Source organism: Streptomyces herbicida (assembly GCF_032656585.1).
Taxonomy (GTDB): Bacteria; Actinomycetota; Actinomycetes; order Streptomycetales; family Streptomycetaceae; genus Streptomyces; species Streptomyces herbicida.
In genome coordinates this window covers 282554-337999 of record NZ_JAUYWJ010000010.1, presented here as the reverse complement: position 1 = coordinate 337999, position 55446 = coordinate 282554, and the positions used below count along the sequence as shown (strand labels likewise).

General features: G+C 71.1%; 51 protein-coding genes, 2 pseudogenes and 1 riboswitch (1 of these 54 running past the window's edge). Of the genes and pseudogenes, 20 read left to right on the top strand and 33 right to left on the bottom strand.

All coding sequences use genetic code 11. The features are described from left to right. From Q8A52_RS22800 to Q8A52_RS22765, 8 genes are all read right to left on the bottom strand, one after another. On the bottom strand, positions 1 to 693 hold the 5' portion of the coding sequence (locus tag Q8A52_RS22800) for a CbtA family protein (RefSeq protein ID WP_316754568.1). The gene continues 60 nt to the left of window position 1, outside the view; 693 of the gene's 753 nt are visible here — the first part of the coding sequence; its start codon is at positions 691 to 693; its stop codon lies beyond the left edge, outside the window. Positions 694 to 712: 19 nt separating this feature from the next. After that, entirely contained in the window at positions 713 to 934 is a 222-nt protein-coding gene (locus Q8A52_RS22795) for a CbtB domain-containing protein (protein ID WP_031170427.1), read from the bottom strand. Positions 935 to 970: 36 nt separating this feature from the next. Then, positions 971 to 1119, bottom strand: a riboswitch (cobalamin riboswitch). 66 nt (positions 1120 to 1185) lie between these two features. Continuing rightward, entirely contained in the window at positions 1186 to 2073 is an 888-nt protein-coding gene (locus tag Q8A52_RS22790) for an STM4011 family radical SAM protein (RefSeq protein WP_316754563.1), read from the bottom strand. A gap of 10 nt (positions 2074 to 2083) precedes the next feature. After that, positions 2084 to 3427, bottom strand: a complete 1344-nt coding sequence (locus Q8A52_RS22785; protein WP_316754561.1) for an STM4012 family radical SAM protein — start codon at positions 3425 to 3427, stop codon at positions 2084 to 2086. Then, the gene (locus Q8A52_RS22780) at positions 3424 to 4251 is read right to left on the bottom strand and encodes an STM4013/SEN3800 family hydrolase (protein WP_316754559.1); all 828 of its coding nucleotides are present in this window, start codon (positions 4249 to 4251) and stop codon (positions 3424 to 3426) included. The genes Q8A52_RS22785 and Q8A52_RS22780 overlap by 4 nt, the downstream gene beginning before the upstream one ends. 109 nt (positions 4252 to 4360) lie before the next feature. Beyond that, positions 4361 to 5542, bottom strand: a complete 1182-nt coding sequence (locus Q8A52_RS22775) for an STM4014 family protein (protein ID WP_316754557.1) — start codon at positions 5540 to 5542, stop codon at positions 4361 to 4363. After that, complete coding sequence (locus Q8A52_RS22770) at positions 5523 to 6473, bottom strand: STM4015 family protein (protein ID WP_316754555.1); 951 nt, start codon at positions 6471 to 6473, stop codon at positions 5523 to 5525. Before Q8A52_RS22770 ends, Q8A52_RS22775 begins: the two co-directional genes overlap by 20 nt. An 11-nt stretch (positions 6474 to 6484) precedes the next feature. After that, the gene (locus Q8A52_RS22765; protein ID WP_316754554.1) at positions 6485 to 7444 is read right to left on the bottom strand and encodes an STM4015 family protein; all 960 of its coding nucleotides are present in this window, start codon (positions 7442 to 7444) and stop codon (positions 6485 to 6487) included. A 174-nt stretch (positions 7445 to 7618) separates the two neighbouring features. Between Q8A52_RS22765 and Q8A52_RS22760 the strand changes: the two genes are divergently transcribed. Then, positions 7619 to 7945, top strand: coding sequence for a hypothetical protein (locus tag Q8A52_RS22760; RefSeq protein WP_316754552.1), 327 nt, complete (start codon positions 7619 to 7621; stop codon positions 7943 to 7945). A 32-nt stretch (positions 7946 to 7977) separates the two neighbouring features. Then, positions 7978 to 9102, top strand: coding sequence for a DUF6745 domain-containing protein (locus Q8A52_RS22755; RefSeq protein WP_316754550.1), 1125 nt, complete (start codon positions 7978 to 7980; stop codon positions 9100 to 9102). Positions 9103 to 9668: 566 nt separating this feature from the next. Here the strand turns inward: Q8A52_RS22755 and Q8A52_RS22750 are convergent. Next, positions 9669 to 10550 (bottom strand): YegS/Rv2252/BmrU family lipid kinase, encoded by an 882-nt coding sequence (locus Q8A52_RS22750; RefSeq protein WP_316754548.1) that lies wholly within the window; start codon positions 10548 to 10550, stop codon positions 9669 to 9671. Between the two features lie 82 nt (positions 10551 to 10632). Continuing rightward, positions 10633 to 12228: an FAD-binding oxidoreductase gene (locus Q8A52_RS22745; RefSeq protein ID WP_316754546.1), complete on the bottom strand. Its 1596-nt coding sequence runs from the start codon at positions 12226 to 12228 to the stop codon at positions 10633 to 10635. A 78-nt stretch (positions 12229 to 12306) separates the two neighbouring features. Between Q8A52_RS22745 and Q8A52_RS22740 the strand changes: the two genes are divergently transcribed. The 4 genes and pseudogenes from Q8A52_RS22740 to Q8A52_RS22725 form a co-directional block, all read left to right on the top strand. Next, a complete protein-coding gene (locus tag Q8A52_RS22740; RefSeq protein WP_316754544.1) occupies positions 12307 to 12906 on the top strand; it encodes a TetR/AcrR family transcriptional regulator in 600 nt (199 codons plus the stop codon). After that, positions 12903 to 14501, top strand: a complete 1599-nt coding sequence (locus Q8A52_RS22735) for a glycerol-3-phosphate dehydrogenase/oxidase (protein ID WP_316754543.1) — start codon at positions 12903 to 12905, stop codon at positions 14499 to 14501. Before Q8A52_RS22740 ends, Q8A52_RS22735 begins: the two co-directional genes overlap by 4 nt. Before the next feature lie 238 nt (positions 14502 to 14739). After that, positions 14740 to 16182, top strand: a complete 1443-nt coding sequence (gene argG / locus Q8A52_RS22730; RefSeq protein ID WP_316754541.1) for an argininosuccinate synthase — start codon at positions 14740 to 14742, stop codon at positions 16180 to 16182. 60 nt (positions 16183 to 16242) lie between these two features. Next, positions 16243 to 16479 (top strand): annotated as a pseudogene (locus Q8A52_RS22725) (methyltransferase); the annotation flags it as partial. A gap of 50 nt (positions 16480 to 16529) precedes the next feature. On the opposite strand, the gene Q8A52_RS22720 reads toward Q8A52_RS22725, so the two are convergent. Next, entirely contained in the window at positions 16530 to 17807 is a 1278-nt protein-coding gene (locus Q8A52_RS22720) for a hypothetical protein (RefSeq protein WP_316754539.1), read from the bottom strand. A gap of 84 nt (positions 17808 to 17891) precedes the next feature. Further along, a pseudogene (locus Q8A52_RS22715) lies at positions 17892 to 18503 on the bottom strand (bestrophin-like domain). A gap of 213 nt (positions 18504 to 18716) precedes the next feature. Between Q8A52_RS22715 and Q8A52_RS22705 the strand changes: the two are divergent. Further along, complete coding sequence (locus tag Q8A52_RS22705; protein ID WP_316754536.1) at positions 18717 to 20420, top strand: PHP domain-containing protein; 1704 nt, start codon at positions 18717 to 18719, stop codon at positions 20418 to 20420. Further along, entirely contained in the window at positions 20417 to 21034 is a 618-nt protein-coding gene (locus Q8A52_RS22700) for a hypothetical protein (RefSeq protein WP_316754535.1), read from the top strand. Before Q8A52_RS22705 ends, Q8A52_RS22700 begins: the two co-directional genes overlap by 4 nt. A 134-nt stretch (positions 21035 to 21168) precedes the next feature. On the opposite strand, the gene Q8A52_RS22695 is transcribed toward Q8A52_RS22700, so the two are convergent. After that, positions 21169 to 21960: an SDR family NAD(P)-dependent oxidoreductase gene (locus Q8A52_RS22695; protein ID WP_316754534.1), complete on the bottom strand. Its 792-nt coding sequence runs from the start codon at positions 21958 to 21960 to the stop codon at positions 21169 to 21171. A gap of 177 nt (positions 21961 to 22137) precedes the next feature. Between Q8A52_RS22695 and Q8A52_RS22690 the strand changes: the two genes are divergently transcribed. Both Q8A52_RS22690 and Q8A52_RS22685 read left to right on the top strand, forming a co-directional pair. Further along, positions 22138 to 22743 carry a TetR/AcrR family transcriptional regulator gene (locus Q8A52_RS22690; protein ID WP_316754533.1) on the top strand — a complete coding sequence of 202 codons (606 nt, stop codon included), beginning with the start codon at positions 22138 to 22140 and terminating at the stop codon, positions 22741 to 22743. A gap of 129 nt (positions 22744 to 22872) precedes the next feature. Then, positions 22873 to 23028 (top strand): DUF6131 family protein, encoded by a 156-nt coding sequence (locus tag Q8A52_RS22685; RefSeq protein ID WP_316754532.1) that lies wholly within the window; start codon positions 22873 to 22875, stop codon positions 23026 to 23028. Positions 23029 to 23113: 85 nt separating this feature from the next. On the opposite strand, the gene Q8A52_RS22680 is transcribed toward Q8A52_RS22685, so the two are convergent. Further along, positions 23114 to 25399, bottom strand: a complete 2286-nt coding sequence (locus Q8A52_RS22680) for an AbfB domain-containing protein (RefSeq protein WP_316754628.1) — start codon at positions 25397 to 25399, stop codon at positions 23114 to 23116. Positions 25400 to 25578: 179 nt separating this feature from the next. Continuing rightward, positions 25579 to 26745: a S1 family peptidase gene (locus Q8A52_RS22675; RefSeq protein ID WP_316754531.1), complete on the bottom strand. Its 1167-nt coding sequence runs from the start codon at positions 26743 to 26745 to the stop codon at positions 25579 to 25581. 179 nt (positions 26746 to 26924) lie between these two features. Here Q8A52_RS22675 and Q8A52_RS22670 point away from each other — a divergent pair, with 179 nt between their 5' ends. After that, positions 26925 to 27317: a DUF3883 domain-containing protein gene (locus tag Q8A52_RS22670; protein ID WP_316754530.1), complete on the top strand. Its 393-nt coding sequence runs from the start codon at positions 26925 to 26927 to the stop codon at positions 27315 to 27317. Positions 27318 to 27362: 45 nt separating this feature from the next. On the opposite strand, the gene Q8A52_RS22665 is transcribed toward Q8A52_RS22670, so the two are convergent. From Q8A52_RS22665 to Q8A52_RS22645, 5 genes are all read right to left on the bottom strand, one after another. Next, entirely contained in the window at positions 27363 to 29057 is a 1695-nt protein-coding gene (locus Q8A52_RS22665) for a tetratricopeptide repeat protein (protein WP_316754529.1), read from the bottom strand. Between the two features lie 155 nt (positions 29058 to 29212). Further along, positions 29213 to 29485: a hypothetical protein gene (locus Q8A52_RS22660; RefSeq protein WP_316754528.1), complete on the bottom strand. Its 273-nt coding sequence runs from the start codon at positions 29483 to 29485 to the stop codon at positions 29213 to 29215. A 33-nt stretch (positions 29486 to 29518) separates the two neighbouring features. Further along, on the bottom strand, positions 29519 to 30487 hold the full coding sequence (locus Q8A52_RS22655; RefSeq protein WP_316754527.1) for a glycoside hydrolase family protein: 969 nt from the start codon (positions 30485 to 30487) through the stop codon (positions 29519 to 29521). 91 nt (positions 30488 to 30578) lie between these two features. Further along, on the bottom strand, positions 30579 to 31838 hold the full coding sequence (locus Q8A52_RS22650) for an FAD-dependent oxidoreductase (RefSeq protein WP_316754526.1): 1260 nt from the start codon (positions 31836 to 31838) through the stop codon (positions 30579 to 30581). A 47-nt stretch (positions 31839 to 31885) separates the two neighbouring features. After that, a complete protein-coding gene (locus Q8A52_RS22645) occupies positions 31886 to 32293 on the bottom strand; it encodes a VOC family protein (protein WP_316754525.1) in 408 nt (135 codons plus the stop codon). A 92-nt stretch (positions 32294 to 32385) separates the two neighbouring features. Between Q8A52_RS22645 and Q8A52_RS22640 the strand changes: the two genes are divergently transcribed. From Q8A52_RS22640 to Q8A52_RS22620, 5 genes are all read left to right on the top strand, one after another. Then, entirely contained in the window at positions 32386 to 33414 is a 1029-nt protein-coding gene (locus tag Q8A52_RS22640; RefSeq protein WP_316754524.1) for a helix-turn-helix transcriptional regulator, read from the top strand. Positions 33415 to 33620: 206 nt separating this feature from the next. Continuing rightward, positions 33621 to 35165 carry a lysyl oxidase family protein gene (locus Q8A52_RS22635; RefSeq protein WP_316754523.1) on the top strand — a complete coding sequence of 515 codons (1545 nt, stop codon included), beginning with the start codon at positions 33621 to 33623 and terminating at the stop codon, positions 35163 to 35165. 321 nt (positions 35166 to 35486) lie between these two features. Further along, a complete protein-coding gene (locus Q8A52_RS22630) occupies positions 35487 to 35756 on the top strand; it encodes a hypothetical protein (RefSeq protein ID WP_316754522.1) in 270 nt (89 codons plus the stop codon). Continuing rightward, positions 35753 to 36319, top strand: a complete 567-nt coding sequence (locus tag Q8A52_RS22625) for a hypothetical protein (protein ID WP_316754521.1) — start codon at positions 35753 to 35755, stop codon at positions 36317 to 36319. The genes Q8A52_RS22630 and Q8A52_RS22625 overlap by 4 nt, the downstream gene beginning before the upstream one ends. 179 nt (positions 36320 to 36498) lie before the next feature. Next, positions 36499 to 38145: an APC family permease gene (locus Q8A52_RS22620; RefSeq protein ID WP_316754520.1), complete on the top strand. Its 1647-nt coding sequence runs from the start codon at positions 36499 to 36501 to the stop codon at positions 38143 to 38145. Positions 38146 to 38148: 3 nt separating this feature from the next. Here the strand turns inward: Q8A52_RS22620 and Q8A52_RS22615 are convergent, their stop codons facing one another. Further along, on the bottom strand, positions 38149 to 39660 hold the full coding sequence (locus Q8A52_RS22615; RefSeq protein ID WP_316754519.1) for a hypothetical protein: 1512 nt from the start codon (positions 39658 to 39660) through the stop codon (positions 38149 to 38151). Then, complete coding sequence (locus tag Q8A52_RS22610; protein WP_316754518.1) at positions 39657 to 40292, bottom strand: hypothetical protein; 636 nt, start codon at positions 40290 to 40292, stop codon at positions 39657 to 39659. Before Q8A52_RS22610 ends, Q8A52_RS22615 begins: the two co-directional genes overlap by 4 nt. A gap of 435 nt (positions 40293 to 40727) precedes the next feature. On the opposite strand from Q8A52_RS22610, the gene Q8A52_RS22605 reads away from it, so the two are divergent. Then, positions 40728 to 41246, top strand: a complete 519-nt coding sequence (locus tag Q8A52_RS22605) for a hypothetical protein (RefSeq protein WP_316754517.1) — start codon at positions 40728 to 40730, stop codon at positions 41244 to 41246. A gap of 11 nt (positions 41247 to 41257) precedes the next feature. On the opposite strand, the gene Q8A52_RS22600 is transcribed toward Q8A52_RS22605, so the two are convergent. Then, positions 41258 to 41917 carry a hypothetical protein gene (locus Q8A52_RS22600; protein ID WP_316754516.1) on the bottom strand — a complete coding sequence of 220 codons (660 nt, stop codon included), beginning with the start codon at positions 41915 to 41917 and terminating at the stop codon, positions 41258 to 41260. A gap of 924 nt (positions 41918 to 42841) precedes the next feature. Between Q8A52_RS22600 and Q8A52_RS22595 the strand changes: the two genes are divergently transcribed. Beyond that, positions 42842 to 43453, top strand: a complete 612-nt coding sequence (locus Q8A52_RS22595) for a CPBP family intramembrane glutamic endopeptidase (protein WP_316754515.1) — start codon at positions 42842 to 42844, stop codon at positions 43451 to 43453. 37 nt (positions 43454 to 43490) lie between these two features. On the opposite strand, the gene Q8A52_RS22590 is transcribed toward Q8A52_RS22595, so the two are convergent. Next, entirely contained in the window at positions 43491 to 44288 is a 798-nt protein-coding gene (locus Q8A52_RS22590) for an SAM-dependent methyltransferase (RefSeq protein ID WP_316754514.1), read from the bottom strand. A 1106-nt stretch (positions 44289 to 45394) separates the two neighbouring features. Here Q8A52_RS22590 and Q8A52_RS22585 point away from each other — a divergent pair. Next, a complete protein-coding gene (locus Q8A52_RS22585; protein WP_316754513.1) occupies positions 45395 to 46300 on the top strand; it encodes a hypothetical protein in 906 nt (301 codons plus the stop codon). 155 nt (positions 46301 to 46455) lie between these two features. Here the strand turns inward: Q8A52_RS22585 and Q8A52_RS22580 are convergent, their stop codons facing one another. Both Q8A52_RS22580 and Q8A52_RS22575 read right to left on the bottom strand, forming a co-directional pair. Then, complete coding sequence (locus Q8A52_RS22580; protein WP_316754512.1) at positions 46456 to 49329, bottom strand: type 2 lanthipeptide synthetase LanM family protein; 2874 nt, start codon at positions 49327 to 49329, stop codon at positions 46456 to 46458. A gap of 164 nt (positions 49330 to 49493) precedes the next feature. After that, a complete protein-coding gene (locus Q8A52_RS22575; protein WP_235453360.1) occupies positions 49494 to 49694 on the bottom strand; it encodes a DUF6229 family protein in 201 nt (66 codons plus the stop codon). 94 nt (positions 49695 to 49788) lie between these two features. Here Q8A52_RS22575 and Q8A52_RS22570 point away from each other — a divergent pair, with 94 nt between their 5' ends. Beyond that, complete coding sequence (locus tag Q8A52_RS22570; protein WP_316754511.1) at positions 49789 to 50673, top strand: DUF6215 domain-containing protein; 885 nt, start codon at positions 49789 to 49791, stop codon at positions 50671 to 50673. Here the strand turns inward: Q8A52_RS22570 and Q8A52_RS22565 are convergent, their stop codons facing one another. From Q8A52_RS22565 to rpmG, 7 genes are all read right to left on the bottom strand, one after another. Beyond that, positions 50674 to 51948, bottom strand: coding sequence for a hypothetical protein (locus Q8A52_RS22565; protein ID WP_316754510.1), 1275 nt, complete (start codon positions 51946 to 51948; stop codon positions 50674 to 50676). It lies immediately after the preceding gene. Then, positions 51945 to 53204, bottom strand: coding sequence for a glycosyltransferase (locus Q8A52_RS22560; protein WP_408649234.1), 1260 nt, complete (start codon positions 53202 to 53204; stop codon positions 51945 to 51947). Before Q8A52_RS22560 ends, Q8A52_RS22565 begins: the two co-directional genes overlap by 4 nt. A gap of 129 nt (positions 53205 to 53333) precedes the next feature. Next, positions 53334 to 53858: a hypothetical protein gene (locus tag Q8A52_RS22555; protein ID WP_316754509.1), complete on the bottom strand. Its 525-nt coding sequence runs from the start codon at positions 53856 to 53858 to the stop codon at positions 53334 to 53336. A 10-nt stretch (positions 53859 to 53868) separates the two neighbouring features. Beyond that, positions 53869 to 54375: a SigE family RNA polymerase sigma factor gene (locus tag Q8A52_RS22550; protein WP_316754508.1), complete on the bottom strand. Its 507-nt coding sequence runs from the start codon at positions 54373 to 54375 to the stop codon at positions 53869 to 53871. Between the two features lie 230 nt (positions 54376 to 54605). Next, positions 54606 to 54728, bottom strand: a complete 123-nt coding sequence (gene ykgO, locus Q8A52_RS22545; protein ID WP_046586208.1) for a type B 50S ribosomal protein L36 — start codon at positions 54726 to 54728, stop codon at positions 54606 to 54608. A 43-nt stretch (positions 54729 to 54771) separates the two neighbouring features. Then, positions 54772 to 55032, bottom strand: a complete 261-nt coding sequence (locus Q8A52_RS22540; RefSeq protein WP_316754507.1) for a type B 50S ribosomal protein L31 — start codon at positions 55030 to 55032, stop codon at positions 54772 to 54774. Positions 55033 to 55085: 53 nt separating this feature from the next. Next, positions 55086 to 55250 carry a 50S ribosomal protein L33 gene (gene rpmG / locus Q8A52_RS22535; RefSeq protein ID WP_316754506.1) on the bottom strand — a complete coding sequence of 55 codons (165 nt, stop codon included), beginning with the start codon at positions 55248 to 55250 and terminating at the stop codon, positions 55086 to 55088. Between the last annotated feature and the right edge of the window lie 196 nt (positions 55251 to 55446).

The following is a 55446-nucleotide window of genomic DNA, read 5'->3' as shown; positions in this document are numbered from 1 at the left end:
CCGCTCGGCCAACTCGCCGAAGACGAGGCCGAATCCGCCCCACAGCACCGTCTGGATGGCCAGCGCGGAGAGCCGGAACCGCCACAGCAGGGTGGCCGGGAAGTCCTTGGGCACCTCGTTGACGACGGGCAGGAACGCGTACGCGAGCCCGATGGCGACGGCGAAGGCCGCCACCGCGACGACGGTCGCGTACCAGGTGCCCAGCCGGGGCGCGAGCCGCTTGCCCAGGATGGTGACGGCGATCGCGAGGAGCACGCTGAGCGCCATCATCAGGAAGTACAGCGTCGTCCGCTTGCCGATGGTGTCGGGATCACCCACGGAGGGCGGGTTGGCCGGGTACTTGAGGAAGGGCACGACGTACACGGCCAGCAGTGCGCACCCGGACAGCAGTAGCGCGGTCGCCCGGGGGCCGAACCGGCCGACGCGGCCGAGCGCGAAGGAAAACGCGAGTGCCGCGATGCCGCCGAAGGCGACCCCGTAGACCAGGACGCCGGTGGCGAGTCCGGCGGTCGACTGCAGGGAGCGGGAGACGACCTCCATCTCGTGCTCGTGGGAGTGCGCCTCCTCGAAGCTGATCGCGTTGTCGACACTCGGCTCACCGAGGAAGTAGGCGACGACGAGGGCGAGCACGCCGGCGGCCAGGCCGGCGAGCATGCCCCGCACGAGGAGGTTTCTCACTGTTGCGGAGTTCATGGGTGTGCGGCGCCCCTCGTCAGTGGCAGGGGAAGCCGAGCAGGTGGCGGGCGTCGTGCACCCACTCGTGGACGTCCGTGCCGTTGAACACGGAGGTGGCGCCCTGCTCGGCGCCGACGAAGTACAGCAGGACCAGCATCAGGATGCCGAAGAAGACCGCCCAGGGTGCTATCGCCTTCAGCGGCAGCGTGGCGGGAACGACGGGGGTGGTGGCTGTCGGCTGGGCGACGGTCTGCGCCATGGCAGGGCCTCCTCTGGGAGTTCGCGTCCCATCTCGGTGGTGCACTGGACGACGGCCACGGGTCTGACTCACGAAACGCCCCAGGGCCTCTCGCATACAGTGGCGCGACCGTGCCGGACTCCCACCGGCTTCCGTCTCGCCGTCGTCGATATCGAACCGACGGTACCGCGAGTCGGGGACATGGCCAAGACCGCATCCACCAGGCGTGATCTTCCTCTCCCGCCGGGCGGCCCGGCGGAGCACGGCGCGGGTCAACTCCCCGTCAGGCGTGACAGGTGGCGGATCGGGGTCGCGGGGACCGTGGCCGGGACGCGCTCCAGGACGCCGCCCGCGAAGACGTCGTACAGGGGCAGCGTCTCCAGGTGCACGTACCCGATGTGGCAGTCGCAGACGGCGAGTGGGCAGGGGCGGGGGCGCAGGGCGGTGCGGTACGAGCCGTCGTAGAGGTTGCCGAGCGGGGTAGGCACGAAGTGGCAGCGGCGGACGGTGCCTTCGCCGTCGACGGAGATCACGGAGTCGCCGGTGCGGCAGGGCAGCCCCGCGCTGGTGTGCGGGTGCCGGCTGTAGGGGAAGAGCGGGTCCAGGACCGTCCACCGGTCGGCCTCAGCGTCGGTGTACGGGTGTCCCTCGGCGGCGTTGACCCACAGGTAGACGTGCTCGGGCAGGTCGGCGCGCAGGTGCCGGGCCGCGTCGAGATGGTCGGGCAGGCCGACGATGCCGACGCTGAAGCGGATGCCGCGCTCGGTCAGATCGCGGCACTTGGTGAGGAAGCGGTCGTAGGGGGTCTGCCCCGGGTGGTAGGTGCACCACAGGGCCAGCGTGTCGCGGTCGGCCTCGGCGAGCCAGTCGGTACGGCAGCTGAGGTTGGTCTGGATCGCCACGCGCCGGATGTGCGGCAGATGGGACAGGTCCGCGAGGGTGCGCCGGTACCAGGAGCGGACCAGGCCCTCTCCCCAGGGGGTGAACAGGATGGACAGGCGGTCGCCGGTCTGCTGCCGGGCCCAGGCGGCGAAGCCCTCGAGGGACGCGCGGTCCGCGCGCAGTTGGGCGCCGGTGTCGCGTCGCTTGGCGAAGGGGCAGTAGGGGCAGTCGTAGTCGCAGGAGGCGAGGGGGCCCCGGTAGAGGAGGGTGAGGTCCATGGCGGGCCGGTCACTTCCTCTCGTAGGCGGCCATGGCGGCCCGGACCGCCGGGGAGAAGAGGTCGGGGCCGATCGCGTCGGAGTGGGCGATTCCCTCGGGGGTGAGCCTGAGGGTGGTGCGGTCGTCGGTCAGCCAGCCGCGCTCGGCGAAGCCGGCGAGCTCGGGGCCGAAGTGGTCGGCGGGGGTCGCTCCGAATCGGGCGCGGTAGTCGTCGAGGCGCAGGCCCTCGGCCTGGAGGAGGGACTGCAGGAGGTGCCGGCGACGTGCCTCGTCGGTGTCGATGAGGCGGCCGTACTCGGCGTGGGCGAAGTCGGTGGCCGGGCGGGAGACGTAGTCGTCGATGATCGCGCGGATCTCGTGCATGTCCACGGCGTAGTCGAAGGAGTAGTGCAGACCGGCCGTGTAGGAGCGGGCACCGCAGCCGAGGCCGATCATCCCGTCGGTCTGGCAGGCGTAGTCGTCGGCCCCCTGGGGCGGGGCGTCGGTGCGGCGGAACATGCGCATGGACTGCTGGGTGTAGCCGTGCGCGAGGAGGTGGTCGCGGCCGACGCGGTACAGGCGCAGCCGCTGTTCGTCCCAGGCGGGGTCGGGGCCGGTATCGCGTCGGCCCAGGCCGGTCAGGGGGCGGACGTAGAGGGGGTAGAGGTAGAGCTCCTCGGGACGCCAGGCGAGGGCCGCGTCGAGGGAGTCCAGCCAGCTCCGTTCCGTCTGGCCGTCGATGCCGTAGATGAGGTCGATGTTGAGGACGGGGATGCCGGCGTCGCGGACGCGGGCGAGGGCCGACTCCACGTCGGCGCGGCGCTGCGGGCGTACGGCGGCGCGGGCCTCGGAGTCGACGAAGCTCTGCACGCCCAGGCTCAGCCGGGTGGTGCCGCGGTCGGCGAGGACCGTGAGCCGGTCGGCGGTGGCGGTGGCCGGGGAGGCCTCGACCGACAGCGGGACGGCGCGCAGATCGGCGCCCATGCGGTGTTCGGCGATGTCGCACAGACGCTCGAGCTCGGGGGCGGTGAGGAAGGTCGGGGTGCCGCCGCCGAAGGCCGCCGTGGCGAACCGGACCTCGTCCGTGTCCCCGAGCGCTTCCCGTACGGCCCCCGCCTGGCGCTCCAGCGCGTCCAGGTAGGCGCCGGTCAGGCCGGCGGGGGCGCCGATGCGGGTGAACAGGTTGCAGAAACCGCAGCGGACTTCGCAGAAGGGGATGTGGAGGTAGAGGGAGAGGGTGCTTTTGGGTTCGGCCGCCCAGAGAGTGTTCAGCAGGGGGCGGTCGTGGAGCCGGCGGTAGGCGGTCTTGTGGGGGTAGGCGTAGACGTAGCTCTGGTAGGGGCTGGTCAACGTCGTCCGCTCGGCGGTGGTCATCGGGCGGCCTCCGTCGGGCGGGACGCGGTTTCCAGGAAGAAGTGGGCGTAGGGCACGGTCCAGACGGACTCGTGGCCGAGTCGGTGGCCGGTGTATCCGTCGTCGCCGTAGGCGGTGCCGTGGTCGGAACAGACGACGGCGAAGCAGCGGCGTCTGCTGCTCGCGGCGGCGAAGAGCCGTCCGATGTGCCGGTCCACGTACTCCAGGGCGGCGGCGTGCGTGGCGCGGGTGTCGCCGGCCTCACGGGTCGCGCCGGGCAGGTGGAACCAGTTCGGCTGGTGCAGGGCGGACACGTTGACGAAGAGGAACAGCCGTTGTTCCGCGGGGAGTTCGCGTACGACGCGTTCGGCGCAGGCCACCTGGTTCTCGAAGGAGGCGGGGTCGGTGACGCCGAACTCCGGTGTCCAGTGGGACTCGTGGAACAGGCCCGGCAGCACCGAGCCCAGCGGGCCCAGCTTGTTGAAGAAGCCCACCCCTCCGATGCACACGGTGTGATAGCCCACCTTGGCCAGGCCGGAGACGAGATCCGGGGTGTCGTAGACGAAGGTGCCCTTGGCGGTGGTCTCGCTGCCCGCGAAGCTTGCGGCGAACAGGCGCGGATGCGGGCCGGGGGCGGCCGGGGTGGGCAGGAAGCCCGCGAAGATCGCCTGGTGGGAGGCGTAGGTGAAGCTGCCCGGGGCGTGGCGCTTCTCCCAGCGGCCGCCGGGGAGGTGGCGGGCCAGGTTCGGTAGGCGGCCCGCCGCGGCGAGTTCGCTGGCGACGTCGTGGCGGAGGGTGTCGAGGGTGACGAGGAGGATGTCGTGGCTGCCGATGATCTCGTTCATGTCCGGCGCATGCGGCTCGTGCGGCCCATCCGGCGCAAGTGGAACATGCGGCTCGTGGGGCTCACCCGGCGCTGGAGGCGCGGTGGGGGCGCTCCCGGGCGGGAGCGGCTCAGGCGTCGGGGCGGGCGAGGGCATGCGGGTTTCCTTCTCTGTACTGGTGGTGCGAAGCGGCCGTCGGCCGGCCCGGGGCGAAGCGGCGCAGCGCGGCGGCCACCTGGGTGGCATAGGTGTCGAGACCCTCGGCGCCGCTGCCGGGCAGGCCGGTGAGGCGCGGCAGCAGGTCGCCGAACGCGTTCACCTCGCCGACCGCGGCTCGGCGCCAGCCCACGGCGGGCAGCAGATCGACGCCGACGCAGAGGGTGCGGGGGAAGCAGGCCGCGGCCCGCTCGCACACGCCGAGCAGATCGGTCCAGTGCGCACCCGCCGCTTCGACGGCCTGCCTGGCCGCGTCGAGATCGCCCCGGCGGCCCCCGAGGTGGAGATTGGTCAGGGGTGAGCGGCTCGTACGGACGACGGCGTGCGTGGCGCGACCGGCCACGACGACGACCCGCAAGTCGGCCGCGCGCCCCTCCTGGGAAGCCTTCGGCAGCCAGCGCTCCAGATGCAATCCGTCCGGGGCCAACGCGTCGACGACGGCCGCGATGTCCGCCTCGCCTTCGTAGCGGCGCACCTTGAGGGAGTTGTAGAGGCGGCCGTCCGCCGCGCGTTCCACGGACGTGGTCGCCCTGATCCGGCCGCCGCCGCCCGACTCCACGGCGAGCACGCCCGAAGCGGACGAGCCGTGCGCGGGTTTGATGAACAGCCGGGGCATGCGGTGTTCCCGCATCAGCGCCCGTACGTCGTCCCAGCCGCGCACCGGGGCGGCTTCCGGCCCCGAGGTGGGTGAGTCGGGCACCGGCACGCCGGCCGCGTCGAGCACGGCGTGGCAGCGCCGTTTGTCGAAGAACACGGGGAGGTCGTCCGGGTCGTCCAGTCGGACGCCCCCGCCCAGCCCGCGCAGCGCGGCCATGAACCCGGCGTACCAGCGGGCCGAACCCTCGACCCGGGTGGGGTCCTGGGCGCCGCGCAGCAGCCGGTCGACCTCGGCGTTCTCACCGGGCGAGTCGATCCGGACGATCTCCTCGGCCCCGAACTCGGCTCCGCCCGCGCGCAGCACGTCCGTCCAGGCGACGATGCGCGGGGCGGCGAGTCCGGCCGCGCGCACCGCGTCCCCGAAGAGGGTGACGCGTCGGTTCTCGGGATTACCCACGACCGCGAAGCGCGGTCCCGGGTCACTCGCCGACGGCGACATAGCGTGCCTCGGGGTGGTACGAGCTTCGGGGCGCCGGAGTGAGGACAAGATCGACTCCGTGCGGCTCCAGCGTCTCGCGCAGGCGCTCGGCCAGTTCGTCGCTCAGGAAGTTGTACCGCAGGTCGAAAGCGCGCAGATGGCTCAAGGGCCGGCCCGACAGGAGCGCGTCTGCGCCCTCGTCCCCGAGGGTGCCCATGCTGAGGTCGAGAGAGGTGAGACCCGCGACGACCGGTGCCTGGGCCACCGCGGCGGCCACGGCGTCCTGGATGTCGCTGTTCTTCACCCCCAGGTGGCGCAGTTCGGGGCAGTGGCCCAGCGCGGTGAGGAGCGCGGTGACGTCCTCGGCCTCGCAGTTGCCGCCGAAGTCGGGGCTGCCCAGCCACAGCTCCAGGTGACGCAGGGCCGGGAACGTGCAGGCGGCCAGGGCGCGAACGGCTTCCGCGGGCAGCACTCCGGACTCGATGCGCAGGGTGCGCAGCCGGTCGTGGCGCACGGGCTCGATCACCAGCCCCTCCGCCCCGCGCACCCCGATCTCCTCCAGTTCGGGCCAGGCGCGCAGGACGCGGGAGAGGTGATCCTGACGGATCCAGGAGATCTCCGTCTCCTCGGACTCGACGTCCGCGAGGAAAAGGGCGCGCAGCCGCGGGAACCGATGTGCCTCGGCCGTGAGCAGGTCGAGGGCGGGGTCGATGCCGTGTTCGTCCCACGACTGCCACCAGGCGCCGATGACGAGCGCGGTGACCTCCTCGGCGCGGACCTCGTCCTGGAACCGCTGCCACAGCGGTTCGAAGGCGTGCTGACGGTCGGCGCTCAGCTTCCACGCGACCGAGGCGGGTTCGGGACGGGGCCGGCCATGGCCGCCACCGTCCGCGTCGAAGAGGTGAACCGGCAGACCGTGGAAGTGCTTGAGGTAGGAGGGGTAGTAGCTCATGGGGCTCGGGCTCACTCGCCCACGGCCACGTACCGCCACACCGTGCCGTCGTCGTCCTGGTCCTCGTCGGCGTCGTCACGGTCGAGGTCCACCTCGACGCCCGCGGGCTCCAGGGTCTGACGTATCCGCTCCAGAAGCGGCTCGCTGAGGTAGTGGTGGTGCAGGTCGAGCCGCTTGAGGTGGGTGAGCGGCTGACCGGCGAGCAGGGCGGCGCCGCCCTCGTCCGACAGGACGCCCATGGACAGGTCCAGCACCTCCAGCCGGGCGACCACCGGTGCGGCGGCGACCGCGGCGGCGACGGCGTCCTGCATCTCGCTGTTGCGCAGCGCCAGATGGCGCAGGCGCGGCAGCCGGGCGCCGGACAGGATCGGCTCCAGATCGGCGGCCTCACTGTCACCGCCGTAGTCGGGGGTGCCCAGCCACAGGTCGAGGTGCTCCAGCGCGGGCAGGTCGCCGGCGCCCACGCCACGGACGACCTCGGCGGGCAGCCCGCCGCTCTCCATGGTGAGCCGGCGCAGCCCGGTGTGGCGCAGGGCGGGGAAGCGCAGACCGGATCCGCCGCGCACACCGAACTCCTCCAGGTCCGGGAAGCCGGCGAGGAGCGGGGTGACGTCGGTCTGGTTGATCCAGGAGATCTCGCACTCCTCCATGACCATGTCGCCCAGGAACAGCGCCCGCAGGGCGGGAAATCGGTCCCGCGCGGCCAGCAGCGCCTCGATCACGCCGGACGGGTCGGTGTCGTACGCCTCCTGCCAGGCACCGACTATCAGGGCCCGCACGCGAGTGGTGTCCACGGCGGCGCAGAAGCGGGCGAAGGCCTCCGTCCAGTCCTCGTCCGCGTCGTACACGTCACTGGTGATGCGCCAGGCGACGGACTCCGCCTCGGGCAGGTCAACCGTGCGGGCGTCGGGGCCGGGGAAGGTGTGGGCGGGCAGCCGGTACAGCGCGTCGAGGTGGTCACCGATGGTCATGCGACTGCTCCTGTGGAGAAGGTGGGTCGTCCGTTCCGTGCTGCCGCAGTTCTACCAAGAGGAACTGACAACGAGGAGCGGCGGGGGCCTTGGGACGGCCCGTTGTCAGTGGCGGCTTCTACTGTCTGGGGCATGAGGCCGGTGCGCGGTGCCCCGGCCGGAGGGAGGGACGCCGTGTACCGGCAGGGAGACGTGCTGATCGTGCCCGTGGCAAAGGAGACGGTGCCGTCGCACGTCGCCGCGGCACCGAGAGAGAGCCGCGACGGGCGGGGCCGGCTCGTGCTGGCGCTCGGCGAGGTCACCGGTCATGCGCACGCGGTCGTCGGGCCGGGTGAACTGGTGCGGGAGCCGGGGCCGTTCGGACCGATGCTGCTGCACCTGCCCCAGGGCGGGCGGGTGGTCCACGAGGAGCACGCGGCGATCGCCCTGCCCAAGGGGTGGTACCGGGTGATCCGCCAGCGGGAGTACGTGCCGGGGTCCGTGCGGATCGTGGCGGACTGAGCAAGGTGCGGCGGAAGGTGACGGAGCGGACGATGAGCAGCGTGGACAGTGCGGCCGGACTCGGCACGCGGGCCGGGGTGTTCGAGGAGACCGCGTCGTGGCGCGCATGTGCCGCGGCGACCGGTCCCGCCGAACGGGAGCGCGCCGAGCGGGGCGTCCGCCTGGCCTATCGACGGGCCGGGCTCATGGAGCCGGAGCACGTGGTGTGGGCCGGCTCGCCCCTCGAGGCACTCACCCTGATACGGGGTATGGAGGACACCGGTCCCAGCGTCCGGGAGGCGGTGCGCACGGCTCCCTGGGCGGTCGAACGCGGCCGAATCCACGCGGAGTTGGGGGCGGTGGGCTGGTCGGCGCACTGGGCGGCCACCGGCGGACTGCTGTGGGAGAACACGCAGGCGCTCGTGGAGCGCATCCGCCAAGGTGTGCTGGAGGAACTCATCGGCACAGCCCCGGCCGGCTCCGGCAGGGCTGCGGGTCCCGGCACTTCCGAGGAAGCCGGCACGCCGGACCGGGCGGCCCGCTCCCGTGAGGAGGCGGCGATCCGGCTTCTCCTGCTGGACGCCGTACTGGGCCAGCACGACGCGCCCTGGCTGGCCGCCTTCCCCACCGACCGGGCTCCGCTGGACGGGCTGGGCGAAGTGTGCCGGAGCGCCGGCTGGTGGTGGCCGTTCGCCAAGGTGGCGGTCGTATGCGAGCGTCCCGTCGCCCTGCACCGCGACGAAGCGGGCCGCCTGGACCATGGGGACGGCCCGGCCCTCGCCTATCCCGACGGTTTCGCCCTGTACGCCTGGCGCGGTATGCCGGTTCCGGCCGTCTTCCTCGCGGAGCTTCGTACCCTGACACCGGAGCGGATCCGCGCCGAGGCGAACGCCGAGCTGCGCCGGGTGATGCTGGAGTACTACGGCTACGACCGCTACCTCGAGGACTCCGGAGCACGCCCCGTGCACCAGGACGAGACGGGGACACTCTGGCGGATCGACCTGGACGGCGACGAGCCGGCCGTGATGGTGGAGGTCATCAACTCCACTCCGGAGCCGGACGGAACACGGCGCACCTACTGGCTGCGCGTCCCGCCGAGGACCCGGACGGCGCGGGAGGGTGTCGCCTGGACGTTCGGGGTGTCCGCGGAGGCGTATGCGCCGCTGCGGGAGACGTGAGGCGGGATGCCTCGCATGAGTGACTCGCTGCGTGCCCGTATCGAGCAGTACTACGCCACCGTGCCCCTGCTGTTCGCGGACGCCGAAGAGTTCGGCCCGCTACGGCTGTTCGTGAGAAAGGAGCCGGGGACTCCGTACTACGGCGGTCCGAACCACGCTCAACCCACCGCGGAGGGCTCCGGGAGCGTCACCGCGGCCGACATCGACCGGGTGCGCGCCCGGCAGCGCGAACTCGGTGTACCGGCCGACCGTCCTCATCGCCGCGAACGGATACCGCTACGGGGGCAAGGACCACGACAGACGGACCACGGTCGCCGAGCTGCTGGACGTTGTGCCGACGGTCCATCACCTGCTGCTCATCGGCCACCTGTTCCCCGGCACGTCTCTGGACGAGCCGGCACGTCCCGATGTCACCGTCCGCGTGTGGTCGGCGCTGCCGGGTTCGCCGACTTCGCGGCACGCCGGGCGGCGGATGCGGCGCAGCGACGAGCCGACGTGTGTGACGCGCCGCCCGGTCGTCGGCAGCGCCCTCAGCCGGTCGTCGGCGCAGCGCCCTCACCCAGTCGTCAGTACAGCACCTTCAGCGCACCGGGCAGCACCTTCACGGTGACGGGGAGAACCGCCTCCACCTCGCCGTCGGCGCCGTACGGCACCGGTCGGTCGGCCTCGATGCGGATCTCGCGGCCGCGCAGGATGCGGACCTCCGGTCGGGCGACGTGTGCGCCCGACTTGAGCTCGTTCATCATGGCGAAGAAGAGGTGGCGCGGGGCCTCGCTGATCATCACGACCTCCAGCAGGCCGTCGTCCACGCGGGCTCCCGGGGCGATCATCCGGCCGGAGCCGTAGTAGGCGGAGTTGGCGGCCACGACGGTGTAGCCACGCATGGCATGTTCCTCGCCGTCCACGGTGATCCGGTAGTCCGCCGCGCGCCACGTGGTCACGGCACGCAGTCCTCCCGCGTAGTAGGAGGCGGCGCCCTTGAGCAGTCGGGCGTGGTTGGCGTGGCGGTTGGCCAGCGCGTCGACGCCCGCGTACACGCTGCCGAGGACGACCGTCCCGTCGTGGACGGCCGAGTGCACCTCGATGGTGTCGACGGGGCGCGGCTCCCCGTCGAGCAGGATCCGGGCCAGGGCATCGGGGTCGGAGGGCAGCTCCAGCGCCCGGGCGAAGTCGTTGCCCCGTCCGGCCGGGACGATGCCGAACACGGTGTCGGTGCCGCTCAGCGCGCCGCCGATGCCGCCGGTGACGCCGTCACCGCCGACGGCGAGCACCACCCGGCCCCGCTCCCCCGCGCCGCGGGCGATGTCCTGGGCGTGGGTCAGGCTGCGGCTGTACTCCGTCTCCAGTTCCGCCCCGGCCTCGCGCAGCACGCGTGCCACCTGGATCAGCGCGGCCGCCGCGCTGGATCCGCCCGCGGTGGGGTTGACGACGGCGGTGAACTGTCGCATGGATGAGCCTCCGGGGCGGTGATACGGGAGCCGGTGTGCAGGGGCTGTACGGACGATGGGCTGGGGCGATCGGCGGGGCGGATCAGTCGGTGGGCAGGAGGACGCCCGGGTTGAGGAGCTGGTCGGGGTCCAGTCTGCGCTTGACGGCCTGCAGGGCTTCGATGCCCAGGGTGCCGACCTCCCGGACGTACCAGTCGCGGTGGTCGGTGCCCACGCCGTGGTGGTGGCTGATCGTGCCGCCGGCGGCGAGGATCGCCTCGTTGGCCGCCTCCTTGGCCGGGGCCCAGTGGGCGACCGGGTCGTCGCCCTGGGCGCTGACGACGGTGAAGTACAGCGAGGCGCCGTTCTCGTAGACGTGGGAGATGTGGCACATGACCAGGGGCGGTGTGCCGGCCTCGGTGAGGGCGGTGGTCAGTGCCGTGCGGACCGCGTTGTACAGCTCGGGAATCCGCGACCAGAAGGCGGCCGTCTCCAGCGTCTCGGCGAACGCGCCCGCGTCCAGCAGCGCGTCCCGCAGGTAGGGCGCCGAGTATCGGCCGTGGGCCCAGCGCTCTCCCGGCTCCGTTCCCACGTACGTGCCGCCGCACTCGCGCAGCACGGCGGCGGCCGACTCCCCGCGGTGGGCGGTGTCCTCCTCGGTGCCCTCGAACCCGACGATCGCGAGGCATCCGGCGCTCTGCCGCAGACCGTCCGCACCGATCGCGTCGGGCTGGGCGAGACCGATCAGCGTCTCCGTCTCGTCGGACAGACGCAGCACCGTGGGGCGCGGTCCGTCCTGGGCGAGCCGGCGCAGTGCGGCGCCGCCCTCCTCGAAGGAGGCGAAGCGCCAGCCCTCGTAGTGGCGGGCGCGCGGCTGCGGCCGTACGCGCAGGGTGACCGAGGTGATCACGCCGAACGCGCCCTCGGAGCCGAGGATCAGCTGGCGCAGGTCGGGGCCCGCGGCGGAGCGCGGAGCGCGGCCGACCTCGAGGCTGCCTTCGGGGGTGGCGAGGGTCAGACCGAGCACCATCTCGTCGAACCGCCCGTATCCCGCGGAGGCCTGACCGCTGGAGCGGGCCGCGGCGAAGCCGCCGATGGTGGCCCACTCGTAGGACTGCGGGAAGTGACCGAGCGTGAAGCCGTGCTCGGCCAGCAGGCGCTCGGCCTCGGGGGCGCGCAGGCCGGGCTGCAGGGTGGCGGTGCGGGACACCGGGTCGACCTCGACCAGCCGGTCCATGCGGCGCAGGTCGAGGGCGATGAAGGGGCCTCGCCGCTCGGGGGCCAGGCCGCCGACGACGGACGTGCCGCCGCCGAACGGCACGGCGCCGAGGCCGAACCGGGCGCACACCCGCAGGACGGCCAGGACCTCGTCGTGCTCGGCCGGGAGGACTACGGCCGCGGGGGTGTCGGTGAGGTCTCCGACGCGGATCCGCAGGAGGTCGGGCGTGGACTTGCCGCGCGTGTGCCGGATGCGCGTCTCCGCGTCCGTACGGATGCGGGCCTCGCCGCCGACGGCCACGGACAGTTCTTCGAGCACCGCGGAGTCGAGGGGGGTGCCGGGAACGGCGATCTCCTCCAGTCGCAGCGGGGGTGCGCTACGGGGTTTGACGCCCAGCAGATCGCGCAGCAGCCCGATCACCGTCTCGGGCAGCGGTGCCGCCTTGGCCGGGTCACCCCAGCCACTCCACAGCATGTCCATGGCGGTTTGTCCTCATCGGTCGTTTGCGCGCCGTGCCCGTTTGCCGGGCGCCGTCGCAAGGGCGTTACACTGTTACACATGACGCCTATTCGTCACAACCATCAGGACAGCGATCCGGTGCTCGACGCGGTGCGCGACTGCGTCCTGGCCGTCGGCGTACGCCGTACGACCCTGACCGACGTGGCCCGCCGCGCGGGCGTCTCGCGCATGACGCTGTACCGGCGCTGGCCGGACGTGCGCACGCTCGTCGGCGACCTGATGACGCGCGAGTGGGTCGACGTGGCCACCAGCGCCATGCCCGAGCCCAGCCCGGACCGCTCGGCGCGCGATCTGATCGTCGAGGGGCTCGTGGGCGGGGTACGGGCGTTCCGTATCCACCCGCTCTTCCGCAAGATCGTCGACGTCGACCCCGAGCTGCTCCTGCCCTACGTACTGGACCGCCGCGGCGCCAGCCAGGACGCCCTCCTGGAACTCCTGGCCACCGGCCTGCGCGACGGACACGCCGACGGATCGGTGCGTGCCTGCCACCCCGGGAGACAGGCACGGTCGCTGCTTCTGATCGTCCAGTCCTTCACCCTGTCGCTGCGGACCATGACCGACGAGGACGACCCGGACCTGACCACCGCCGCTTTCCTCACGGAGCTGCGGACCATCCTGGAGAGGACCCTCACCCCATGAGCCCCACCGGCAGCCCGGCCCACGTCACCACGCCCGTCCCCGGTTCGTCGCTGTCCGCCGCACGCCGCACCCGCGACCTGGCCCGGACCGTCGGCGGTCCGGCAGTGGACGTCCTGGTCGTCGGACTCGGCGCCACCGGTGCCGGAGCCGCCCTCGACGCCGCGGCCCGCGGACTGACGGTCGCCGCCGTCGACGCCCACGACCTGGCCTTCGGCACCTCGCGCTGGAGCTCGAAGCTGATCCATGGAGGCCTGCGCTACCTGGCCTCGGGACAGCTCGACGTGGCCCACGAGAGCGCCGTCGAGCGGGGCGTGCTGATGGCGCGGACCGCACCGCACCTGGTCTCCGCCCAGCCGTTCGTCCTCCCCCTGACCCCTCTGGTCTCACGCGGCCAGGCAACTCTGGCCTGGGCCGGGTTCCGGGCCGGCGACACACTGCGTCTGGCGGCCCGCACGGCCCGCGCCACCCTGCCCGGCCCGCGCCGGCTGTCCGCGGTGGAGACCCGCAACCTGGCCCCCGCCCTGCGCACCGACGGCCTGCGCGGAGGCCTGTTGTCCTGGGACGGCAGGCTCACCGACGACGCCCGCCTGGTGACCGCCCTCGCCCGCACCGCGGCCGCCAAGGGCGCCCGGATCCTCACCCGGGTCAGGGCACTGGAGCTGACCGGAACGGGGGCCCGCGTCCGCGACGAACTCACCGGCGAGGAGGGCGAGATCCGCGCCCGCGCCGTGATCAACGCATCCGGCGTGTGGGCGGGCGAACTGATCGACGGCATCCGGATCCGGCCCTCGCGGGGCACCCACCTGGTGCTGCGCGCCGAGCGCCTGGGCTCGATGCCGGCCGGGATGCACATACCGATCCCCGGCGAGACCAACCGCTTCGTCCTCGTCCTGCCGCAGGGCGACGGCCGGGTGTACGTCGGCCTCACCGACGAACCCGTCGACGGCCCCGTCCCCGACGTGCCGGAGGTCCCGGAGACCGACATCGGCTTCCTGCTCGACGTCCTCGGTTCCGTCCTGGACATGCCGGTCCACCGTGACGACGTCGTGGGCGCCTTCGCCGGACTACGGCCCCTGCTGGACACCACGCCGGCAGGCTCGGGCGAGGCGTCCCGAACCGCCGACATCTCCCGGCGGCACGCCGTCCTGACGTCGCCGGACGGCGTCGTCACCGTGGTCGGCGGCAAACTCACCACCTACCGGCGCATGGCCGAGGACGCCGTCGACGCAGCTGTCTCCGCCCGCCGCCTGCCCGCCGGCCCCTCCCCGACCGCCACGCTCCCACTCGTCGGCGCCGCCGCTCCGGCCCGGCTCGCCGCCCTGCCCGCACCCCGTCGCCTGGTCCGGCGTTACGGCACCGAGGCGGCGGCCGTCCAGGCCCTGGCCGCACAGACCCCGCACGCGCAGGACCCCGTCCTGTCCAACCACCCCGTCACCCGCGCCGAGTTGCTCTGGGCCGTACGGCACGAAGGCGCGCTCGACGCCGCCGACCTGCTCGATCGACGCACACGGATCGGCCTGGTCACCGAGGACCGCGCCGCGGCACTGGAGACCGCCGAGGAGATCCTCGGCGAAGCCCTGGCCGGGCAGGGCTGAGACCGGAGGCGAGCGGCAGGAAGCGCTCAACGAGTCACCTGGGTACCTGGGTTCATGAGTTCGACCGTATGGAAGTAGGGCCGATACCGGGCGGCCGCCGCCGCCGAGCGCGGCGGCCCCCACGCCACCCGGCTCCACGCCACCAGGCCCCCACGTCACCCGGCCCCCCGCGGCGCCACACCCGAGGCGTCACTCACCCCCCTTTGCATGTTCATGCGTTTCCATGCATACTCTTCCCATGTCCAAGGTCCTCACCTCCCTTCCCGTCGGCGAGCGCGTCGGCATCGCCTTCTCGGGCGGCCTCGACACCTCGGTCGCCGTCGCGTGGATGCGCGACAAGGGCGCCGTCCCGTGCACCTACACCGCCGACATCGGCCAGTACGACGAGCCCGACATCGCCTCGGTGCCCGGCCGCGCGAAGACCTACGGCGCCGAGATCGCACGCCTGGTCGACTGCCGCGCCGCGCTGGTCGAGGAGGGCCTGGCCGCGCTCACCTGCGGGGCGTTTCACATCCGCTCGGGCGGACGCGCCTACTTCAACACCACCCCGCTCGGCCGTGCCGTCACGGGCACGCTCCTGGTCCGGGCGATGCTCGAGGACGACGTACAGATCTGGGGCGACGGGTCGACCTTCAAGGGCAACGACATCGAGCGGTTCTACCGTTACGGTCTGCTCGCCAACCCGCATCTGCGGATCTACAAGCCCTGGCTGGACGCGGCCTTCGTGACCGAGCTCGGCGGCCGCAAGGAAATGTCGGAGTGGCTGCTCGCCCACGGCCTGCCCTACCGCGACAGCACGGAGAAGGCGTACTCCACCGACGCCAACATCTGGGGCGCCACGCACGAGGCCAAGACCCTGGAGCACCTGGACAACGGCGTGGAGACCGTGGAGCCGATCATGGGCGTACGGTTCTGGGACCCCTCGGTCGACATCCTCCCCGAGGACGTGACGATCGGCTTCGAACAGGGCCGCCCGGTGACGATCAACGGCAAGGAGTTCGGCTCCCCCGTCGACCTGGTGATGGAGGCGAACGCCATCGGCGGCCGCCACGGCCTGGGCATGTCGGACCAGATCGAGAACCGGATCATCGAGGCCAAGAGTCGCGGCATCTACGAGGCGCCCGGCATGGCCCTGCTGCACGCCGCGTACGAGCGACTGGTCAACGCGATCCACAACGAGGACACCCTCGCCCAGTACCACAGCGAGGGGCGGCGTCTCGGCCGGCTGATGTACGAGGGCCGCTGGCTGGACCCGCAGGCGCTCATGATCCGTGAGTCGCTGCAGCGCTGGGTCGGCGCGGCCGTCACCGGTGAGGTGACGCTGCGGCTGCGGCGCGGCGAGGACTACTCGATCCTCGACACCACGGGCCCGGCGTTCAGCTACCACCCGGACAAGCTGTCCATGGAGCGCACCGAGGACTCGGCGTTCGGCCCCGTGGACCGCATCGGCCAGCTCACCATGCGCAACCTCGACATCGCCGACTCGCGCGCCAAGCTGGAGCAGTACGCCGGGCTCGGACTGATCGGCACCGCCAATCCCGCCATCGGTGCGGCCCAGGCGGCCGCGACCGGGCTGATCGGCAGCATGCCGGAGGGCGGCGCCGAGGCCATCGCCTCCCGCGGCGAGGCCGACGACGACGAACTGCTGGACCGCGCCGCGATGGAGTCGGGCACGGACTGACCGGCCCCGCCGAGCAGCACGCCCGGCACGCAGGAGAGGCCGGCTCGACGCCCAAGGCGTGGAGCCGGCCTTTCACTTGCACAGGTGCTGGCCGCGCGTCTGGGTGGGGCGGTGACGGCCGTGGACATCTCCTGGCTGGCCGTGCTGACGGCACGGGTCAATGCCCTGCTGGCGGGGCGACGCATCCGCGCTCGCCGAGGCGACCTCACCGATGCGGTCGTGGGCCGCTCCTATGACCTGGTCGTCAGCAACCCGCCCCAGGTGCCCTCGCCCGGGCCGGTCGAGGGGCCCCGGCGACGGCGTCGACGTAGCGCGGGTCCACCTGACACGGGCGGATATCCGGCCGATCAGCCCAGCAAGGCGATGACCTGTACGTAGTCGTCGTACGCCTCGCCGTACTGCTTGGCGGCGACCAGGAACATGGAGCGGTCGGTCAGGGCCCCGACCAGCGCCTCCCGACCCCGTTCCGGGCCGGCGAGATCGGCCAGGCGCCGGGCCAGTGCCACGCCTTCGTCGAAGATCGAGCGTAGCGGCTCCAGCCTGCGACAGGTGCGGTTCTCCCAGTACACCGCCGAACGGACGGATAGCCTGCCGTGCACGGCGATCTGTTCGGCGATGTACTGGTGCGGGGCGGCGTCGGCCGCCTCGCTCAGCGTTGCGGCCTCCTGTGCGAGAGTGGCCAGACCGTCGAAGTAGGCCTCCTTGATGTCGGGCGACCAGTGGAGAAAGGCCGAGCCGAACGCAGGTGCGGGTCGGGCCGGGGAAGCCGCGGGCTCGGCCGACCGTCCCGACATGGCGAACAGAGTGACCCACCACGAGAGAATGTTGCTCCAGCTCTTGCGCTCCCCGGTCTCCGCCAACTCGGTGAGGAGGGCGAGGACTTCTTTCCGGGCCCCTCGGGCCTCGGCCCGGCGGCAGGCGGCGTCCAGCATGCGCGCGTGGTGGACGAGAGTCCACGTCAGGATGGCCATGGACGTACTACCGGCATCGAGTTCCTCGCGCGTCGCGTCCACGAGTTCCGCGAAGACCTCGAGCGCCGCGTCGTCACGTCCGGCAGCCTCCAGAGCGGCCGCCCACTCGGCCATGTCCCAGAAGGAGACTTCCTTCGGGCCTCCCGACCGCTGTGCGCGGGCGATTGTTCCGCAGACCTCCGCGGCCTCCCAGTGACGTCCGTCCTCGGCCAGTACGACGGCCAGACGCCCGTGCCCGTACGCGGGGCTCGACACCTGCCCCCGCTCGAAACCCCACCGCCCGGTCTCCGCCATCTCCTCGCACAATGCGAAGCCCTCCGCCCGCCGACCGGCCTCGTACAACTCGCCCTGACAGGCGTCCAGCACACGAACAAGCAGCTCGGTCCGGTTCGGATCGCTCGCGTCGATACGCCGGGCCGTAGCCGCAGCCTCGGCTCGCAGAGCCAGTCGGACATCCGGCCGGTCCCGGAACTCCGGCGCGTATCCGTACGAGACCAGTGCCTCCGCCAGCTTCGGCAGATACGTCAGCGGACTCACCTCGGCCAGCACCCGGTACGCCTCGACCTGCCGGGCCGGGCTCAGCCTGCCGGAGCCGAGCAGCATCGTCCGCGCCCTCATGACCGCGTCCTGATCAACGTCTTTTGAGTGATCCATGACGATGATTCTGAGAGCCGGACAATGGGCGTGGCCATGCCGACGAGCTGTGCCATTGCTCCTACGAAAACGGCCGCTGAGCTGTCATGATGGGAATGAATTCACCTGTCGGGACCGCCATTTGCCTTCTCGCCGCCAGAACTGGGCGAGGACGCCTTCCTTGAGTGGAATCATCACCAGCGCGCCGCCGAAGACCAGGATCTTCATGAGAACGGGGAGTTCGGACTCGGCCATGGACAGCCGCTGCCGGCGCTGGCCCGCCACCTCGTCCAGATCGGCGATGGACTGGGCGTAGTACGCCTTCTCGGGCTCGGTCGTGGGCTCGAAGTCCTGGAAGGCGCGGTCGAGGGCGACCAGTTGCCGGTTGGTGACATCGGGGTCCGGGGTGCCCTGGCGCATGAGCGGCCACTGCCGGTCGACGACCGCGTGGACATAGTCGTGCATCGCGTCGGTGACACGCTTCTGCTGTGCCTCCGGGAACGCCACGGAGTTGCGGATCACTTCGGCTCAATAGGTGGCCTCGGCGACGACCACGCCCCGTGCCGCGTTCATGTTCTCCCACTCGGCGACCGCCCCGAAGGCCAGGATGATTCCGTAGATCGCCCCGTACATCCCCAGCAGCACACCGACCATGTCATTCTGCTCGCCCCGGCCGACCTGGGGAAACCTCCGCCGTACGGCAAAGCTGCCCGCCACCGCGAAGAACGTGGTACCCCCCACGATCAGTACCGTGAGTGCCGTCGTGCTGAGACGACTCAGCAGCCAGACCTCCATCGGTATCGGACGTGCCCTCGCCGCACATCAACCGTTCGGCATCACACCATCACCCGGTTCTCCGTCGTTCACGCGGCCTTCTCAGAATCTGCACGTCCCAAGCGTGTACGTCCCTGCCGCCCGCGGGAGTTGAGCATGAGCCACGGCCACAGACACGACGACGGTCACCACCATCACCACCACGGAGGCGGCGACGCTTCCTCTCTTCCGCCCGCCCTCGACATGTCGGTCCCGGACGAGGAGCTGACCCCGAGCCAGCTCTCGCGGCGCTCGATGCTGCGCCGCACCGGGCTGCTGGGCGCGGGCCTCGCCGCGGGCAGCGTCCTCGGTGGCGCGGGTCAGGCCGCGGCAGCGGTGCCCGCGTCCGCGACGCACCACGACGAGCGCTCCGGTGGGTACCTGTGGCTGGCCGGTGACCACCACATCCACACCCAGTACAGCTCCGACGCCAAGTACCGGGTCATCGACCACGTGCGGCAGGCGAACGCGCACGGCCTGGACTGGATGGTGATCACCGACCACGGCAGCGAGACGCACGCCAAGATCGGTGTGGAGAAGGTCAACCCGGACATCGTCGAGGCCCGCGACCGGATCGACGACACGCTGGTCTTCCAGGGGCTGGAGTGGAACATCCCGGCCGCCGAGCACGGCACGGTCTTCGTCCACCCCGGCGAGAACGAGGTGGCGGTGCTGAAGGAGTTCGAGAACTCCTTCGACGGCTCGGTGAAGAAGGCCGGCGCCAGCACCCCGGCCAACGAGGCGCTCGCCATCGCGGGCGTCAACTTCCTCGCCGAGCAGGTGCAGCGCCGCCGGGTGAAGGACGTCCTGTTCCTCGCCAACCACCCCGCCCGCAAGGGCATCGACTCCCCGCACGAGATCCGCGCCTGGCGCGACGCCCAGCCGACCATCGCCGTCGGCATGGAGGGCGCCCCCGGCCACCAGGCCGGCGGCTTTCCCGCCCCCAACGGCCCGGGTTCCGCGCGCGGCATCTACGACAACAGCCCCAGCGCCGACTCCTTCGCCGGCTACCCGCTGGAGAGCTACCGCACCTGGGGCGGCTTCGACTGGATGACCGCCACCGTCGGCGGTCTGTGGGACAGCCTGCTGGCCGAGGGCAAGCCGTGGTGGATCACCGCCAACTCGGACTCCCACAATGTGTACGCCGACAGCGCCGTGCGCGGGCCGAACAGCGACTTCGCCGGCAACGGCCGCTACAACGACCCGGTCTACGGCGGCGGTCTCAACCTCGGCGACACGGACTTCTGGCCGGGCCAGTACTCCCGCACCCACGTCGGCGCCGCGTCCTTCTCGTACAAGGCGGTCATGGACGGCATCCGCGCCGGCCGTGTCTGGGTCGACCACGGCGGCCTCATCAGCGGCCTGGACGCCCAGCTGCGCTCCGGCGCCCGCGGGGTCACCCTCGGCGGCGCGCTGACCGTGCGCCGGGGCAGCCGGGTCGACCTGATCGTCGAGATCAGCCTCGCCAACGGACCCAACTGGGCGCAGTTCGTGCCGACCCTGGCCCGTGTCGACGTCATCCAGGGTGACGTCACGGGTCCGGTCTCCGACCAGGACGCCTTGGCGACGCCGGACACCAGGGTCGTGAAGTCGTTCGAGGTCAACAAGGCCACCGGCTGCGTCCGGCTGACCTACTCCCTCGGTCAGGTCGACAAGCCGTGCTACGTCCGTCTGCGCGGCACCGACGGCAAGCGTTCGGCCGTCGGCCTGCGCGGAGCCTCCGTGGACCCGGCGGGACCGGCCATGGACGTGGTCGGGGATGCCGACCCGTGGAAGGACCTGTGGTTCTACTCCAACCCCATGTGGGTCCTGCCCGCATGAGCGCACCACACGGCGCGCCCGGCGTCCACTCCGTCATCGGGGTGGACGCCGGGACGGCGAGCCTGCGGGAGGCCGACCACCTGATCCATGATCTGGTGGCACGGCTCGGCCTCCCGCAGGGCACGATCGCCTGCACGCACTTGATCCGCACCGACGAGCGTCGGGGTACGGCCGTCTCCTTCGCGCTCCCGGACGCCCCGACCGCCGACAGCATGTGGTCGCGTGTCGTCGAGCTGGAAGACCTCGTCATGGGCGCGGCCGTGGCCGGACGCTCGTACGGCACCGAGCCCGCCGCACACGCGGCGATGCTGGCGGCGGAGGAACACGCTCACCGCCGGGGCGGGCGAGGGGTGCTCTATCCCGGCGTCGATCACCTCACCGGCACGGTCACCGTGGCCGACCTGCTCGCCCTGACCGCCATCGGCCGCCTGACCGTGGTCGGCGCACCTACGGCGGACGGGCCCGAGCCCGCCACGCCCGTACTCACTCGCGACCACGTACGCCCCGAGTGGCGAGACGGCCAGCTGACCCTCGCCCTCGTCCCGGCAGCAGGCGGCACACTGGCCCCCTTCGAGGTACCCAACCCCACCCCGTGCTGCGCCGACCACGCGTGAGGGCGGTGCGACGAGGGCGGTCCTCGGTGCGGCGGCGGAGCGAAGTCGTGCCCGGCACACCTCTGAGGCCGGGCACGGTTCGGGCACAGGTGCTCCCGCGCCGGATACGGGGTGCCAGGCGGTTGGCGTGCGGCTCAGCGGCTCGCCCGTTGCGCCTCCACGATCACCTTCATGGTCTGGTCCGGCGCCGCCAGCCGCTGCACCCGCTCCGCGAACCCCGGGAACTGCGACGCGATCTTGGTGAGGAGCTTCAGCTCCAGCGGGGCGACATTGATCTCGGCGACATCACGCTCGATCGCCCGCATCACCCCCTTCACGACCCGCGCCGGCGAAACCGTGCGCACACGGCCCGGCGTCGAGGAGCCCGTGTTCGCGAACATGCCCAGTTCGCGTACGAAGCCGGGCTGGACGATCGAGACACCCACGCCCGTGCCGTGCAGGTCCTGGCGGAAGGACAGGGAGAAGCCGCGCAGCCCGAACTTCGTCGCGGTGTACATCGACGACGACTTGGTGGCTGCCATTCCTGACAACGATCCGACGAAGCAGATGTGCCCACGACCCGCCGCCACCATGTCCTCGGCGAGCAGGCGCGCGAGTATCGCCGGCGCGCGCAGGTTGACGGCGATCGACCGGTCGATCTGCGCCGGTGTGTAGTCCAGTACGTCGCCGCTGGAGGGCAGAGCCGCGTTGGCGATGAGGATCTGCGTGCCGGCCGCCTCCGCAGCGAGGCGTTGCACATCGTCCGGATCGGCGAGATCGGCGAGGATCGTCCGGGCACCGAAGCGCTCGGCCAGTGGGTCCAGCGCCTCGCGGCGGCGGCCGGTGAGAATGAGATCCGCGCCCCGGGCCGACAGTTCGGCGGCCAGCGCGCCTCCGATGCCACCTGTGACTCCGGTAAGCAGAACGGTTGTCCCAGCGATGTGCACGACTACCCTCCGGTCCTGTTCGTTCGAACGAACAATAGGGAGGGCGAGGGTTCCTGTCCACCTGCGCCCCCGCCAACACCCCGCAGCCGTGGCGGAGCTGAGGTGACGTCACTCCGCCCGAGGCGCCGTGACCTCGTGCGTCATCAGGCACACGCCGCTGGTGGAACAATGGGCGGCATGCCCAAGACCGCCCTCACCGCCCCGACACGTCAGCGCATCATCACAGCCGTCCTGCAGATCATCGGCGAGGGTGGGGTCGCGGCGGTCACCAACAGAAGGATCGCCAAGGAGGCCGGCGTCTCGCTCGGTTCCGTCACGTATCACTTCGAGACGCAGCACGATCTGCTGCGCGAGAGCCTGCTGTACTTCGTGCGCGAGGAGGCCCGGCACTTCACCGAGCTGGCCGACCAGTGCCAGACCGAGAACCTCGACATAGACGACGCGGCGTCCCTGGCCGGCCAGGTGGCCTGCGGTACGGCTCTGGACACCGCGCATCTCGCGCCCTTCGAGCTGTACATACACGCCGGGCGCGACGAGCGGCTGCGCGAGGCGGCCTCGGAGGCGTTCAGGGCCTACGACCGGCTCGCCGCCCAGATCCTCACCGCGCTGGGCGTGCCGGACGCGGAACGCCTTGCGGCCACCACCGTCGCCGTGGTGATGGGCCTGCAGCTCCGCCGCCTGGCCACCGGCAGCCCGGCGGACGACCTGGTCGACGCCCTTCTGCTGGTGGCACGGGGAGCCGCCGGCGAGTCGGCCGACCAAGGGCTCGTCGCCCAGGGCTGACGAGCACCGTTGGCCAGGGACTGCCGTAAGTCGTTCAGGCTTGGAAATTCGAGTGCCGAGCAGATAGGCAATCGTTCCTGGGGGTACCCGGAGCCGGAGACACCTCAGTAGTCAGCGCAGGAGGCGGTCATGCTCATCCTCGGTCTTGTCCTACTCGTTGTCGGCCTTGTCACCGGCATTTCGATTCTGTGGACCATCGGAGTCATTCTCGTGGTGCTCGGTGCCATTTTCTGGATCCTGGGCTCCATGGGGCACGCGGTGGCCGGCCGGCGCCATTATTGGTAGTCACGGAGAGCATCTCCTGTGACACACCGAGCATCCGGCGCCGGAGCTCGGCGGCGAAACGCACCTCGCCGAGGAGTTCCTGTGTTCAGGGTGCCCAGGGGCCCTCGATGGCCCAGGTGGTGTCCTCGGTGAAGGTGCCCGGGTTGTCCCAGGCATGCGAACCGCCCCTCTGTGCCAGCCACAGCTCGGCGTTCATGTGTCGCAGGTACTGGCCCGGGTAGTTCGACGCCGACAGCCGGATGCCTCCGCTGCCCTGGACGGGGCACCAGGTCGCATCGGCCTTGAAGAGCGCGGAGTCGTCGCCCGCCTCGCGCCGGACGCGGAAGTCGCGGTGGCGCAGGTATTCACCCGGGTAGTTGCGGGACTCGAAGGAGTAGCAGAGCTTGTTCGCGAGGCCCCGCTTCACCTTCCAGGTGGCGTCCTGCTTCAGCAGGACGCTGCTTGCCGCGCTCACCACTTCGGTGTAGCCCAGCCCGTCGTAGTGACGGAGGTAGCGGTCGGTGTAGCCGGGTGTGGTGACACGGATCGACACATAGTGCTCCAGCGGCAGCTTCACCGTCGGCCCGAGCGTACGGGACGCGGCGACGAGCGCCTGGTTGGCCGCTCGGACGCGGGCCTCGTCGACCTTGAGGAGCCGGCGGTCGTAGGTCATCAGCCCGTTCGCCTCGTTCTCCACATCGGTGATCTGTGTGTAGACGGAGGCCGACAGACCGCCCGCGGGCATGGAGTTCTCCCGGATGCCGTCGAGCAGCCCGACGAGCCGGTCGTCGAGAGCGGCCTGGCTGGGCTGGTCCTCATAGCTGAAGCCGCCACCCGGGTACCACTCGTGGCCGGGGACCCGGTAGCCGAGGCCGCCGTACTCGCCCAGCACCGCGGCACGTACCGGCTCCGTCGGGGTGTTGCCGGGTCCGACGTAGTTGTGGTTGTCGACCACGTCGCCGTTGCCGCCGTCCTGGGCGGCACAGCAGTTGACCCCGCTCATGTTGTCGACGAGGCGGGAGGGGTCGTACGCCTTGACCATGTCCGCGATGCGCGCCTGGTCGTACTGGCCCCAGCCCTCGTTCTGGTCGACCCACTGGATCAGCGCGGGCGAGCTGCGGTGCTGGTCGATGACGGCCCGGTACTCGCTCTCCCACTGGGTGCGGGCAGCGCCGTCCGGAGTCCTGGCGCTGTCCATGGACGGCATGTCCTGCCACACCAGCAGCCCGAGCCGGTCCGCCCAGTAGAACCAGCGCTGCGGCTCCACCTTGATGTGTTTGCGCACCATGTTGAATCCGAGGTCCTTGTGCTTCTGGAGGTCGAACTTGAGGGCCTCGTCGGTGGGCGCGGTGTAGATGCCGTCCGGCCAGTAGCCCTGGTCCAAGGTGCCCGTCTGGAAGACGAACCTGCCGTTGAGTACGGGCCGGCGCACCCCGTTCACGTCCTGCACCGCGATCGAGCGCATACCGGCGTAACCGCCGACCTTGTCGGCACCGGCGCTCCCGGTCAGCCGGGCGGTGATGTCGTAGAGGAAGGGATCCTCGGGCGTCCACAGGTGGGCGCCCGGAACCGGCACGGAGAATTCGGTGCCGACCGTGCCCGTGGCGCTGCCGACCGGAGTGCCCCCACCGGAGACCGTGACCTTGACGGGCGTGCCCTGGGCCGCGGTGCCGCGCACCGTCACGTGCAGTGTGTCGTCCTCAAGGTGCGGCACCATGTCGAGCCGGGTGATGTGCGCCGAGGCGGTCGGTTCCAGCCAGACCGTCTGCCAGATGCCCGACGAGGCGGTGTAGACGATGCTGTGGCCGGGGTGCGGGGTGACGTCCTGGATGCGCTGCTTGCCGATGGCCTGGCCGCCGGTCTCCGTCGGGTCGTACACGGACACGACGACGGTGTTGGTGCCGTTGTTCAGCAGGGGCGTGATGTCGTACGAGAAGGAGTCGTAGCCGCCGCGGTGTACGGCGCCCGCCTGCCGGCCGTTGATCCAGACGGTCGTCTCCCAGTCGGAGGCACCGAAGTTCAGCTGGAGGCGACGCCCGCGCCAGTCGGCGGGCACGGTGAAGGTGCGTTTGTACCACAGCTTGTCGTTCCCGGTGATCTTGCGCTGGATGCCGGAGAGCGCGGACTCCGGCACGAACGGCACACGGATCCGCTCGCCGAACGCCGCGGGCCGAGCGGCGTCGCGGGAAGTGACCGCGAAGTCCCAAATACCGTTGAGGTTGGCCCAGTCGGGGCGGGTGAGCTGCGGGCGCGGATAGTCCGGCAGGGGGTGGTCCACGGAGACCTGGTCCGTCCATGGGGTGGTCATCGGTGCCGGTTTGGGGGTCCAGGCGGCCTCGGCGGCACGGGAGGGGTGAGCGCCGGAGGCCAGCAGGGTGGTGACGGTCAGCATCAACACCACGGCGGCGGACAGTAGTTGCCTCCAGGCGCGGCGCGGCCCGGGGGCCGAGGACGATCGGGGGGACAGGAGTCTCGGCATGATGTCTGCTCCAGGGTCTGTACGGCACGGCGGCGCGGTGGGGTTCCGCCGGACCTCGCGCGGAACCCCGGGGGTGCGACCGCGGGCGGAGGTCAGTACGTGTGCAGGGTCAGCCCGTAGCGGTTGAGGATCTCGTTGACCGGCTGGAACCAGGTCTCACCGCCGCCGGTGCAGTTGCCCCAGCCGCCGGAGGTGACGCCCTGTGCCTGGTCTCCGCTGATGAACGAGCCTCCGGAGTCGCCGGGTTCGGCGCAGACGCTCGTCTTCGTCAGCTGATACACCGTGCCCTGGCTGTAGTTGACGGTCTCGTTCGTGGCCAGCACCGTCCCGCAGTGCCAGTGCGAGGTCGATCCGGAACGGCAGATCGAGGAGCCGACGGGAGCTTCGGCCGAGCCGCGCACGAGCTGGTCGGGCACGGTGCCCCAGCCCAGCACCACCGGCACCGTCCACCACCCGCTGCCCACGCTGACCCAGGCGTAGTCGTTGCCCGGGAACGAGGAGCCCTGGAAGGTACCGATGTACGAGCCGTCCCAGCCGCTGACCCCGGCGCCCGGCTGTCCGCAGTGACCGGCGGTGACGAAGCCGCCGTACACCGAGAACCCTATGGAGCAGCGGACGTTGCCCGTGTAGTAGGGGTCGCCGCCGACCGTGCCCGCGGCGAAGGTCTGGGGCGCCGCGGAGACGGTATGGACGGTCACGGGACCCGCCTCGCGAACCCGGGACACGAAGTGCTGGACATCGTTGTCAGCACGGCGGTCGCGGACGACGTCGACGACGACGGTGTTGGCCACCGGATCCACGTGCCAGCTGCTCACCCCGGAAGGGGCGGACAGCCGGTCGATGCGCGCCTTCGCCGCGTTCAGCTGCCGCAGGCTGTGCTCGACCGTGCGGATGCCGGCCCCTGCGGCCCGAATCGCGCGGCGGGTGGCGGCCGGCGCGTCCGGTGTGATCGCCACCGTCAGACGGCCCCCTTCGTCGTCGAACCAGGAACCCGCATAGGCGGCCCCGGCCGCACGGCGTGCCTTCGGAGCGAGCGCCGCGGCGGAGTGCTCGGCAGCGAGCCGCGCCTCGGCCTGATCGCGGGACAGGCCGAAAGCACGCTGCATGGCGAACAGCACGCCGCCGGAAGCGGGTGCGGCAGGCTCGGCGGACGCGGCCTCCGAGCCGCTCGCCGATGCGGGGAACGTGCCTGCCGCGCCCAGGCCGCCGAGCATCAGCAAAGCAGCCAGGCCGACGTGCGCGATTCTTGTGCGTCTCATGGGAGTTGCCCTTCGTCGTTCCAGAAGTGGGGGATGGAACAGCCGATTCCCGAGAGCGCTCTCATTCGTGGCGCAGCAGAGCCTATCCACCTCCGGCCGTCAGGTCCATGCCAGTGCAGAGTCGAATCGCTTCCCGAGCGGAGGAACTTCGCGGCACCATGGGGAGCCGAGGGGGTGTCGTGGGCAACAGGGAGACGGAACAGGCTGCCATCACGCGTGTGATGGCCTTGGAGCGGGCTGCCGGACGCGACCCGAAGGACGTCCGCACCTCGGGCCTCCCGTACGACGTGGACAGTCCGCCCCGGATGATCGAGGTGAAGGCCTTCAGCCGCTCGGCGCGCAGTGAGGCGCTGCCGCTGGAACAGCGGCAGGTGACAGCCGCGAAGGCCGCCCCCGAGCACTACTACCTCTACGTGGTCGACAACCTCGCGGGCCTCGACGGCGCGGCGGTCGCGGTGCGCGTCCTGCACGGAGAGGCGCTGCTGGCGATGATCGAGCGGTCCAAGCCGCAGATCACGTACTGGCCCACGTTCAAGGCAGCCGAGTACGACGAGGCCGAGCGGCTGCACTGAGGTTCCGGGGTACGGCGGCGGCGCCGGCCAGCGCGGGAACTCACCTCACGTCTGCGGTGTGCAGCAGCCGTCGCCCGAGGCGTCCTGCGGCCCTGCGTCCAGACGGCAGAAGCAGGACGCCGTGATCGGTACGTCGGCCGTCGCGCCGGCGAGCTTCAGCTGCTGGGCCACGATCCGTGCCTCACCGGTCCTGCCGAGCCGCTGGAGGCATTCGTGGTACCCGTGCAACGACCAGACGTTGTTGGGGTGTTGCTGCGGTCGGGGAAGCGTGTCGTCGAGGCCCAGGTCGGCGCGGTAGACCGCCTCGGCCTCCGCGATCAGACCGCGCTCCAGCAGCAGCGCGCCATAGGCGTGACGCGTGGGCTGCATCCACCCCCACGGTTCGTCGTAGGGAAGGTTGTCGTCCAGCTCGATCGAGCGGCGCAGCGCGGCGAAGGCGGCGTCGTAGTCGCCCTTGCGGTAGTCCAGTTCGCCGTCGAGCATCTCCGAAGCGATGGCCAGGATGTCCACACAGGTGTTGTTGAACAGCATGCGCGTCTCCGGGACCCGGGTCACCGCCTCCCGGAAGAGCGCACGCTCCGCCTCCGCTTCGGCGATCCTGCCGGTGGCGGAGAGCGCGACGCCGCGCGCGTAGTGCAGCATCGCGGTGCTGACGCAGTACAGCTGCGGGTCGGCGGGCATGGGCAGGCGCAGCAGGTCGTTCCAGCTGCCGAAGCGGATCAGGACGTGCACCCGCATCGCGAGGAATCCCTCCAGCCAGTCGGCCATGGGCGGGCTCTCCACGCGCAGCAGCTCCTCCGGCACGGCGGCCTCGAGCCGCTCCGCCGTCTCGAGCGCGTCCCGGAGGCGGCCCAGGAACATCGCGCCGTAGATCCGGAAGTGATAGTTGTGGCATCGATACAGGGTGTAGAAGTTCAAGGCGCCTTCCCGCGCATGGAACTTCTCGTCGGCGGTGATCGCCGCGGCGTTGTCGGAAACCACCCTCCGGTAGTCGCCGCACAGCACTTCCAGATGGGACGGCATGTGCTGCAGGTGTCCGGCGTCGGGCACCAGGCCCCGCAGCCGATCGGCGACCGGCAGCGCCGCCTCGGGCGTCGGGGACATCTCCATCAGGTGGATGTACATGTGCAGCAGGCCGGGATGCCGGGTGCCCGCCTCCGTCGCCATCGCCCGCTCGAGCACGCCCTTGGCCTCCGGGGTGCGCGCCTCGGCGGCCGGGAGGCCGGTGCGGATGTCCCACAGCTGCCAGGGGGTGAGGTTCATCAGGGCGTCCGCGTACAGGGTCGCCACGTCGAGGTCGTCGGGCGCCAGCCGGTGGACGGCCTGCATGCTCTCGGCGTAGGCCGCGCTCCACACGGACAGACCCTCGAGGTCCTCGGCCTCCGCCCGCGGGTAGCGGGCGCGCAGCGCCTCGATCAGGGCGCGCTCCACCGGGGTGGCGGACGCCGCCGTGGCGTGCGCGCGCTCCACGGCGGTGTGGGTGCGTTCGACGGTCCGCGCCAGGTCGTGCTCGTCGAAGAACTCCCAGGGTTTGTTGTAGTTGGGACCCAGGGCGTAGGCCACGCCCCAGTGGGCCATGGCGCAGTCGGGATCCGCCTCGGCGGCCAGTTCGAAGCAGCGGACGGCCTCCTCGTGGTTGAAGGCGTACGTCCACACCAGTCCGCGGTCGAACCAGGTCTGGGCCTCGGGGGACGACGTCGTCACGCGTCGGCGGTGACTGCCCAGCTCGTAGTAGTACACAAGGACTCCCGAAGGCTCGGCTCACCCGACCCGGTCACGCGGAGACGGACCACAGCCGGTGTTCCGACCCTAGCCGGGCCTATGGAAAACTTGCCATTCATCCGGAATCATGCGATTTACACGCGGCGCCCTCGACGGCTTCGCCGCAGGTCGGCTCACGCGGGTACCGCCGACAGGTCGATTACCCGGTCGACGTCGTGCGGCTTGAGGACGCGGAGGATGCCCTCGAGCAGGTAGTAGTCGGTGTAGGGGAGCGAGATCTCGATCCCGTCCTCGTCCGGCCGGTTGCGCGTGCAGCGGGCCACGACCGCTTCGGCGCGGGACGACTTCCTGGTCAGACAGGTCTGCGAGAGCGCGACGAGCAGGCGCAGTGCCGCCTCGCGGTAGTGCGCCTGCCGGTCGCGGCGGACAGGTCGAGCAGCCCGCATGCCATGATCGCGCCGGCCGACGCGTCCTTGCTGTCATGGGGCTGCTGGGGCGCCCGGTAGTCCAGACCGGAACCCGGTCACTGCCCAACGCTCCCAGTGCGAAGTCCGCCAGCCGGCCGGCGGTGACCAGGAACTGCCGGTCACCGGTCCGGCGGTAGATCGTCGTGAACCCGTAGGTCCCCCATGCCTGTCCGCGTGACCAGCAGGACGAGGAGTTGTAGCCCTGCACGGCGGCGGGCCGACGGGTGCACCCGTGTCCGGATCGAGGTCGAAGGCGTGCGGGGTCGACCCGTCCGCGCCGGGGAACACCCGCTGGGCGGTCATCGCGTGTTCCGTCGCGGCCCGAAGGTACTTCTCGTCGCCGGTCTGCCGGCTCGCGAAGGCCGGCAGGTCGAGGTTCATCATCGTGTCGATGATGAACCGGCCGGCGTTGTGCGGATCGTTCACCGCGCCCCACGCCCGGATGAAACGCCCGCGCGGGTTGTACCGCTGCATCAGGGAGTCGGCCGCCTCCACGGCACCCGTCCGCCACTTGTCGCCACCCGTGAGGCGCCAGGCCGTAACCCAGGAGGGACAGAAGAGGAAGCCGAGGTCGTGGGTGGTGGTGTCGTACCGGCGGGGTGCGAGCCGTCGTGCGGAATCGAGGGCCAGCGTGCGGAATCTGTCGTCCCCGCTGTGGAGATAGGCCATCCGGAGCGTCCCCGGCCAGAAGCCGCCGACCCAGTCCCCGTTCTGGGAGTACACCCATTTCTCGAGCTTCGTCCCGAGGGGGAAGGCAGTCACTCCGGCCGCGACAGCCGCGAGCTTCCCGACCGCATAGTCGGCCGCGTCCCGCAGGGCGCGCGCGGCATTCACCGATGCCGGATGACCGGCCGTCTGCGCGGTCTGCTCGGCAGCGGCACAAGCGGCCGCGGCTCCGGCGGCCGCTGCTCCGGCGGCCGCTGCTCCGGCGGCCGCTGCTCCGGCGGCCGAGGCCGGCACAGTACGCCGGGAACCACTCATGGGCGCCTTCCCTCAACGCGGCAGCGGTGCAAGGACATTGGCCCGAGCCTTGCACAGCAACCCTGAAGGTGTACACCCACATGAGTGATGTTCATGCATGAGAACGCATGCTCCTCCGCCGGCGGACGGCCACGGCCGGTGGACGCTCTCGCAGCGCGCCGTACCCGATGAAGTACGCGGGGAGACGGCGTACGAACCGTGACCCGGTGAGCAGACCTGCCATGCGCTGGGCCCGCTCCACGCTGCCGAGGGGTGGCCGCCCCTGCAGGACGGGAGCGATGACACGGGCATGGGCGATCCGCTGGAGCGCCTGCGTGGCGACGGTGGTGAGCCGGCGGCGGCGCTGCAGACCGCGCACGTCGTGCAGGCCCACGCTCCCGCGGCGCAGCGGCTCGGCGAGGTACCGGGCGGCAGCCACCGCGTCCTCCACGGCCAGGTTGATCCCGATGCCGAAGACCGGGGACATCGCGTGCGCGGCGTCACCGATGCACAGCAGTCCGGGGCGATGCCAGCGGCGCAGCCGGTCCAGACGTACGTCGAGGAGCTTGACCTCGTCCCAGGAGCGCAGATGGTCCGTACGGCCCGCGACCCAGGGGACGGCGGTGGCGAAGTCGGCCAGGAACCGGTCGAGACCGGCGGCCCGGCGCTGCGCGTCGGTGCCCTTGGGAATGAGCGCGGCGCACTGCCAGTAGTCCCCGCGGTCGATCATCGCGGTCAGGAAGCGGTCGCCGGCGCCACCGACGAGCCCAGTCGGATCGCCCTCGTGCCGCGGCAGCCTGAACCACCACGCGTCCATCGGGCAGCCGAAGCGACGCAGCCCCAGCTCCGGCCGGGAGCGGGCCAGCGACCCACGGCCGTCGCAGGCGACCGTGAGGACCGCACGCAGCTCGCCGGTGCCGCCGTCGGAGGTGCGGTAGCGCACTCCGGTCACCCGTCCGCCCTCGACCAGGAAGGAGGTCGCCTCGGTGTTCATCCGCAGCTCGAAGGACGGCTCGCGCCCGGCCTCGTCCGCGAGGAGGTCCAGCAGGTCCCACTGGGGCACCATCGCGATGTAGTTGTACGGGCCGCGCAGTACCGCGAGGTCGGCGACCGTGACCGTCGACCGGTCGGTCCCGATGGGCAGTTGGACGGTGCGCACCCTGCGCTGCGGCAGCCGCGCGAAGCGCTCGGCCAGACCCAGGTCGTCCAGCAACGCCAGCGTCGAGGGGTGCACGGTGTCGCCGCGAAAGTCACGCAGGAAGTCGCCGTGCTTCTCCAGCACCGTCACCTCGACCCCGGCCCGCGCCAGCAGCAGCGCGAGCACCATGCCGGCGGGACCACCTCCCACTACACAACACGTGGTCCGCTCCATCAGGGCCCCGCCTTTCCGGAGAGCAGTAATTCATCACTCGGTGAATATCATACTCCTGCCTGTCCGTATCGCCTCTTCGCCTCCGGGGTGACGGGCGCGAAGAAGTTGAGCAGGTTGCCGTCCGGGTCCCTCAGCAGCAGGGAACGGTTTCCCCAGGGCATGGTCGTGGGCTCGTTCACGATCTCGATCCCGAACTCCCTGATCCGGTCGTACTCGCGGTCGACGTCGGCGACGCGGAACTCGACGATCACACTCTGGTTGGCGGCCGGCCGGGGCGCCTGTTCCCCGAGGCCCCGCACCGTGCGCGTGCCGGCCAGGGCGAGGGTTCCGCTCGGAGTGACGATCTCGGCGAAGTCGTCCGTGTACCGCTTCGCCGTCAGGCCCGTGGCCCGCTCGTAGAACGAGACGATCCGGTCGACGTCCCCGGTGATGATGCGGATCGACGCAAAGTCCATGACAGGCTCCCTTGGGATCTGATGTGCCGTGAGACAGACCGTACGATCGATACCGGACAGAATCCGCCCGGTATCCAGGAGAAGCTGTCGGCATGAGTCGTCCCACCGCCCGAGTGCTCGCGCTTCTCGAAATCCTCCAGGCCGGCGGCGTCCATCCCGTCCCCGAACTCGCCGCCCGACTGAGCGTGGACGAGCGAACAGTCCGGCGGTACGTCGATCACCTGGCCGACCTGGACGTGCCCGTCGAGTCGGTGCGGGGACGCTACGGGGGCTATCGGCTCGCCCGCGGGTACCGGCTCCCCCCGCTGATGCTGACCGACGACGAGGCACTGGCCACGCTGCTGGGCCTGACGACCGTGCAACGCGCCGGACACGCCACGGCGTCAGCGGCGGCCGACACGGCCATCGCCAAACTCCGTCGCGTCCTGCCCCGGCCACTCGGCCGCCGCCTGGATGCGCTCCTCGACATGACCCGGTTCACCGCGCCGACCGACGACAGCGCGCCCGCACCCGGCGGGCGCGTCCTGCTGAACCTCGCCGAGGCCGCCTGGGACCAACACCCCACCGAGATCCGGTACATCGCCCACGACGGCAGACACAGCCGACGGACGCTTCACCCCTACGGCCTCGTCGCGCATTCCGGCAGGTGGTACGTCACCGGCGCGGATTCGGTCAGTCGGCAGATCCGTACCTTCCGGGTGGACCGGATCGAACACCTGCGGGTGCTGACCGACTCGTTCGACCGGCCACAGGACTTCGATGCCCGAACGCATGTACTCGCCGGTCTCGCCGAGGCGCCGTGGACGCACGATGTCAGGGTGCGGGTCCACGCAACCCGTGATCACATTCGCTCACTCTTCCCGGAAGGGATCGCCGTCATCGAGGAGAGCGGGCCGGTGTCGGAGACGTCAGTGCCAGGGGAGGAGGACAACGAGCCGACCCAGCAGGAGAGTTGGCACCGTGTACGACTGCGCGCCGAGCGACTGGAGTGGATCCCGCCCCTGCTCGCCGCGCTGAACCGGCCGTTCGCCGTCGAGCAGCCGCCCGAACTGCGGGCACTGGTGGCCGATCTGGCACGGCGTCTCGCCCAGTACGCGGCCGAGCAGGACGAAGCGCGGTGATCGTCCCGCAGGCATCACCTGAATGAAACCCTCCGCGTTCCCGAGGCAACCTCGCACGTCCTAACCACTTCTTCACAGGTGGCGCATAGATTCCACGCAATCGCACGGATCACTCAGGCATCCCCTGCGCCGGCCAGCACACAGGTCACCTTCGCACCACTCGATTGCCCGTTGCCGATCCGGCACTCCCGAACGAGGACGAGTTGATGACGAAACATCACAGCAACCGGTTACGACGCTCGGCGCTCGGCGTCACCGCGGCGCTCACCGTGGCCGCGGCGGGCGCCCTGCCGGCCTCCGCGGCACCCCAGCCGACCGCACCCCAGCTCAAGCTGATAGCCGCGTCCGGTTCCGTCACCATCGACCGGTGGAAGGACGAACCGGGGGTGTATCTGGACCTCGGCGCGTACGTCACCGTTGACAAGGCACCCCTGGAGTTCCGGGTGACCCGGAAGTCCTACAACGACCCCGTGGTGGCTCAGCAGATCCTCCGGCAGGGCGGCACCAGGCAGGCCAGAACACTGCCTGCCGGACTGCTCAAGGACTTCAGCGGACTACCCGGATTCCTTGAGGTGACCCTCACCAACACCGCGGGCACCAAGGTACTCAGCACGAGCCAGTCGTTCTGCCCGAACAACACCGCGGGACGTGTCCGTCCGGACGCCCCGGCCACCTCGAACTGGCCCGACGGTTGCTCCGGCAACCCCTTCACGCTCGGCCAGGTGTGGGGAACGGAGAAGGGGTGGGCGGCCAGGCTCGCCCCCGACTTCGACAGCGCCCCGGTCGATGTGCCGGCCGGTGAGTACACGGCCAAGGTCTCCGTCGCCAAGAAGTACCGGGACCTGTTCGGCATGACAGACCAGCCCCAGAGCATCAAGGTGACCGTCCGTGAGACCGACGGTGGCGGTGAGGGGTCCGAGCACTCGGCGCACGCATCCCAGCCGGCCGCCGACGGACGCACCACCGGCACGGGCCACGCGTCCGGGTCCTCAGCGCTCAAGCCGAACCCGCACCGTCCGACCGGCCGCCGGGGGAACGCGGCCGTCATGCCCAGGCCCGACCTGCGGGCCGTACCGGCCTGGGGCATCGCTCTCACGGACGGTGCCGACGGGCACGGCGTGAGGGACGCGGGCAAGGAGTACCTGGCCTTCAGCGCGACGGTGTGGAACGCGGGCCCCGCGCCGCTGGTCGTGGACGGCTTCCGCAGCCCCGGCCAGGACAAGATGGACGCCTATCAGTACTTCTTCGACGCCCAGGGGAAGCAGGTCGGATACACCCCCACCGGCACCATGGAGTGGGACCCTCGGGAGGGCCACCAGCACTGGCACTTCAGCGACTTCGCCAGCTACCGGCTGCTCGGTGCGGACAAGAAGGAGATCGTCCGCAGCGGCAAGGAAGCATTCTGCCTGGCCGACACCGACGCCATCGACTACACGGTGAAGAACGCCAACTGGCACCCGGAGAACACCGACCTGTCGACCGCCTGCGGTGAGCAGAACTCGGTGTCCGTGCGCGAAGCGCTGGACGTCGGCAACGGCGACACCTACAGCCAGTTCCGTCCCGGCCAGTCGTTCGACGTCACCGGCCTGCCCAACGGCACCTACTACATCCAGGTCGTCGCCAACCCCGACCGCAAGCTGAAGGAGACGAGCCTGACCAACAACGTCTCGCTCCGCAAGGTCATCCTGGGCGGCACACCCGGCGCCCGCACCGTGACCGTGCCCGCCTACGGGCTCGTCGACGCGCCCTGATCCACTTCAGCGCTCCCCGGCGCCGGGGGCCGGGCCACGACCGTGGCGGCCCGGCCCCCGGCTGTGGGTGGAGCGGACCGCCGCTCTGAATCAAGCGACGGCCGAGTCGGCCTCGATCTGCTTCGTTGATCATAAGAGGGTGAACTCAGGGCCGCGCAGACGGGCTCGGGGAGTGTGTGTCCCACGTCACGCGCCGACGGCAGCTCTCCGGTCAGGATCCGGAAATACCGGCGCGGGCTTCCTCGGTTGTCGTGTGCATCCGCGATTTTCGCTGGAGGCGGACATGGACCACACCCCAGAGCGCCGGGAGAGGTGACGGCGATGAGTGTCCTCACACCGGGCATACTGCATGCCCGTCCCGGCCGTCGAAGGGCGACCAGGGACACACGGGCGGCTCGGCGCCGTGTCGTACTGGTTCTCCTGGTGGTGGGCCTGGACGCGGCGGCCGTGGTGATGCTGCTGAGCCGGCAGCTCCCCAACGCTCTGGCCGGAGTGCTCCTGGCCACCCTCGGCTGGCTGACCGCCGGGCGCACGGCGACCCGGTACCCCGCACGGACGCGCGGGCCGGGCGAGGAACCGGTCCGGCGATGAGCCAGGCAACCAGCAATCCGGCGACGGCCGCGCCGCTTCTGGAGACCGCCCCGCCGATACGCTCCGCCCCTGCACGCCGCCCCGGCCGGAACGATCAGTTCGAGCGGCGCCGTCGGCACACCATAAAGTTGCTGGCCGCGTCCGCGCTGGGGCTGATTCCCTGGACGGTGCTTCTCGGCCTGACGCTCCCCTCCGACTACCAGGTCCACTCCTGGCGGGTGACCTGGGTCGGCTTCGACCTGCTGCTGCTCGCCGCCTTCACGGCCACGGCCGTCCTCGGTATCCGCCGGCACCGCGCCGTGGTGATCCCGGCACTGGCGACCGCGGTGCTGCTCGTGTGCGACGCGTGGTTCGATGCGTCACTCGCCGTCGGCACCCCCGACGTCTGGGCGTCCGCCGGGCTGGCCGTCTTCGTCGAACTGCCCACGGCGGCCTACATCTTCCGCCGCGCCTACAAGCTCCTGCACCTCCAATGGTCGTCAAGCCGGCCGACGGGCTGCCCCGACGCGGATCCTCCGCGGCCACGCCGATCGGGGCCGACGAGGGGCCGGCTCTCGGGCTGACGGCCCGAAATAGCAGAGCCGGCGCGTCTCTCCCGAGGTGAACCGATCCCCCGGGATCTTGAATCCGCTCGGCGGGACGGTGCCCGCTCCGGTCGATTTTCCTGCTCACGGCCACGGCCGAGTGCCTCTCGCGGTGGCACGATAGAGGAGGGCATCACCCTTTTGAGGGGGTGTGGCACATGGCCGTATCGGAAAAGCCACCAGCCGCGGGAACCCATCGGCCGGGGCTGAGGCGCGAAATCGGCTTCATCGGGCTCATCTGGGCCTCGGAGGGGTCGATCATCGGATCCGGGTGGCTGTTCGGCGCACAGGGAGCCCTGGCGGCGGCCGGGCCCGCGGCGATCATCTCCTGGGCCATCGGCGGCCTCGCGATCCTGATCCTGGCACTGGTGCACGCCGAACTCGGCGGGATGTACCCGGTCTCCGGCGGGACCGCACGCTTCCCCCACTACGCCTACGGCGGCGCCGCCGGCGCCTCCTTCGGCTGGTTCTCCTGGCTGCAGGCGGCCACGGTGGCACCCATCGAGGTGCTGGCGATGATCACCTACGCCCAGCACTACTCCTGGGCGAGCGGCTGGGAGAAGATCAAGGGCGGCGAGCACGTCCTGACCCCGCTCGGCATCGCCGTCGCGGTGGGACTGATGGCGATCATCACGGCCATCAACTTCCTCAGCATCCGTCTGCTGGCCCGGACCAACAGCGCGGCAACCTGGTGGAAGGTCGGCGTCCCGCTGCTGACGATCTTCGTGTTGGCCCTTGCCCAGTTCCACACGAGCAACTTCACCGCGGCCGACGGATTCGACCCCTACGGGGCCAAGGGCATCCTGTCCGCCGTCTCCACCAGCGGCATCATCTTCGCCCTGCTGGGCTTCGAGCAGGCGGACCAGCTCGCCGGCGAGAGCGCCCACCCCAAGCGGGACATCCCGCGGGCGGTGATCGGATCGATCGTCATCGGCATCGTGATCTACATCCTCCTCCAGATCGCCTTCCTCGCCGCGCTGCCCGCCTCCCAGATCGGCAGCCACTGGGCCACCTCCGCATTCACCGCCCTGAGCGGTCCGTTCGCCCAGGTCGCCACGCTCATCGGCCTGGGCTGGCTCGCCACGATCCTCTACCTCGACGCCGTCGTCTCCCCCGCCGGGACCGGCCTGATCTACATCACCGGATCCTCCCGGGTCTCCTACGGTCTCAGCCGCAACGGCTATGTGCCCACTGTGTTCGAGGCCACCAACCGGCGCGGAGTGCCCTGGGTCGGCCTGATCACCGCGTTCGTCATCGGGTGCATCTGCTTCCTGCCCTTCCCCAGCTGGCGCTCCCTCGTCGGACTGATCACCAGCGCCAGCGTGCTCATGTACGCCGGCGCTCCGCTGTCCTTCGGTGTGTTCCGCAGGCGGCTGCCCGACGCGCACCGTCCCTACCGGCTGCCGGGCGGCAGCTGGATGTCGCCGCTGGCCTTCATCGTCGCCAACCTGCTGATCCTGTGGTCCGGTTGGACCACCGACTGGAAGCTCGGCGTCGCGATCCTGATCGGCTACGTCATCCTGATCGCCAACCGGGTGTTCAGGATGAACCCCATCACGCCCCAGCTCGACCTGCACGCGGCCCAGTGGCTGCCCGCCTACCTCATCGGCATGGGACTGATCGTCTACCTCAGTGACTTCGGGCCCCTCAAGCACCCGTGGTTCCCGCTGTGGTGGGACATCGCCGTCACGGCAGCCTTCAGCCTCGGCATCTACTACTGGGCCATGGCGGTCGCCCTGCCGACGGAACAGATCCAGCACATGGTCGACCAGGTGGTCGTGCCGGAGGAAGAGGGCGTCGTCTGAGCGTCAGGGCACCAGCTCGGACATCACGGCGAGCGGCAGCGCCGGGTTCGCGGCCGCCGCTTCGACCACCCGCCAGTCGTCGTCGGCGAGCAGGTCGATCATGACGTCGGGCGGCAGGGCCGGATGCCGGGCGGCTATGGGCCGGGCCTGCCGGTCCGCGAGGCAGGCCAGCAGCGCCGACGGCGTGGCGTTGCGGTGCCGGGCCACCACTCGGAACGCCTTCTGCACCGGCGGTTCATGCCGTGTCAGCTCCTCCAGCAGCGCGGGTGGCGTGTCCGGGTTGGCCGCCACCTTGGCGGCGACCCGCACGCCGTGCCGGTCGATCATGGAGCGCAGCTGGGCTTCGGACAGTCCCGGGTGTCCCGCGATGGACTTGAGCACCTTCGCGTCGGGGTCGACGGCCAGCGCGTCGCGGATCTCGTCCGGCAGATCACGTCGTTCGGCCACGAGCATCCGCACGCCCGGATGCTGGGACTTGGCCAGGTCCGTGACCTCGGCCGGAGAAGCGGCGGCGATCCGGGGCAGAAGGGTCGAGCCGATCTTCGCGGTGCCGACCAGGCCGGTGAGCAGGTCGAGGGGCACGTTCGGGTTGAGCGCGACGCTGCGCCGCACGTCCGGACTGGGGTCGGTGGCCAGCGCGCGCATCACTGCCTCACTGAGCACGGGATTCTTCGCCAGGTCGGCTCGGACACCGGGAGCGGGATCATCGGCAAGCCGTGCGCAGTGCGGCGGCGGCAGATCCGGGCGCGCGGCCAACTCCCAGCGCAGCACCGGTGAGGCGTGGTCGGCAAAGCCGATGAGGACGTCGATGGGCGTGGCCGGGTTGCGCAGCGCCCGCTCCTGCAGCGCGTACAGGCTGGACTGGTGGGAACCGTCGCACGCGGCGCCCGGCGACAGATCGCAGTCGGGCCGAGGGCAGTTCGCATCGTGCACGAAGGGCGTCGCCTCGCGGTCGCAGACCAGGCACCGCTGGGCCGGCGGTATTCCCTCACCCGCAACCAGCATCGCGAGGACATCGGGCGGCGTCGACTCGTTGGCCGCCACCGCGCTGCGGACTTCGGCGTGCGGGTGCCGGGCGAGCCGGGCCGCCATGTCCGGCGTCGTCCACAGCGCGAGTTCCGCGACGACGCGTACGTCCGGGTCGGCGGCGAGTGTCTCCAGGACGTCGGACGGAAGGCCGGGACAGGCAGCAAGTCTCTCCCGGTGCTCCACGACCGGGTCCGTGGCGAGCCGACGGGCCCACTGCGGGGTGCCCGCGTTCTCTTCGAGCAGGGCGAGCGCAGCCCGCGGGTGTGCCACCGGATCTATGTCGGCGGCGGTCAGCCTGCCCTCGTAGGCAAGATGCACCGCCGCCTCCTCGACTCGCCCGGCCAGTGCGACCGCCTGGGCACGGCTGAGGTCGTGGCGGTACGCCAGAGCCTCGGCGAGTTCGGTGTCCGCGATCTCGATCAGCCTGTCGACCAGTTCGGTCGGCAGGGACGGGTTGACGGCGAGCCCGCACAGCACATGGTTCACGGGATTGTCCGTTCTTCGTGCAAGGCCTTGAGGGCGACGCGTTCGCGGACCTCGTCGATGTCGAGAATCCTGGCGTTGATCTCCTGACCGACGATCTCACCTCGCCGAAGGGTCTTACGGAAGGCCCAGCTCCGGTCGGCCGGCGTCGGTTCGGTCCGCCACCGGGCGCGTACCACTCCGCCCGCGTCGGGCACGACGGCGGTGAACGGAAGCACACGCTCGTCCGCATACACGGACAGGAGTGCAGCGGCCGCGACACCCGAGATCCGGTCGGCCGACTCCGGATGTCCGCTCTCGTCGGCGACGATGCTGTGGATCCGGCCGTCCTTGTCCTGCCGGACACCTTCCACGAGGCCGTCGGCGGGGAAGGCCCCGAGGACCGCGTCGATGTCGGAGGACAGGTCCGGCCACACGGCCAGCCGGGCGCGGGGAGCGATCCCGGCCCGTACCGAGTCGATCGTGTCGGAGGCGAGGCGGTGCCCTCGTGAGGCGCCTTCGACGTAGGTTTCTTCCAGGATCCCAGGCTGTACGGGGAAGCGGGCAGGCGTTCCGTGAAGAGCCCGAGCGCGCGGGTCCGCGCCGGCGCTTCCTCGCAGGGCCGGTTGCTGCCGATGCAGAGGTACTGGTCCCATCCGATGTGCACCGTGAATGCGCCGTCCACTTCCAGCCGGCACCAGGCTCCGCCGTCGCGCAGCATGACCCGCACCGGCTCCAGCCCCATGGCGAGCGGTGTCTCCGCTCCGTCGTGGAAGCCTGCCAGACCGGCCAGGAAGAGTCCGTCCAGGCCGAAGCCCCTCATGGGGGGCTCCGCACCGAAAAGCACATGCCTCAACGGCCTCAAGACACGCCGACTCGACCTCGCCGTGATCGCTGACGACGTCCTCGGCGCCGGTGTAGTGGCCGTGTTCGTCACGCTCGGTGGGGCCGTACTTGGTGACGCGGTAGACGCAGGGCAGTGGCACAGCCCCATGCTCCAGTACGAGACCCGCATCGGCCGAGGGGATTTCCGCGGGAGGGGAGCACGAGGCATCCGATGGGGCGCTTTCGGGCCTGGCAGACTGCACGGTGTGAAGACCCTGACACCCGAACGCGCCCTCGTGCTGGTGACCGCGGGCATAGCCTGCCTGGTGACCGCATTGGGCGGACTTCTCGGCGCTCTCCTCGGCGGCTGGATCGTGGCACTTGTCGTAGGGGTGTTCGCCGGGGCTGGTTCCGTCGTCGGCGCCTTGGTCGTGCGGCGGCGGGCCATGGCCGGTTTCAGTGCCGCCCGGCAGGAGGCGACGACGCGCGGCTACGCCGACGGCATCGCGCACGGCGTCCTCGTCGGCGTGGCCAACTACCAGGCGGCCGTCTTCCCGATGAACGTCGGTGGCGTCACGGACGACGAGCGCGCCGCGCGCCGCACCGTCGCCTATCGGCTCGCGGCCGAGGACGAAGTGCCCCATCCGGTCCGTGAGGCCGCGGCCAATGCTCTCGCCGCGCTGGACGACGAGGATCTCGAACGGGTCCGGGATGCCATGTCCAAGCTGTATGCCGCAGTGCACGACCAGGTCATTTCCCGCAGCGGGGGCTTCGACGTCCGTTAGGGGCGCCCCGTTCAGTCCCGCAGTGGCTGCACACCGGGAGGCACCTTTCCCTCCCGTTGCCTGCCCCGTCCCCAGCGCCGTCGCACCGCCTCGGACACCCGCTCACGCTCATATCCCGTGTGGGTCACGAACGCGTCGATCACCTGCGCGGCGGGCCGATGCGGTGGCACGGCCATCAGCGCCGCCTCGTATCCGTCCGGCAGCGGCGGTGCCACCACGGCGACTTCGTCCCCGGAGCGCAGCCGCAGCACCACCGCCCGCAGCCGGTCCTCGTCCTCGGGTACGGTGCGCAACCTGGCGTGCACAGGGTCCTGCGCCGGCGAGTACAGCCGTACGTGAGCCAGCAGCGCCCCGCGTTTGTACTCCTGCCAGCGGCCGAAGCCAAGGCTGCGGGACGGCGGCTCCTGCCACGGCCGCAGCGCGTTCAGACGCTCCAGCAGGCGCCGCAGGAAGTCCCGTACGGCCGGCTCGTCATGCGGCTGCCAGGACAGGTCCTGCTCCCAGGCGTCCACGGCCAGGACCGCCTCGATGCCCGCGTACTGCTCCTCGATGGTGAGGTCGTAGATCGGCTGCTCCATGACCATGCGGGCGATGCGCTCGACTTCTTTGTCACTCAACTCCCGGCTGAACTGCAGGCAGTAGAGGATCGCCGTGACCACCCCGAGATGCATACGAACAGTATGACCGCCCAGGCTTTTCAGGGCGTCCCGATACCGCGGGGACGACCAGTCCCCTCTCGTAGGCGAGGATCGTGGCCTGGACCCGGTCGCGCAGCCCGAGTTTGGACACATGGACCGCAAGCAGCAGGACGACCACCAGCAGCCCGGGTACCGCGGCGCGCGGGGGCCCGCCGTCGCCGGCCCAGCGCGACGGTCTCCACGGACAGCGCGTACACGACGCCGATCATGCCCGGGGCGCCGGGCGGATCGGCCGGCCCCACCCCCGGCACAGCCAGGTCATTTGTACGGCCGCCAGCACGGTAGGCAGAAGCCAGTTGCGTATCGTCTCCATGTCGCCACGAGCGTCAGCGGATTCCGGCGCAGGACGTCTGCCCTCGGGGCGAGACCGGTCCCTACCCAGCGATAGAGGCACCGGTCGTGCCGCAGGGCGATGCCGGAATGCGAAGTCGGCGGGCAAGCTGCCGCTATGACACATCCGCTGCTCCCGCAACCCCTCCCCTACCACCGGCTGGCCCGGCTCTCGGTGCGGTACCGATGGTGGCGCCCGCTGGTGGGGACCCTGTTCGTGGCCGTTGCCTACGTGATCACGGTGGGGGTACTCGACGCCGTCATCTCCGGCTGGGGCTCCAGCCAGGGATACCCCGAAGCACCTGATGGAACAGTGGAGTTCGGCCCCGTGCCGGACACCGCTGTCGACCTGCTGCTCATCGCCGCGGGGATACCTGTCGTCCTGCTGGCCGTGCGCTGGATCGGCCGACGCCCGGCGGGCACGCTCTCCTCGGTCACCGGCAGGGTGAGATGGCGTTGGCTCGCCCTGTGCGCGGCGCTGGCCGTGCCCATCTTCGGCCTGGCGATGGGCGGCGTGCTCCTGTTCCCCGTGCCGAGGGACCGGAGGCCCGGTGGGCCGGTTGGGACGTGTTCGCGCCCGCGTTGGCCATGCTCGTCGTACTGGTGCCGTTGCAGGCGGCCGCCGAGGAGTATGTCTTCCGTGGCTGGCTGACGCAGACCGTGGGCGCGTTCCTGCGTTCGCCCTGGTGGGCGTTGCCGCCCCAGGCCCTCCTGTTCGCCGCCGCGCACGGCTGGGGCACGCCCTGGGGCTTCGCCGACCTGGCCCTGTTCGGGATGGCGGCGGGCTGGCTGACCTGGCGCACCGGCGGTCTGGAGGCGGCCATGGCGCTGCACACGGTCAACAACCTCCTCGCCTTCGCGATCTCGGCCGCCGTCGTCGACGGACTCAAGAGCGACGACACCGCCGCCGACGCCGGCTGGCAGCTCGTGGCGCTCGACGTCGCGAGTATCGCCCTGTACACGGCTGCCGTGGTGTGGCTGACGCGCCGCCGTCCGCCGGTCCGTACGGCCCCCGCACCACTCCCGCCCGCGCAACCGGTCCCCTTCGCCGGGCCGTACGGGCCCCTGCCCGGTCCGTCGGCACCGTTCCCCTGGCCCGGGCAGCCGGCATCCGACATACCTGTTCCGCCCGCCCACCCGGGCGCGGATCCGGGAGCACGAGGCGCTGGCCGAACGTGAGGGGAGAGGGTGCCGACCTCGCTCTGCACACGGCGATTCAGTCGGCCTTGCGCGCCACGCCCCCGTAGAAGCCGATCTCGGCGGATCTGGCCGGCGGCGGGGCGTCCGGGCGCCAGAACGGAACCTGGGCCAGGCCCGGCTCGACCAGGTCGAAGCCGTCGAAGAATCGCTCCACCTCGGCGCGGGACCGCAGATTCAGCGTGGCTGTGGCCCTGTTGTAGACGGCCTGCGCTCCAGTGCGATCGGCGAAGTCGCCCGTGGCGTGCGAGAGCACCAGGAAGCTGCCGGCGGGCAGTGCGTCGCGCAGGGTGGCGACCACCTCCGCGGGCTGCTCCGCGTCGGTGAGGAAGTGCAGGACGGCGACGAGGAGCAGGGCGACCGGCTCGTCGAAGTCGATGACCTGGCGGACGTCGGGGTGTTCCACGATGGCCCGCGGGTCACGCAGGTCGCCGAGCACGATGCTGGTCGTGCCGGACCGGCTCAACAGCGCGTTGCCGTGCGCGCTCACGATCGGATCGTTGTCGACGTAGGCGACGCGCACGTCCGGTGCCACCTCCTGAGCGATCTCGTGCACGTTCGGCGAGGTGGGCAGCCCGGTACCGACGTCGAGGAGCCGGCGGACACCGCTGCCGACGACGTACCGGACGGCCCGCTGCATGAAGGCGCGGTTGGCCCGCACTCCGATCCGGACCTCGGGCGCCGCGGCGGCGAGCTCGTCGCCGGCCTCGCGGTCCACCTCGTAGTTGTCCTTGCCGCCCAGCAGGTAGTCGTAGATCCGGGCAGGATGCGGCCTGCTGGTGTCTATCGTCTCGGCACGCAAACCGTCCTGGGTCACGCTGCGCTCCTCTCGGCGGACCGTCACCACGGCCCCTCGCCCACCACCGGGTACCAACAGTTTCGCACACCAACTACCGTGCGTGGGCGCGGAGTTGCACGTACGGAGACCTGATCCATGCCCCCACAGCCCAGGCGCTCGGCGCTGTCCTGAAGGGCAGGCCGTCGCCGACCGACGGCCGACGCGAGAACCTTCTCAGTCCCTCGCGTCGACGCCGACACGCGGGCACAGTTGCCATGGGGCGCAGCGGCTCCGAGACGTCGGACCAGCAGTCGGTCACCGAACCCTCGTCCAGCGACAGGTAGAGGTTGGAGCTGTCTGAAAGGTCATGAAGTCCCGTGGCATTGTCAGGGCATGGGCCGCGAGGGCTTCTGTCACGGCGTCGCCCCGTGGACCGGGTGGAGTCGAGGGGCGGCAGACCGTGGCGCACCATACGGCGTCGAAACCCACCGAGGACAAGTCAACTCCTGATCGTTCACCGGACATGGGCATCCCCTCTCTGATCACTGGAAGCGGAGTTGTCGGCGTCAGCGTCTCAGCGGGCGATCCCGTGGGCACGGGTGGTGATGGCGGGCCGTACACTCGGCAGCCGCTGCAAAGCGGTTGAAACCGCCGATCGGAAGGCCACGTTGCCCATGTTTCAGGACGCCCCCATCTATCACCAGCTCATTGCCGAGCGCGGTGACGTGCCCGCGCGGGTCCGCGACGCTGCCGCGAGCATACGGCGCGACCTCGAGGCAGTGATGCAGACGGGGCACTCCATCGGTTCCTTCGAGACCGGCACGCCCGTTGCAAGACCGGCCATGCCGTCGCACCCCGCGCTTCCCCCCGCCCCACCACTGCTATGACGGCCTGAGCGGCGGCCACCGTTCCACGCGGCGAGGACTGCGGGGTGCTCCTCGCTGTCCTCGCTCTGCATCCGGCTGCCCTAGGGGTGTTCGAAGAGCTGGAGTACGCCTCCGAGCGAGAAGCACAGGGCGCCCGTGAGTGCCGCCACTGACACAGCTTCCGCCATCCTTGCCGGCCATACCGACATGCTCAGCACATAAGGGACCGGGAGTGAGACGCTTGGGATGCAAGTCGCCAGGGTGTCGAGAGGGGCGCAAGTGGATCTGGACGCTGTCGCCGACGAGCTCTACGGGCTGCGGCCCGAGGACTTCACCGCCGCCCGCGACCAGCGCTCGGCGCGGGCCCGCGCGGACGGGGATCGCGGTCTGGCGAAGAAGATCGGCGAGCTACGGCGGCCCAGCCTGTCGGCCTGGGCAAGCAACCTCCTCGTACGCCACCGGCCCGATGAGGTCGAGGCCGTCATCAGGCTCGGCGAAGGGCTGCGACGGGCTCATCACGACCTGGACCGCGCGCAGTTGCGCGACCTCGTCCTCCAGCAGCGGACAGTGGTCAACGCGCTGTCACGGCAGGCCCGGCAGTTGGCCGCCCAGAACGGTCACCCGATCGGCGAGGACGCCCGGCGCGAGGTGGAAGCCACCCTCCACGCCGTCCTCGCCGACCCCGACGCCGCCCGGCAATGGGCCGCCGGTCGGCTGGTGAAGCCCTTGAGCGCCGCGGCCGGCTTCCCCGCCGTCGGCAGCGCCGCGTTGCGCTCCTCCCGTGCGGGCTCCGTGGCAACCTCCCCGCCGCCCGCGCCCGAGACCCGCAAGGACCGCGCCGCGGACAGGGAAGCCCGGGAACGCCTGACTCAGGCCCGCAAGGGCGCGAAGGATGCCGAACGACAGCTGCGAGCCCGGCGGGACGAGGCGGCGACCGCCATCCGAGAGGCGGACGAGGCACAGCGGCGACTGGATGAAGCCCAGCGGCACGTCCGCGACCTGACCGAGGAACTGAAACGCGCCGAGGACGAGCTGCGGCGGGCCCGGACGACTCGGCACAGGGCGAAGGAGCGGGCCGGTGAGTGCGACCGCGCGGTGCGGGAGGCCAGGCTGCAGGCCGAGGAGGCGGCGGTCCGTGCTCAACAGCTCGAGAGGCACGGGCGGGACGCCGACACAGGCGCGTAAATGCGCCGGGGCGCTGTTTGGGAGGGCGTCCGTTCGAATCCGACCGTCCTACCCGTGCCCAGCCATCACGAAGGACGCCTGTCAGGGCTGATGCCCCGCCAGGCGTCCTTCGCCGGTCGGGCGTCGGGTCGGCGCGTCCGGCACACCGGTCGGTGTCAGTCGAGGAGCAGAGGGTTGGGCAGCGCGGCCGCGGGGTGCATGCGGAGGAGGGTGTGGAGGACTCCTGAGAGTCCGGACATGAGGCTGGGCGAGAACGCTTCGCGGGCCAGGCCGCCGACCGGGCCGCGTTGTTCGAGGCCCGTGAGGATCTCGCCGTCGAGGTCTGCCGGGTCGCCGAAGTTCATCGACGTCAGGAACTCCCAGAGGCCGAGGTCGCCGTGGCACAGGGTGTGGCTCCAGCCGAAGCCCTCGGCGGCGCAGGCGCGTGCCGCGCGCCGGGCCATGTCGAGGTGGGCGGGATCGCCCGTGCGCCGGTGGAGGTCGAGCATGCCGATGCCGACGCCCGCGCTGCCGTGGCACCAGCTGGTGAAGAAGTCCTCCTCGGCTCCGATGCGTACGTCGAGCCAGTTGCCGTGCTCGGGCTGGTAGAGGGACTCCTGGTAGGCGAAGGCCCGCTCGGCGAGGTGGGTCCAGCCGCGCCGTTCCGCCGCGGAACCCGCGTCGCTCAGGGCGAGCCGGGTCAGTGCCCAGCCGATGCCGGTGGCGCCGTGGGCGAATCCGCCGATGCCCTCGGGGTTGAGCCGGGTCGTCCAGCGGGCGCCGCTCACATCGACGGCCGCCAGTCCGGCCAGCCGGCGGCCGATGTGCGCGGCGGCGCCGAGCCAGCGGTCCTGCCCGGTCGCCGCGGCCAGGTTGAGCAGGGGGACGATTCCGCCGGCCGCCCCGTTGAGGAGGTCCACCTCGATGTCGTCCTCGACCAGTCGCCCCTCGGCGAGCAACAGCGCTCTCTCGGCGGCCCGCTCCAGCAGCCGGTCCTCACCGAGCACCCGGTGCAGCGCGAGCCACGTCCACACCTGGGAGGCGGCACCGCTGAACGCCCCCGGTGACGGCGTCGGCGTCTTGTCCTCGGTGCTGAGCAGCACCCGTAGTGCCCCCTCGTACGTCTCGGCGACGCCCGGCACCTCGTCCGCCCTGCCTGCGCGCACCTCGGTCACGTACTCGCCGAGGGTCAGGGCAACCCCGCCCTGCCCGGTGTAGAGGTCGGCGGGGAGCACCCTGATGGACCACCCGGCCGGGGTGAAGACGGGGCTGATCCAGGTGACCGTGCCGTCCTCGCCGCGTACCGCCCCGTCACACAGCCGCCGTACCATCTGCGCGGCCAGCTTGCGACGGCGCCGCTCCCGGTCGCGGGCGTGCGGGTCATGGGCGGTCTCCTGCACCCGCGCGGGCAGGGAACGCTCATTGAGGTAGGCGCCGACCAGCGCGTCCTGGATCACCGACTCCTCCAGGGCCAGGTCCGCGGTGCGCCAGTCCTCGACCGTGGTCCGTACGGCCGCCGTGTCCACGGTGAAGGTGAACATCGGCACGTCGCCCGCCAGGAGTTCCGCGATCTCGCCGTCGATGGTGGCGCGGTCCGTCGGTGCACCGGGCAGCACCTCGGCGTTGCGCAGCAGGATGTCCCGGGCGCGCTCTACGGCCGCCGCCTCGTCGTGCAGGGAGGCGGGGTGCCACAGCATCCGGCCGATGTCGACGTACGCCTGCGTGGGCCGCAGGATCCGCCGCGCCCGGGCGCCCTCGAAGCGGCGCAGCAGCAGATGCGGGTCGGTTCCGGGCCGGTGCAGATACGCGGTCATCTCGCGGAAGCCGGCCAGGATCCGGTCCCAGTACGCGCTCAGCACCGGGGTGGGGCTGGGGTGGTTGCCCGCGCCGGGCATGGCCACCAGGTCCACCTCGAAGCGGGCCGCAGCGGTGCCGCCCTCCGCGATCACGGGATTCGGGATCAGCGGCTGCTGGCCGGGCAACGCCCCGACCCCGGAGATGTCCACCCCTCCGAGCGCAAAGCCGGTGCCGCGTACGGGCAGCAGTCCGGTTCGCAGCACCGTACGGCGGATGGCCGCGGCGGCCACGTCCACTGCGTCGCCGCGGCCACTGGGCGGGAAGGGCGCGGGGGCGTCGAAGAGTGTTTCGGCGTCCACGATCACCGGCACAGGGCCCGCGGCGATCATGTTCTCGGCGTGCATGTCGGTGCCGCCGGTGAAGCGGAGGACGGCCAGCCAGTGACCGACGTTGCGGTAGAACGCGGCGAGTTCGGCGTCGTCCGCGCAGTAGCGGTGGCGGACGAACTCGGCCCAGCCGTAGCCCTCGCGCGCCAGCGTGTGCGGCACCCGTATGCGCTCGTGCGGCGCCGGGGCACCGGGAAAGCCGTCGAACAGCTCGTCCAGCAGCGCGCCCAGTGCCACATCCGCTGCGGAGGGCCGGGGCTTGTACATGACGCTTCCGCCGGCGAAGTCCACGCGGCTGACGGTCAGTCCGCCCCGATGACTGTCGCCCGCCCCGAACGCGACCCCTCGCAACTCCTCCGCCGGCGCCCCCAACAGCGGCCGCAGCACCTCGCGGTCCGCGGCGAGCCGTTCGGCGAACCCCGCCGTCGCCGCCACCGACAGCCGTGCCACGGCCGCGATCCGCGAGCCTACGGTGGGGTATCGGCCGGCCAACCGGTCGAGATAGTCCTCCTCGCAGGCCTGTTCGATGAACGAGGCCCACGTTTCCGTGTCGGAACCGGCCCCGGCCGCGCCCTCGCCGTCGGGCCGGGCGCCCGCCGCCATACGCAGTGCGTGCAGTTCGATCAGGAACAGCCGGGACAGCTTCGCGTGCAGGGACCTGAGCAGGGCGGTGTGGCCGGCCTCCAGCACCACGTCCCGCTCCGCCGGGCCCAACGCGTCGACGGCAGCCAGCCGCCGGGCCAGCTCCTCCCGCCAGGGACGGGCGATGCTGCGCACGGGACGGGTGAACCACTCCGTCTCGTCGCTCTTTCTTCCCCCTCCCGTCTCGTCCGCCTGTTCCGTCTGTTCCGGCGCCGATCCGCTCACCCGTCCACCGTCCCCATTCCGCCGCGCGTCCGCGCCCTGCCGGGCGCCCCGAACCAACGCGGGGAACCGCGCGACCGGCCGTGCTCGGCACGCAGTTCCCCACGCTCCTGTCTTCGGACCTCACTTCGTGGTGGCGCCCCAGGGTCTGGTGACGCCCCGGGCGATCAGCAGCACCAACTGCCGCGCGACCCGCTCGGGCTGGAACAGAAGCCGTAGAGGGAGTCGCTCGGGTCGGTGAGCGCAGCCTCGGCGGCGGCGCCGCCGACGTAGAGCGGCCCGGCGGGGTTGATCTGGCCGTACGCGCTCTCGGCACCCGACAGCCAGGCGTCGAGCACGGCGGCGGTGTGAACACTGGTCTGGGGCATCAGCGGCCTCCGGACGTAGGAAATCGGGCGGATTGCCCAGCCCTGAGTATCACCGGCTTCGAACACCCGTCAGACGACTAATCCAGCCACAGTCATGCGTTGTTCGTGGGGTGCGCCGTGGCCCGTGAGACGGCCGGTGCGACGGCACGGCCCCCGGCATCGCACGCGCCCAACTCGGCTGCGCCGCAAGCCGGATCTTCACAGTCATAACTCTGTTTCCCCACGGGACGATCACCGATTAGGCTCCGCAGCGCGCACGGCGGGCGCGAACAGCAAGGTGGGGGGGGCGGACATGGCCGACGATTTCGCCGAATCCGAGAGGGGCCCGAGTGCGGGCGTCCAGGCAACCGCGGCAGTGGTGCTCGTGGGAGGCCTGATAGGTGGTATGTGGGGGCTGGGGGAAGTCACCGGGCACAATGACAGTGACAGCGAGCCCGCCGTCTGCTCGAGCACTCATACGAAGAAGCAGTCGTCGAAGCGTGTGTCCGGAGCGCAGCTGTGCACGGCGCTGAACCGTCCGGACCTGCCCACGCTGCTGGGAACGCCGACGGAGCACGCGGAGAGCGCATCGGGCGGCGAAAGCGAGATCAAGTTCGCCGGCGGCACCAAGATCGCCACTCCCGAGGCGGACGTGACGCTGCCCAGCTACTCCGTGAAGCTTTCGGCTTCCTACGACGATCTGTCGGTCACCGAGATGACCGACCTCATGGGCCGGAACGCGCAGAAGCAAACGGTCCTGGGGCATCCGGCGGTCCTCTACTCCGACCGGACCATCGCCATCACGTTCAACGGCAGCAAGGCCGATACCGGCCCCGGAGGCATCGCCCGCTGCCTGATGGTCGCCCGCAACCCCAAGGACGGCGGCGGCTCCTTCGAGGTGACCATCTGGCGCCAGGACGACGTGCCGCCCGACGACGCGGCGTTGTTCCGCGTCGCCGAGCGGGTGCTGCCGACGGTGCCGGGCTGGACCGTCGGCTGACTACGGCACCCCGAGTTCGAAGAGGGCGTAGCCCGCGTAGGAGCCGGAGGCCAGAGCGGCGATGCCGAGCAGCGTGCACTGGAGGGGCAGGCTGAGGCGGCGCAGGGCCATGGCGAGGGGGATGAACAGCGGGAAGGCGGGGAGCAGATAGCGGGAGACGTTGCCGAAGATCTGCTGGCTGCTCAGGACCAGGACGATGGTGAGGACGGTGTGGACCACCAGCACCGCCGGGGGCCGCAGCCGGATGAGCAGGGGGATGAGCACGAGGGCCAGCAGTACCGTTGAGACGCCGATGACGTCCTCGAAGGGGAACGCGAAGAGGTAGTCGAAGTGGCCCACCGGGACGGATGTCAGCACATCCAGGGTCTGCCGGCCGTAGTCGAACTCGTGCCCCCAGGCACCGGCCTGGAGCTTGAAGTAGCCGCCGTAGTCGCCCATTCGGTGGCCGACCCAAGCCAGATATCCGAGCAGGCCGAGCGGTGCCAGGGCCATCGCGGTCAGCGGACGCAGGACGCCGTCCCGGCGGTGGCGCAGCGCGATGACCGCGGCGACGGCGAGCGCCGCGATCAGAGCGGCGGACGTCGGGCGATTGAGTCCCGCGGCGCAGGTGAGAAGGCCCGCGGTGAGCCAGCGGCGGGTGAGTACGGCGTAGCAGGCCCAGGCGGCGAGAGCCACGTAGAGGGAGTCGGAGTAGACCGCCCACTCCACGCCGGAACCGGGCCACACGGCCCACAGGCCGGCGGCGGCCAGCCCGGCCCGCGGGCCACCGAGCAGCGCGGCCACCGCGAAGATCCCCATGGCCGCGACGAACGAAGCGACGACCGAGACCACGAGGCCCGCGCCGTACGGGCCGAGTCCGGTGATCTCGGAGGTGAGCCGCATCAACGCGGGGTAGAGCGGGAAGAACGCCGCCGAATTGCCTTGGAGGGTGATCAGTCCGGTGGCGCCGGGGACCGGTACGAGCTCGGGGTGGTATCCGTGCACCGCGATCTGCTGGTACCACCAGCCGTCCCAGGTGCCCAGGACGTCCCAGGCATGCGCTCCGCCGCCGAACCGCGGGTGCTTCCTCCGGTAGTCCCCGGCCGAGTTCAGCAGGTACATGAAGGCGCAGAAGCCGGTGAGCTTCAGGGCGCCGTACAGGGCCAGGGCGGGTGCGTAGTGTCGGGTCGTCTCGCGTATTCGGTGGCCGGGGCCGGGAGTTGGAGGCGACGGGGGTTCCTGGCCGGGCAGGGCGGCCGGGGTGAAGGTCAGCGTCGTGTCGGCGCGGGTGTTCATGAAGCGGCGGGTCCCGTCAGGTGTCGGCGGGGCCGGGCGCGGAACACCCAGGCCCGCATGAGCAGGAACCGCAGCAGTGCCGCGGCGAGATGGGCGGCGGCCAGTACGGCGAGTTCGGCGCCGTGGCCGGCCGTGGGCGCCGCGAGGTGCAGGGCGGCGAGCGAGCCCGCGGTCAGCGTCAGGCCCACGACGAAGGTCACCAGTCCTCTGGCCTGATGGCGCAGCGCGCCGTCCCGGCCACGCAGCCGGAAGGTGAGTCGTCGGTTGGCGGCCGTGTTGACCATCGAACAGACCAACAGCGCAAGGGCGTTGGCGGCCTGCTGCCCGGCGGCCGGGCGCAGCGCCGTGAACAGCAGCAGATGCGCGAGCGTGCTCGCCGCTCCTATGACCGCGAACCACGCCAGTTGCCGGGCCCGTCCGCCAGGTGGCTCACCGGCTCTGCCCCGAGCCAGCGCGGCCCATGGGAGCGTGCCACGGGTCAACGCCCTGGCGACCCGGGCGATACCGCGCAGATCGGCGAGCACGGTGGCGCGGATGTCGACCCGGCTGTCCGGGTCGTCGATCCAGTCGACCGGCACTTCATGGATACGCAGCCCGGCACGTTCGGCGATCACCAGCAGCTCGGTGTCGAAGAACCAGCCGGAGTCGCGTACGAGGGGCAGCAGCCGCTCGGCGACGTCGCGCCGTATCGCCTTGAATCCGCACTGGGCATCCGAGAAGCCCACGGCGAGCGTGCAGCGCAACAGGGCGTTGTAGCCGCGCGAGATCACCTCCCGCTTGGGTCCGCGGACCACTCGCGAGCCGGGGGCCAGACGTGTGCCGATGGCGAGGTCGGAGTGGCCCGAGATCAGTGGGGCGACGAGGGGCAGCAGCGCCGCCAGTCCGGTGGACAGATCCACGTCGACATAGGCGACGACAGGAGCCCTCGAACCGGACCAGGCCGCGTGCAGCGCTCGGCCGCGTCCCTTCTCGGGCAGTCGTATCCACTCCACCTCGGGCAGTTCCCCGGCGAGGCGCGCGGCGATCCGCGGAGTCGCGTCGGTACTGGCGTTGTCGGCGACGGTGATCCGGAACGGGTAGGGGAACGTCTCCCGCAGGTGCGCGTGGAGCCGCCGCACGTTCGGCTCAAGGTCCGTCTCCTCGTTGAACACCGGCACCGCCACGTCCAGGACGGGCTCGTCGTGGTGCGTCGGCAGTGGTGACCGTGGCGGCAGAGGGGCGATGTCCAGCGCTGAGGCCGACCTTGGATTCGTCACGTTCTTCCTTGTTTGTGATCGTTCGCAGGGCATGCCGAAGGCACACCGGGGTGCTGGGTGGATGAGGGAGGGCGGTGCACGGCCGGGCGGCGCAGGTGCCGGGTAGGGTCCGGGCGCGTGCCGCGCCTGCTATCCGCTCGGACTGACCACCGACGAGGGGTCGCTCGACGTCTCGACCTGTTCCGTCGAGGACGCCGAGGGCGGGGGTGGGGTGCGCGTGCTCCTGGAGGTGGCCGTGCCCGTCGGCGCGGTCGCGGGTGGATTGCCTGGGTCCGAACTTCCGTCCGTGGCAGGCGGTGCGGTGGTCGTCGGCGGGCCGTCGGTGGACGGAGGGGTCGTCGTCGCCGACGAGGAGGGGGTCTCGCTCTCGGTGGCGTCGGGCGTGGGTGACGTGGTGGCGGGGTCCGACGGGCTGGCCGCGGGTCGCGGGTGGGGCCCGCTGGGTTCGTCCCTGACCGGGGTGTGGGGCCACAGGAGGATTCCGATGCCGAGTCCCGCGACCGCCAGGGCGGAACCGGCCGCCCGCTGTACCGCTCGGACACGCCTGCGGGACCGCACACCGGCTCGCAGCCGCTCGCGCTGCACGGGTTCGAAGGGAGTGTGTTCCTGGGCGCTGTGCATCAGCTGCGCCAGCTGCCGCTCGAAGTGATCCATGGCTCCTTCCTCACCTCACCGGCTCGATGACGTCGGCCAGGAGCTGACGCAGCCGGGCCACTCCACGGGAGGCGTGGGACCGCGCGGTGCCCACCGGGCAGCCCAGGACCTCAGCGACCTGCCGGTCGGGCAGGTCCTGGTAGTAGCGCAGGACCACGGCCGCCCGCTGCCGCGGACTCAGCTGGGCGAGTGCTGCCTCCAGCCGCGAACGCTCGACCACGGTCGCCGACATGTCACCCGTCGCCGCCACCTCGGGCAGTTCCTCCACGGGACGCTCGCCCCACCACCGACGCCGGGCAGAGCGTCCGGCGGCGCGGGCCAGCACCTTGCGTACGTACGCCTCCGGCGCCTCGTCGGCGATCTTCGGCCAGACGAACCACAGCTTGACCAATGACTCCTGCAACAGATCCTCGGCCCGATGCCGATCACCTCCGGTGAGCAGACGGGCCAGATGGAACAACCCCGACCAACGGGCCGCCACGAATTCGTCGTACTCACCGGCCCGTGTCTGCTCCATCCCTGCGGTCCCCGTTCTTGCCGGCTGCCTACATCAGGGAAAAGGCACTGGCCCGCCCGCGGCGCTGCATCCGGCGGGCGTGATCCGCGTCACGTCAGACCCCGGGCATGCCGATGGACGTCACGCCGGGCATGCCGATGGCCTCGGACCGCTCTCGCGATCCGAGGCCATCGGAGTGGACGGGTCGGGGGCCGCTCAGCCCTGGCCCGTCAGCCATGGCGCGCCTGGCGTCAGCCTTGGCGCGCCTTGAAGCGCGGATTCTTCTTGTTCACGACGAAGGTCACGCCCCGGCGGCGTACCACCTGCGCGCCGGGCTTGGACTTCAGCGAGCGCAGAGACTTGCGCACCTTCATGGCTGACTTCTCCTCTCCATGGGGAGCCGGACCGCGGCCGGGCTCAGCGGCCGGCCGATGCGGTACGGCCGTATCGCCGCTCGAACCGCTCCACCCGGCCGGCGGTGTCCACGACGCGGGTGTTTCCGGTGTAGAACGGGTGGCTGGCCGACGAGATCTCGACGTCGATCAGCGGGTAGGTGTTGCCGTCCTCCCACTCGACCGTCCGGGTCGAGTTCGCCGTCGAACGGGTCAGGAACGTGACATCGGCGGCGCGGTCGCGGAAGACGACCGGGCGGGACTCGGGGTGAATGCCGGGCCTCATGGGCTTTCCTCCTCGTGCGTGCGCGGCGGCAGCGGTTGCGGCAGCGGCCGGGTTCAGCGCTCTTCGCGGAACAGGACGTGCGCCCCCGCCACTCGGTCGTACTTGCGCAGTTCGAGCCGGTCAGGGTTGTTGAGACGGCTCTTGCGCGTCACATAGGTGACTCCGGTCCCCGCCGTCGACTTCAGCCTGACCACGGGGCGCGTGTTGGTGCGTGCCATGAGTTCCTCCTTCACTCACATCCCGATCTTGACCCGGGCATGTCAGCTACCGATGTAACAGCTGCTCTCGTCGCCGCATTCCCGGGTTCCGGGTGGGAGGTGAGGAGCTGTACGTACACGGGCCGGGGACGCCGTCCCCTCCACGATCACGGCCCGTACAACCGGACCAGCCCCGCAACCATTCCCTCCCCGGCCG

What these genes read in the sequence shown, in the direction of transcription:
- Q8A52_RS22640 (WP_316754524.1), top strand. Translation starts at nt 32,386, where the DNA reads ATGAGTCGTCCCACCGCCCGAGTGCTCGCGCTTCTCGAAATCCTCCAG.
- Q8A52_RS22750 (WP_316754548.1), bottom strand. Translation starts at nt 10,550, where the DNA reads ATGCGACAGTTCACCGCCGTCGTCAACCCCACCGCGGGCGGATCCAGC.
- ykgO (WP_046586208.1), bottom strand. Translation starts at nt 54,728, where the DNA reads ATGAAGGTGCGCAAGTCTCTGCGCTCGCTGAAGTCCAAGCCCGGCGCG.
- Q8A52_RS22770 (WP_316754555.1), bottom strand. Translation starts at nt 6,473, where the DNA reads ATGAGCTACTACCCCTCCTACCTCAAGCACTTCCACGGTCTGCCGGTT.
- Q8A52_RS22600 (WP_316754516.1), bottom strand. Translation starts at nt 41,917, where the DNA reads ATGCATCTCGGGGTGGTCACGGCGATCCTCTACTGCCTGCAGTTCAGC.
- Q8A52_RS22650 (WP_316754526.1), bottom strand. Translation starts at nt 31,838, where the DNA reads ATGGAGCGGACCACGTGTTGTGTAGTGGGAGGTGGTCCCGCCGGCATG.
- Q8A52_RS22795 (WP_031170427.1), bottom strand. Translation starts at nt 934, where the DNA reads ATGGCGCAGACCGTCGCCCAGCCGACAGCCACCACCCCCGTCGTTCCC.
- Q8A52_RS22740 (WP_316754544.1), top strand. Translation starts at nt 12,307, where the DNA reads ATGACGCCTATTCGTCACAACCATCAGGACAGCGATCCGGTGCTCGAC.
- argG (WP_316754541.1), top strand. Translation starts at nt 14,740, where the DNA reads ATGTCCAAGGTCCTCACCTCCCTTCCCGTCGGCGAGCGCGTCGGCATC.
- Q8A52_RS22775 (WP_316754557.1), bottom strand. Translation starts at nt 5,542, where the DNA reads ATGTCGCCGTCGGCGAGTGACCCGGGACCGCGCTTCGCGGTCGTGGGT.
- Q8A52_RS22690 (WP_316754533.1), top strand. Translation starts at nt 22,138, where the DNA reads ATGCCCAAGACCGCCCTCACCGCCCCGACACGTCAGCGCATCATCACA.
- Q8A52_RS22660 (WP_316754528.1), bottom strand. Translation starts at nt 29,485, where the DNA reads ATGCGGGCTGCTCGACCTGTCCGCCGCGACCGGCAGGCGCACTACCGC.
- Q8A52_RS22680 (WP_316754628.1), bottom strand. Translation starts at nt 25,399, where the DNA reads ATGCTGACCGTCACCACCCTGCTGGCCTCCGGCGCTCACCCCTCCCGT.
- Q8A52_RS22575 (WP_235453360.1), bottom strand. Translation starts at nt 49,694, where the DNA reads ATGCCCCAGACCAGTGTTCACACCGCCGCCGTGCTCGACGCCTGGCTG.
- Q8A52_RS22790 (WP_316754563.1), bottom strand. Translation starts at nt 2,073, where the DNA reads ATGGACCTCACCCTCCTCTACCGGGGCCCCCTCGCCTCCTGCGACTAC.
- Q8A52_RS22780 (WP_316754559.1), bottom strand. Translation starts at nt 4,251, where the DNA reads ATGAACGAGATCATCGGCAGCCACGACATCCTCCTCGTCACCCTCGAC.
- rpmG (WP_316754506.1), bottom strand. Translation starts at nt 55,250, where the DNA reads ATGGCACGCACCAACACGCGCCCCGTGGTCAGGCTGAAGTCGACGGCG.
- Q8A52_RS22610 (WP_316754518.1), bottom strand. Translation starts at nt 40,292, where the DNA reads ATGGGACCAGTACCTCTGCATCGGCAGCAACCGGCCCTGCGAGGAAGC.
- Q8A52_RS22745 (WP_316754546.1), bottom strand. Translation starts at nt 12,228, where the DNA reads ATGGACATGCTGTGGAGTGGCTGGGGTGACCCGGCCAAGGCGGCACCG.
- Q8A52_RS22755 (WP_316754550.1), top strand. Translation starts at nt 7,978, where the DNA reads ATGAGCAGCGTGGACAGTGCGGCCGGACTCGGCACGCGGGCCGGGGTG.
- Q8A52_RS22765 (WP_316754554.1), bottom strand. Translation starts at nt 7,444, where the DNA reads ATGACCATCGGTGACCACCTCGACGCGCTGTACCGGCTGCCCGCCCAC.
- Q8A52_RS22705 (WP_316754536.1), top strand. Translation starts at nt 18,717, where the DNA reads ATGAGCCACGGCCACAGACACGACGACGGTCACCACCATCACCACCAC.
- Q8A52_RS22720 (WP_316754539.1), bottom strand. Translation starts at nt 17,807, where the DNA reads ATGGATCACTCAAAAGACGTTGATCAGGACGCGGTCATGAGGGCGCGG.
- Q8A52_RS22685 (WP_316754532.1), top strand. Translation starts at nt 22,873, where the DNA reads ATGCTCATCCTCGGTCTTGTCCTACTCGTTGTCGGCCTTGTCACCGGC.
- Q8A52_RS22675 (WP_316754531.1), bottom strand. Translation starts at nt 26,745, where the DNA reads ATGAGACGCACAAGAATCGCGCACGTCGGCCTGGCTGCTTTGCTGATG.
- Q8A52_RS22700 (WP_316754535.1), top strand. Translation starts at nt 20,417, where the DNA reads ATGAGCGCACCACACGGCGCGCCCGGCGTCCACTCCGTCATCGGGGTG.
- Q8A52_RS22625 (WP_316754521.1), top strand. Translation starts at nt 35,753, where the DNA reads ATGAGCCAGGCAACCAGCAATCCGGCGACGGCCGCGCCGCTTCTGGAG.
- Q8A52_RS22735 (WP_316754543.1), top strand. Translation starts at nt 12,903, where the DNA reads ATGAGCCCCACCGGCAGCCCGGCCCACGTCACCACGCCCGTCCCCGGT.
- Q8A52_RS22645 (WP_316754525.1), bottom strand. Translation starts at nt 32,293, where the DNA reads ATGGACTTTGCGTCGATCCGCATCATCACCGGGGACGTCGACCGGATC.
- Q8A52_RS22555 (WP_316754509.1), bottom strand. Translation starts at nt 53,858, where the DNA reads ATGGATCACTTCGAGCGGCAGCTGGCGCAGCTGATGCACAGCGCCCAG.
- Q8A52_RS22655 (WP_316754527.1), bottom strand. Translation starts at nt 30,487, where the DNA reads ATGAGTGGTTCCCGGCGTACTGTGCCGGCCTCGGCCGCCGGAGCAGCG.
- Q8A52_RS22540 (WP_316754507.1), bottom strand. Translation starts at nt 55,032, where the DNA reads ATGAGGCCCGGCATTCACCCCGAGTCCCGCCCGGTCGTCTTCCGCGAC.
- Q8A52_RS22620 (WP_316754520.1), top strand. Translation starts at nt 36,499, where the DNA reads ATGGCCGTATCGGAAAAGCCACCAGCCGCGGGAACCCATCGGCCGGGG.
- Q8A52_RS22565 (WP_316754510.1), bottom strand. Translation starts at nt 51,948, where the DNA reads ATGAACACCCGCGCCGACACGACGCTGACCTTCACCCCGGCCGCCCTG.
- Q8A52_RS22785 (WP_316754561.1), bottom strand. Translation starts at nt 3,427, where the DNA reads ATGACCACCGCCGAGCGGACGACGTTGACCAGCCCCTACCAGAGCTAC.
- Q8A52_RS22635 (WP_316754523.1), top strand. Translation starts at nt 33,621, where the DNA reads ATGACGAAACATCACAGCAACCGGTTACGACGCTCGGCGCTCGGCGTC.
- Q8A52_RS22570 (WP_316754511.1), top strand. Translation starts at nt 49,789, where the DNA reads ATGCGTTGTTCGTGGGGTGCGCCGTGGCCCGTGAGACGGCCGGTGCGA.
- Q8A52_RS22630 (WP_316754522.1), top strand. Translation starts at nt 35,487, where the DNA reads ATGAGTGTCCTCACACCGGGCATACTGCATGCCCGTCCCGGCCGTCGA.
- Q8A52_RS22550 (WP_316754508.1), bottom strand. Translation starts at nt 54,375, where the DNA reads ATGGAGCAGACACGGGCCGGTGAGTACGACGAATTCGTGGCGGCCCGT.